We start from the raw sequence: 56,761 nt of genomic DNA, 5'->3' as shown, positions 1-56,761 counted from the left end.
CCGGGCATGACCGGTATCGACCTGCTGCGTCACGTGCGCGCCGATGAAAAACTCAAGCACCTCCCGGTGTTGATGGTGACTGCTGAAGCCAAGCGCGAGCAGATCATCGAGGCCGCTCAGGCCGGTGTGAACGGTTACGTAGTCAAACCTTTCACGGCTCAAGCGTTGAAAGACAAAATCGAGAAGATTTTCGAACGCATCGGCTGATGAATGCGCGGGGGAGCTATGGAGCATAACGAATCATCACAGGGCGATTTCGAATCGACCCTGAAAAAACACGCGGTCGAACTGGTCGAGAGCCTTGAAAAAGGCAAGTTCGGCGACGCGGTGCAACTGATCCATGAGCTCAATCAGACCCGTGACCGCGGCCTGTATCAGGAAGTGGGCAAGCTCACACGTGAACTGCACAGTGCGATCGTCAATTTCCAGATCGATCCGCACATGCCGCAGGCCGAGGAAGTGTCGCAAATCACCGACGCCACCGAACGCCTGGGCTATGTGGTCAAGCTGACGGAAGCCGCGGCCAACCGCACCATGGATCTGGTGGAAAGCGCCACGCCGGTGGTCAACAGTCTCGCTGATGAAGCGCAGACGTTGAGCGCCGATTGGGGCCGCTTCATGCGTCGCGAGGTCGGGGCTGAAGAGTTCCGCGAACTGGCGCGCCGGGTCGACGGTTTTCTGTCACGCAGCAGCACGGACAACCGTGCGGTGTCGAGCAATCTCAACGACATCCTGCTGGCTCAGGATTACCAGGACCTCACAGGTCAAGTGATCAAGCGTGTGACCCAACTGGTCACCGAAGTCGAAAGCAATCTGCTCAAACTCGTGCTCATGGCCAGTCAGGTCGACCGCTTTGCGGGCATCGAACATGACCGCGCCGCAATGCTTGCTGAAAAAGATCCACAAAAACATCTCTCGCAGGGTGAAGGTCCGCAGATTCATGCCGATAAACGAGAAGACGTTGTGTCCGGTCAGGACGATGTGGACGATTTGTTATCCAGCCTTGGATTCTAGAGTTTCGGAATTCGGGTTTTTTGGGTTTTTAGACCTGTAGGAGCACCCCATTAATGAGCTTCGGCGCCGATGAAGAGATCCTTCAGGATTTCCTGGTTGAGGCCGGCGAGATTCTTGAGCAACTGTCCGAACAACTGGTCGAGCTGGAAAGCCGTCCGGATGATGCAGATCTGCTCAATGCAATTTTTCGCGGTTTCCACACTGTAAAAGGGGGCGCCGGCTTCCTTCAGCTCAATGAGCTGGTGGAGTGCTGTCACATCGCCGAAAACGTGTTCGACATCCTGCGCAAGGGTGAGCGTCGCGTTGATGCAGAACTGATGGACGTGGTGCTCGAAGCACTGGACGCGGTGAACAGCATGTTCAGCGAAGTCCGTGAACGTGCACCGATCACCGCTGCCACGCCGGAACTGCTGGCCGCGCTGGCGCGTCTGGCCGAGCCGCAATCGGCGGATGAAGCCGTTGCCGCACCAGTAGAAGCGGTGGCAGAACCGGTCGCCGAAAGCGCATCGGAAGACATCACCGATAACGAATTCGAACAACTGCTGGACTCACTGAACGCCGTCAAGGCCCAGGCCGAGGCTCCGGCCGCTGCTGTGGCGCCCGCGCCGGTTGCCGACACGGCGGCCAGCGATGAAATCACCGACGCCGAGTTTGAATCGCTGCTCGATCAACTGCATGGCAAAGGCCAGTTTGCTGTCGATGCGGTCGCTCCGGCGGCACCAGCAGCGCCGGCTGCTCCGGCCGCACCTGCTGCTGGCGACAGCTCGGACATCACCGACGACGAATTCGAAGCCTTGCTCGATCAGTTGCACGGCAAGGGCAACTTCGCCGTTGACGCGCTGGAATCGGCCATCGCTTCGGCCCCGGCCGCACCTGCTGCACCGGCAGCCGCTGCGGCCGGCAGTGACCTGATCAGCGATCACGAATTCGAATCGCTGCTCGACGAATTGCACGGCAAAGGCAAGTTTGACGCTAGCGCTGCGACTGCCGGCTCTGCGTCGAGCGTCGCCACGCCAGCGGCGAAAGCTCCGGCTGCCGCTGCTGCGCCGAAACCTGCCGCCAAGCCTGAACCGAAAGCCGAGGCGCCGAAACCGGCCGCCGCTGCTGCACCGGCTGCGGCCCGTGCGCCAGCCGCTGCGCCGGCAGAAAAACCGGCCAGCGAAGCGGAAACCACCGTGCGCGTCGATACCGCGCGGCTCGACGAGATCATGAACATGGTCGGCGAGCTGGTGCTGGTGCGTAACCGTCTGGTGCGTCTGGGCCTCAACAGCGGCGACGAAGCCATGTCCAAGGCCGTGTCGAACCTCGACGTGGTCACCGCTGACCTGCAGACCGCCGTGATGAAGACGCGGATGCAGCCGATCAAGAAGGTCTTCGGGCGCTTCCCGCGTCTGGTTCGCGACCTCGCACGTCAGCTCAAGAAAGAAATCAACCTGGAACTGGTGGGTGAAGAAACCGACCTCGACAAAAACCTTGTCGAGGCTCTGGCCGACCCGCTGGTCCACTTGGTGCGCAACGCCGTTGACCATGGCATCGAATCGCCGGAAGAACGCGAAGCATCGGGCAAGGCCCGTGGCGGTCGCGTGGTGCTGGCGGCCGAGCAGGAAGGCGACCATATCCTGCTGTCGATCTCCGACGACGGCAAAGGCATGGACCCGAACGTCCTGCGTTCGATCGCGGTAAAACGCGGTGTGATGGACAAGGACGCGGCCGATCGCCTGAGCGATACCGAGTGCTACAACCTGATCTTCGCCCCGGGTTTCTCGACCAAGACCGAGATCTCCGACGTGTCCGGCCGTGGTGTCGGCATGGACGTGGTGAAGACCAAGATTTCCCAGCTCAACGGTTCGATCAACATCTACTCGACCAAGGGCCAGGGCTCGAAGATCGTCATCAAGGTGCCGCTGACCCTGGCGATCATGCCGACGCTGATGGTCATGCTCGGCAATCAGGCGTTCGCGTTCCCGCTGGTCAACGTCAACGAAATCTTCCACCTCGACCTGTCGACCACCAACGTCGTCGACGGTCAGGAAGTGGTGATCGTGCGCGACAAGGCGCTGCCATTGTTCTACCTCAAGCGCTGGCTGGTCAGCTCCGCCGCTCACGAAGAGCAGCGCGAAGGCCATGTGGTGATTCTTTCGGTGGGCACTCAGCGGATCGGCTTCGTCGTCGATCAACTGGTCGGCCAGGAAGAAGTGGTCATCAAGCCATTGGGCAAAATGCTCCAGGGGACTCCGGGCATGTCCGGCGCCACCATCACCGGTGACGGCCGCATTGCGCTGATTCTCGATGTTCCAAGCATGCTCAAGCGTTACGCCACAAAGCGTATTTGAATCCGGGGCGGCGGCGCGATGACGCGCCGCTGCACCTAATGGAGTGTTTATGGCAGTCAAAGTCCTGGTGGTGGACGATTCGGGTTTTTTCCGCCGCCGCGTCTCGGAAATTCTTTCGGCGGATCCGAGCATCCAGGTGGTCGGCACGGCCACCAACGGTAAAGAGGCGATCGATCAGGCCATGGCCCTCAAGCCTGACGTGATCACCATGGACTACGAGATGCCGATGATGGACGGCATCACGGCAGTGCGGCACATCATGCAGCGCTGCCCGACCCCGGTGTTGATGTTCTCCTCGCTCACGCATGAAGGTGCACGGGTAACCCTCGATGCGCTGGACGCCGGCGCGGTGGATTTCCTGCCGAAGAATTTCGAAGACATTTCGCGCAATCCCGAGAAGGTCAAGCAACTGCTGTGCGAGAAAGTCCACAGCATCTCGCGCAGCAATCGTCGTTTCAGTGCCTACAGCGCGCCGGCTCCCGCCGCTGCGCCAGCGCCAGCGCCTGCTCCGGCAGCGTCGAGCTACGGCAGCCACACGAGCCACAGCAGCCCTGTCCCGGCACGTCCGGCGCCAGCGCCTGCCCGTGCATCCGCTGCCAGCGCTTCGTCGCCAGCACCGAAACGCAAAGCCTACAAACTGGTAGCCATCGGTACTTCGACTGGCGGCCCGGTTGCGCTGCAACGCGTACTGACGCAGTTGCCGGCGAACTTCCCGGCGCCGATCGTGCTGATCCAGCACATGCCGGCGGCGTTCACCAAAGCGTTTGCCGAACGTCTCGACAAGCTCTGCCGTATCAGCGTCAAGGAAGCCGAGGATGGCGACATCCTGCGTCCGGGCCTGGCGCTGTTGGCGCCGGGTGGCAAGCAGATGATGATCGACGGCCGTGGCGCGGTGAAGATTCTGCCGGGTGACGAACGTTTGAATTACAAGCCGTGCGTGGACATCACTTTCGGTTCGGCGGCGAAATCCTACGGTGACAAAGTTCTGGCAGTGGTGCTGACCGGCATGGGCGCCGACGGCCGCGAAGGCGCGCGTCTGCTCAAGCAGGGCGGCAGTTCGGTGTGGGCGCAGGACGAAGCAAGCTGCGTGATCTACGGCATGCCGATGGCCATCGTCAAAGCCGATCTGGCTGACGCGGTGTACGGTCTGGACGACATCGGCAAGCACATCGTCGAGGCGTGTATCTGATGGATGTTCTCAGCCTTATCGGCCTCATCATGGCGTTCGTCGCCATCATCGGCGGCAACTACCTTGAAGGCGGCCACCTCGGCGCGCTGGCCAACGGCCCGGCGGCGCTGATCGTACTGGGCGGCACGGTCGGTGCTGCGCTGCTGCAATCGCCGATGAGCGCGTTCAAGCGCGCTATGCAGATTCTCGGCTGGATCTTCTTTCCGCCGCGTGTCGACCTGGCCGGCGGCATCGACCGCGTAGTCAATTGGAGCCTGACGGCGCGCAAGGAAGGCCTGCTCGGCCTCGAAGGCGTGGCCGACGCTGAACCTGACAGCTACTCGCGCAAGGGTCTGCAACTGCTGGTCGACGGCGCCGAGCCGGAGGCGATTCGCAGCATTCTCGAAGTGGATTTCTACACCCAGGAATCCCGTGATATCGAAGCGGCCAAGGTGTTCGAAAGCATGGGCGGCTACGCGCCGACCATCGGCATCATCGGTGCGGTGATGGGCCTGATTCACGTGATGGGCAACCTCGCTGATCCGTCGCAACTGGGTAACGGCATTGCCGTGGCGTTCGTCGCGACCATCTATGGCGTGGCCAGTGCCAACCTGATCCTCTTGCCGGTCGCGGCCAAGCTCAAGTCCATCGCGTTGCGGCAGTCGCGTTATCGCGAAATGTTGCTGGAAGGAATTCTGTCGATCGCCGAAGGTGAAAACCCTCGTTCCATTGAGTTGAAGCTGCAAGGCTTCATGGACTAAGGGAATAACCTCATGGCTCGTCGTCGCCACCAGGAAGAACACGTCAATCACGAGCGCTGGCTCGTGTCCTACGCGGATTTCATCACTTTGCTGTTCGCGTTTTTCGTGGTGATGTACTCGATCTCGTCGATCAACGAAGGCAAGTACAAAGTCATTTCCGAAGCGCTGATCGGCGTGTTTACCGACTCCGACCGCTCGCTCAAACCGATTCCGATCGGCGACGAACGACCGAAAACCGTGACCCCGGCCAAGCCGCTGGTCAAGGATGCCGAGCAGGTCGACGCCGGTATTTCCGGGGCCAGCGACCCGCTGAAAAGCATCGCCGATGACATCAGCGCCGCCTTCGGTGATCTGATCAGCTCCAACCAGATGACCGTGCGCGGCAACGAGTTGTGGGTCGAGATCGAGCTCAATTCCAGCCTGTTGTTTGGCAGCGGCGACGCCATGCCGAGCGACATCGCGTTCAACATCATCGACAAGGTCGCGGCGATCCTCAAACCGTTCGACAACCCGATCCACGTCGAAGGCTTCACCGACGATCAACCGATCCGCACCGCGCAGTACCCGACCAACTGGGAACTGTCCTCGGCGCGCTCGGCGAGCATCGTGCGCATGCTCGCCATGCAGGGCGTGAACCCTGGGCGACTGGCGTCGGTGGGCTACGGCGAATTCCAGCCAGTGGCCAACAACGCCACGGTCGAAGGCCGGGCGAAGAACCGTCGAGTGGTGCTGGTGGTGTCGCGCAATCTCGATGTGCGCCGCAGCCTGACGGGCACCGGAACCGCCAATGCGCAACCTGATGCGGCGTTGAAGCGCGCTGGCACACAAACTGCACCGACCCCGGTCAAGACGCCGGGACGCGAGAGTGCCGTCAATTCTCCGTCGCCCGCATTAACACGCTGAAGCATGTCTCGGTCAATCAACCTGGCCGGGAGGAACGAACTGAATGAGAGTCTGGGCAGTCGCCAATCAAAAGGGTGGTGTCGGTAAAACCACATCCTCCATCGCTTTAGCCGGATTGCTGGCCGAGGCGGGCAAGCGCGTGGTTGTGGTCGATCTCGACCCGCACGGCTCGATGACCAGCTATTTCGGCTACGACCCCGACAGCCTGGAACACAGCAACTACGACCTGTTTCTGCACAAGGGCAGCGTGCCGCAAGGCCTGCCGGGGCAGTTGCTGTTGTCGACCAGCGACGAACGCATTTCCCTGCTGCCATCGAGCACCGCACTGGCCACCCTTGAGCGCCAGTCGCCGGGGCAGAGTGGCCTGGGTCTGGTGATCGCCAAGAGTCTGGCGCAACTGTGGCAGGACTTCGATTACGCGATCATCGACAGCCCGCCGTTGCTCGGTGTGCTGATGGTCAACGCTCTCGCGGCGAGCCAGCAATTGGTGATCCCGGTGCAGACCGAGCACCTCGCCGTGAAAGGTCTGGAGCGCATGGTCAACACCCTGGCGATGATCAATCGTTCGCGCAAACAGCCGTTGCCGTTCAGCATCGTGCCGACTTTGTTCGACCGCCGCACGCAGGCGTCGATGGGCACCTTGCGCGTGCTGCGTGACAAATTCCCCGAAGACATCTGGCACGGCTACATCCCGGTCGATACCCGTCTGCGCGACGCCAGCCGGGCGGGCGTCACGCCTTCGCAATTCGACGGCAAGAGCCGTGGCGTGCTGGCCTACCGCGCGCTGCTCAAGCACCTGCTCGCGCAGCAACTTGTTCCGCAGGTGGCCTGAGCATGATCCTTATTCGTGTAGGAGCTGCCGAAGGCTGCGATCTTTTGATCTGGCCTGTCAGTGCTCCTGAAAAGATCAAAAGATCGCAGCCTTCGGCAGCTCCTACAGGGAGTCGCGCATGAACCGGCCGGTGAAGCTGACTTCACGTCCGCAACAGGCCTTGCAGTCCTATCTGGAAGACCTGCTGCTCGACTTGCCCGAGGACTTGCCTGCGCCGGTCGAAGTACTGCCGCCAGTCGTCGAACAGGCGCAGCCTGAAGTGGTGGAAAGCACCGAGGCCATGGACGAGTTCCAGGCCGCGGTGCTGGAAGAGCAGGCCCGTGACGCGCAGAAATCCGTCGCTCCGATTGCCGCGCCTGCTGCTGCCCCCGTGGCCAAAGCACCGGTGGCGCTGATCGACGAACCGCGCGCGCCACTGTCGACACTGGCGCCGCTGCTGCAAACACAATTATTGACCGTGCCGGAATCCGAACCGGAGCCAGAACCCGCGCCGCAGATTGCTGAGCCGCAGGTGCTGGTCCCGCCGCTGGTGGAAGTGCACCTGCCGCCGAACAACCCGCCGCCACCGGTCGAGCCCGATGGCCGTCCGGCCTGGGCTGCCGAAGCCTTCGAATGCTTGCTGTTCGATGTTGCCGGGCTGACCCTGGCGGTGCCGCTGGTGTGCCTCGGCTCGATCTATTCGCTGGCCGGCCACGAGCTGACGCCGCTGTTTGGTCAGCCGGAGTGGTTCCTCGGGATTCTGCCGAGCCAGGCCGGCAATCTGAAAGTCTTGGACACCGCGCGTTGGGTCATGCCGGATCGTTACCGCGATGACTTCCGGCAGGGCCTGCAATACGTGATTTCGGTACAAGGTTACGAGTGGGGGCTGGCGGTGCATCAGGTCAGCCGCTCGTTGCGCCTGGACCCGAATGAAATCAAATGGAGAAGTCACCGGGGTCAGCGGCCATGGCTCGCCGGCACCGTGATCGAGCACATGTGTGCATTGCTTGACGTATCCGCACTGGCCGAGTTGATCGCCAGCGGCGGGGCAAAGCACTTGAGTGGCAACAAGCCGCTACATAAACCGACATAGCAGCCGACATAACAATCAGGCGATGGCATTTTCCAGTGCCACCACACAGAACACACACCGCCCGGGGCGGTTTTTTCGAGGGGTCAGGGTATGAGTAGTCAGGCGTCGAATGCAAAAGGTTCTGAAGATCCGATCCTGCAATGGGTGACCTTCAAACTGGATAACGAAACCTACGGCATCAACGTGATGCGCGTGCAGGAAGTGCTGCGCTACACCGAGATCGCGCCGGTGCCGGGTGCACCGAGCTACGTGCTGGGCATCATCAACCTGCGCGGCAACGTGGTCACCGTGATCGACACCCGTCAGCGCTTCGGCCTGCACAGCGGCGAGATCAGCGACAACACCCGTATCGTCATCATCGAAGCCGACAAGCAAGTCGTCGGCATCATGGTCGACAGCGTCGCCGAAGTGGTTTACCTGCGTCAGTCGGAAATCGAAACCGCGCCGAACGTCGGTAACGAAGAGTCGGCCAAGTTCATCCAGGGCGTGTGCAACAAGAACAACGAACTGCTGATTCTGGTCGAGCTGGACAAGATGATGAGCGAAGAAGAATGGTCGGAACTGGAGAGCATCTGATTTGATTCTCGAGGTTGCGGTAATTGTTCTGTTCCTGTTCTGGGCCGGTACGCTGGCGATGTTCGTCTCGTACATCAAGGCGCAGCGGGTGATCGCTGCGCAGCAGGCTCAGGGCGACGCGCTGCGTGATCAGCGCATCAAGGAACTGGCCAAACGCGTCGACGACTACCAGAACGGCAACGTGCGCATGGGCGAAGCCCTGCACGAGTTGCGCGCGGTGGTGAGCCCGTTGCCGGACAAGATCGTTGCACTGGAACAACGCGACCCGTCGAGCCTGTCATTCGCCCAGGCGGCTAAACTGGTGGGCATGGGCGCCAGCGTCGATGAACTGACTCAGTCTTGCGGCTTGACCCAGGCTGAGGCTGAGTTGATGCGCAAGTTGCACAAGGGCAGCTAGAAGCTTCAAGCTTCAAGCTTCAAGCTTCAAGCGGCAAGCTAGATCAAAAGATCGTTCCCACGCTCTGCGTGGGAACGCATCCTGGGACGCTCCGCGTTCCGCCTGTGAAATGTGACGCGGAGCGTCACGGGCGGCATTCCCACGCGGAGCGTGGGAACGATCAAATCAAAAGCGCTATTCGCGAGCAGGCTCGCTCCCACATTCGACCGTGATCAAATGTGGGAGCGAGCCTGCTCGCGAAGGCGTCTTTGAAACCTCAATAATCATCCCCGCGTGCGGTGATGTCCTTCTCGACCATCGGGGCGTTCGGGTCCTGTCCCTCGGGGAATTTGCCTTTCAGGTTCCAGGCAAACGCGATGATCTCGGCGATGGTGCGATAGAGCTCTTCGGGGATGCTGTCGCCCAGTTCCATCCGCGCCAGCAGGCGCACCAGTTCAGGGTTCTCGTAAATCGGCACTTCGTAATCGCGGGCGATGCGCAGGATTTCTTCGGCCAGTTCCTCGTCGCCCTTGGCGGTGAGGGTCGGGGCGTGGTTGCCGTCGTATTTAAGGGCGATGGCCTGGCGTGGGGCAGTGGAATCGTTCATGCGGTTTCGTCGACCCAGCGGTGTTCGAGGCGGGTTTGGTTGCCTTGCGGCGGCGTGCCGTGGTGGCAGTCGAGGTCGCCGACGTTGAGCCCGGAATCGAGCAGGCGCTGGCGCAAGGCAAACAGATTGTTTTCGATCAGGTCAGCGGTGTACGGACGCTCGGCCCACAGCTGACTGGACAGGCTGCCGGCGATCAGTTGCGCCTGAATCTGCATCGGCCCGAGCGGTTCCAGATCGAAGGCCAGATCGACGCGCCACAGTTGCTGCTTGGCTTCGCGCTCATCGCGGCGTTCATGCGGCTGCGGTTCCCGCTCCGGCGCTTCTTCACGCTGGAATTTGACCTGCAGCGGCACGATGTCCTGCAAATTGCGCATCGGGATTTCCAGCTGCCAGGTGCTGAGCAGGCGGCCATCGTCGGTGACGCCGGTCTGTTCCAGGCTCGACAACTGATGGCTTTGCAGGCGCGACACCGCTGCGGCGGCGAGGCGCAGCAGTTGTTCGAGATCACCTTCGCCTTCCAGTTTTGCCAGCAGTCGTTCGGGCAATGGGAAGCTGCTCGGCACCGGTTTGGCGCTGACCTGGCCGAGGGTGCCGAGGGCGTTCCGGACGAAACTCGGCAGCGCCTGCGCCAAGGTGTTGGCAGCGATGATCGCATTGAAATTGGTGTTGCTTGGCAGGCCCGGGGTCAGTTGCGCGATCAGTTTGAGCAGGTCGGCTTTCATGTCCGGGGCGAGAGTCGGATTCTGTCCGCCGAGCAATTTCGCTTCAAGGAACGCGCCGCTGTTGGCCAAGGCCAGCGCCACGCCTTTGGCGGTGCTCATTTGTTGCACGTCCGGCAGGCTGGCGAGCAACTTGTCGACCACCGCGCGCAGATCGGCCGAGGTCTGGTCAGTCGCCGGTGGCAGATTTTGCAACATCTTCAGCAGGCCATCGAGCGAGCCCTGACGACTTTGCTGACCGAGCAATTGCTGACTCACCGCCAGTTGTTCCTGACGGCTGCTCAGTGGCACGAATTTGAGGGTTTGCGCGTCCTGCACCTGCGCCGACAACAAGGTGCCGATGCGCAGCGGCTGCGGGCTGTCGACGGTCAATGTGCTGCCGCTCAATGCGGTGTTGAGCAGAGTGACCATCGAGCGAAATACCGCCGCTTGCCCCGGCGTCTGCGGCAGGGCTTGCGAGGTCACGACTTTGCCTTGCAGCAGGGTGCCGGCGGGCAATTGCGCGGTATCGATGCGGGTCAGGGTGGCGACGCTGCTGGCGATCGCTTGCTGTACGGTGATCGCCAGATTGCCGGCCGATGGCTGAGTGATCGCCAGGTTGGTGCCCTGTGGCAACGGCAGGTTGCTGCTGGCCTGCACGGTGGTCTGACGGCCGCTGTCGAGGGTCACTTTGAGCAACAATTCAAAGGTCTGATCGGCCTGCTTGAGCGACAACACCTCGGCCTTGGCGCTTTGCCCCGCGCCGATCAAGCCCTCCACCGGCGTCAGCAGCTTGAGCAGCTCACCCATCTGCGGGCGAGCGCTCGCCGGCACGGTGGGCGGCAGCGGAAGGATGTTCATTTCGCCTGTCATACGCGGACACAACCTGAGGAAATTGCGCTCTTGAGAGTAAGGCACGGCATGTATAATGCCGCGCGTCGTGCGCTTCGTTCAAAAAACCTGGCAATTGTTTGATCCAGCTCGCCAGATCGAGCAATCAAAGCATCTATGCTGCATCTCTTTAACGGCCGCTCCAGAGCCGACTTGAACCGTATAAGGCCCGTGATCCCTTGACCAGTCCTGTCCTGCAAACCGTTGCCCTGGCGTGTGAACGCGATCTGCGGCTGCTTTTCGAAAACCTCGAATTGCGCCTGGCCAGTGGCGACATGGTGCAGATCAGCGGCCCCAACGGCAGCGGCAAGACCAGTCTTTTACGTCTGCTCGCCGGTTTGATGCAACCCACCGATGGCCAGGTGCTGCTCAATGGTCAGCCGCTCAACGAACAACGCAGCGAACTGGCGCGAAACCTGTTGTGGATCGGCCACGCCGCTGGCATCAAGGATCTGCTCACTCCCGAAGAAAACCTGTCGTGGCTGTGCGCCTTGCATCATCCCGCCGAACGCGAGGCGATCTGGCAGGCGCTGGCAGCAGTAGGATTGCGCGGTTTCGAAGATGTTCCCTGCCACAGTCTTTCTGCCGGCCAACAGCGCCGCGTGGCACTGGCGCGGTTGTATCTGGACAGCCCGCCGTTGTGGATTCTCGACGAACCTTTCACCGCGCTGGACAAGCAGGGCGTCGCTCAGTTGGAAGAGCATCTGGCCGGCCACTGCGAACGCGGCGGCCTGGTGGTGCTGACCACCCACCACACCCTGAGCCGCATGCCGGCCGGTTATCGCGACATCGATCTGGGGAAATGGGCGGTATGAGCGTCTTCGGCCTGCTGCTTGCCCGCGAATCGCGACTGCTGTTCCGCCGCCCGGCGGAGCTGGCCAATCCGCTGATTTTCTTTGCCATCGTCATTGCCCTTTTCCCGCTGGCCGTCGGCCCGGAAACTCAAGTCTTGCAAAACCTGTCCCCGGGGTTAGTCTGGGTGGCGGCGTTGTTGGCGGTCCTGCTTTCGCTGGATGGATTGTTTCGCAGTGATTTTGAAGACGGCTCGCTGGAACAGTGGGTCCTTTCGTCGCACCCGCTGCCGCTTCTGGTCCTGGCCAAGGTGCTGGCACACTGGCTGTTCTCCGGTCTGGCACTGGTGCTGCTGTCGCCTTTGCTGGCGCTGATGCTCGGGTTGCCGGCCGCGTGCCTGCCGGTGCTGCTGCTGTCGTTGTTGCTGGGCACGCCAGTGTTGAGCCTGCTCGGTGCAGTCGGCGCGGCGCTGACGGTCGGCCTGAAGCGCGGCGGCCTGTTGCTGGCGCTGCTGATTCTGCCGTTGTACATCCCGGTGTTGATCCTTGGCAGCGGCGCGTTGCAAGCGGCGCTGCAAGGCATGCCGGCGACCGGATACCTGTTGTGGATGGCCAGCCTCACAGCGCTGGCGATCACCCTGACACCCTTTGCAATAGCCGCTGGCCTGAAGATCAGCGTCGGCGAATAATAATGAGGCCTGGTCAAAAATTGACCACTTCTTCCAGAAGAAAGGCATGACCCTCTGCCAGCTCGCGATGATGAGCGGCAACCGTGATGGAAACAGTATGAACTGGACCTGGTTTCACAAGCTCGGCTCGCCCAAGTGGTTCTACGGCATCAGCGGCAAGTTCCTGCCGTGCTTGAGCATTGCAGCGTTGCTGCTGATCGGCGTTGGCGTGGTCTGGGGTCTGGCCTTCGCGCCGCCGGATTACCAGCAAGGCAACAGCTTTCGCATCATCTATATCCACGTACCTGCAGCGATGCTCGCCCAGTCGATCTACGTAATGCTCGCCGTGTGCGGCGTGGTCGGGTTGGTGTGGAAGATGAAACTGGCCGATGTCGCCCTGCAATGCGCCGCACCGATCGGTGCGTGGATGACCGCCGTGGCGCTGGTTACCGGGGCGATCTGGGGCAAACCGACCTGGGGGTCGTGGTGGGTGTGGGATGCGCGCCTGACCTCGATGCTGATTCTGCTGTTTCTGTATTTCGGCGTGATCGCGCTGGGCAATGCCATCAGCAACCGCGACAGCGCCGCCAAGGCCTGCGCGGTGCTGGCGATTGTTGGCGTGATCAACATTCCGATCATCAAATACTCGGTTGAGTGGTGGAACACCCTGCACCAGGGCGCGACGTTCACCCTCACGGAAAAGCCGGCGATGCCAGCGGAAATGTGGCTGCCGCTGCTGCTGACGGTGCTGGGTTTCTACTGCTTCTTCGGCGCTGTGCTGTTGCTGCGCATGCGTCTGGAAGTACTCAAGCGCGAGGCCCGCGCCAGTTGGGTGAAGACCGAAGTGCAGCAGAGTCTGGAGGCGGTGCGATGAGTTTTGCTTCATTCGGCGATTTTCTCGCCATGGGCCATCACGGCCTGTATGTCTGGTCGGCCTACGGCATCTGTCTGGCGGTGCTGGCCCTCAACGTGGTGGCGCCGATTGCGGCGCGCAAGCGTTATCTGCAACAAGAGGCGCGTCGTCTGCGCCGGGAGAACGGCAAGTGAATGCGCTGCGCAAAAAACGTCTGATCATCATTCTGGCGATTCTGGTCGGAGTGGGCGCTGCTGTCGGCCTGGCCCTGAGCGCGTTGCAGGAAAACATCAATCTGTTTTACACACCGACGCAGATCGCCAACGGCGAAGCGCCGCAGGACACGCGCATCCGCGCCGGCGGCATGGTCGAGGCCGGTTCGCTGCAACGCTCCAAGGATTCGCTGGACGTCAAATTCGTCGTCACCGATTTCAACAAATCCGTGACCATCGCCTATCGCGGCATCCTCCCGGATCTGTTCCGCGAAGGGCAGGGCATTGTCGCCCTCGGCAAGCTCAACGCTGATGGCGTGGTGGTCGCCGATGAAGTGCTGGCCAAGCACGACGAGAAGTACATGCCGCCGGAAGTGACCAAAGCGCTGAAGGACAGCGGTCAATCCGCGCCGACGCCTGTGAAGGAGGGTTGATCGATGGCCGCCGCACTGTTTATTCCTGAGCTGGGCCATCTGGCGATGATCCTCGCGCTGTGTTTTGCACTGGTCCAAGCGCTGGTGCCGATGCTCGGCGCGTGGCGCGGTGACCGCTTGTGGATGAGCCTGGCGCAACCGGCGGCGTGGGGCCAGTTTGCCTTTCTGCTGTTTGCCTTCGGCTGCCTGACCTATGCGTTCATGACCGACGATTTCTCGGTCGGCTACGTGGCGATGAACTCCAACAGCGCGCTGCCGTGGTACTACAAATTCAGCGCGGTGTGGGGCGCCCACGAAGGTTCGCTGCTGCTGTGGGCGTTGATCCTCGGCGGCTGGACCTTCGCCGTGTCGGTGTTCTCCCGGCAGTTGCCGCAAGTCATGCTCGCCCGCGTCCTGGCGGTGATGGGCATGATCAGCACCGGGTTCCTGCTGTTCCTGATTCTTACCTCGAACCCGTTTTCGCGGATCCTGCCGCAGATTCCCGCCGACGGTCGCGACCTCAACCCGTTGCTGCAGGACATTGGCCTGATCGTGCATCCGCCAATGCTGTACATGGGTTACGTCGGTTTCTCTGTGGCCTTCGCATTTGCCATCGCCGCGCTGCTCGGCGGCCGTCTCGATGCGGCGTGGGCGCGCTGGTCGCGGCCATGGACCATCGTCGCCTGGGCCTTCCTCGGCATCGGCATCACCCTCGGTTCGTGGTGGGCGTACTACGAGCTCGGCTGGGGCGGCTGGTGGTTCTGGGACCCGGTGGAAAACGCCTCGTTCATGCCATGGCTGGTCGGCACCGCGTTGATTCACTCGCTGGCGGTCACCGAGAAACGCGGCGTGTTCAAGAGCTGGACGGTGTTGCTGGCGATCGCCGCGTTCTCGTTGAGCCTGCTCGGCACCTTCCTCGTACGCTCGGGCGTGCTGACTTCGGTGCATGCCTTCGCTTCGGATCCCGAGCGCGGTGTGTTCATCCTGATTTTCCTGCTGTTCGTGGTCGGCGGTTCGCTGACGCTGTTTGCGCTGCGTGCGCCGGTGGTGAAAAGTCAGGTTGGCTTCAATCTGTGGTCGCGTGAGACTTTGCTGCTGGGCAACAACCTGGTGCTGGTCGTGGCTGCATCGATGATCCTCCTTGGCACGTTATATCCGCTGATTCTTGATGCCATCAGCGGCGCCAAGCTCTCGGTCGGCCCGCCGTACTTCAATGCGCTGTTCATCCCGTTGATGGCGTTGCTGATGCTGGTGATGGCGATCGGTGTGATCGTGCGCTGGAAGGACACGCCAGTGAAATGGCTGGCGAGCATGCTCACTCCGGTGTTGCTCGGCAGCGTCGCATTGGCCGTGGTGGCCGGCGTGGCGTACGGCGATTTCAACTGGGCAGTGATCGCGACGTTCCTGCTGGCGGCGTGGGTGTTGCTCGCCGGCGTGCGCGATCTGTTCGACAAGACCCGGCACAAAGGCCTGATCAAAGGTTTGCCGACGCTGACCCGCAGTTATTGGGGCATGCAGATCGCCCACCTCGGCATCGCCGTGTGCGCGCTGGGCGTGGTGTTGTCGAGCCAGAACAGTGCCGAGCGCGACCTGCGTCTGGCGCCGGGCGAGTCGATGGACCTGGCCGGCTATCAATTTGTCTTCGAAGGCGCCAAGCATTTCGAAGGGCCGAATTTCACATCGGACAAAGGCACCATCCGCGTCATTCGTGACGGCGAGGAAATCAGCGTGCTGCACCCGGAAAAGCGTCTGTACACCGTGCAGAACTCGGTGATGACCGAAGCCGGCATCGATGCCGGTTTCACCCGCGATCTCTACGTCGCCCTCGGCGAGCCGCTGGATAACGGCGCCTGGGCCGTGCGCGTACACGTCAAACCGTTTGTGCGCTGGATCTGGTTCGGCGGCTTGCTCACCGGATTGGGTGGTTTGCTGGCAGCGCTGGATCGGCGTTATCGGGTCAAGGTGAAAAGCAAAGTGCGCGAAGCGCTGGGCATGACGGGAGCGGCGGCATGAGGCGTTGGTTGATGTTGTTGCCGTTGGCGATTTTCTTGCTGGTGGCGGTGTTTCTTTATCGTGGGCTGTATCTGGATCCGGCGGAGCTTCCGTCGGCGATGATCAACAAGCCGTTCCCGGAGTTTTCCCTGCCGAGTGTGCAGGGTGACAAGACGCTGACCAAGGCCGACATCCTCGGCAAACCGGCGCTGGTCAATGTCTGGGGCACCTGGTGCATTTCTTGCCGCGTAGAGCATCCGGTGCTGAACAAACTCGCCGAGCGCGGCGTGGTGATCTACGGCATCAACTACAAGGACACCAACGCTGATGCCTTGAAGTGGCTGGCGGAATTCCACAATCCATATGCGCTGGATATTCGTGACGACGAGGGTTCGCTGGGCTTGAATCTGGGTGTCTACGGCGCGCCGGAAACCTTCTTCATCGACGCCAAAGGCATCATCCGCGACAAGTTCGTCGGGGTGATCGACGAGCAGGTCTGGCGCGAAAAACTCGCGGCCAAGTATCAGGCGCTGGTCGATGAGGCCAAGCCATGAAGCGTTTTCTCGCAGCAGTGGTGTTGGGCTTGAGCCTGGCCGGTGTAGCCCACGCGGCCATCGACACCTACGAATTTGCCAAAGAGGGCGACCGCGAGCGTTTCCGCGAACTGACCAAGGAACTGCGCTGCCCCAAATGCCAGAACCAGGACATTGCCGACTCCAACGCGCCGATCGCCGCCGACCTGCGCAAGGAGATTTTCCGCATGCTCGGCGAGGGCAAGGACAATCAGCAGATCATCGACTTCATGGTCGATCGCTACGGTGATTTCGTCCGCTACAAACCGGCGCTCAATGCCAAAACCGCGCTGCTGTGGTTCGGCCCGGCCGGGCTGCTGCTCGGTGGTTTCGTGGTGATCGCGCTGATCGTGCGCAGGCGTCGCGGGCAGCGTGCCGAAACGCCGTCATCGCTGTCTGCCGAAGAACGTCAGCGTCTCGACCAACTGTTGGATAAAAACCAAGAATGATTGATTTCTGGCTCGCCGCAGGGCTGTTGCTTCTGGTCGCCCTGAGTTTTCTGCTGATCCCGGTACTGCGCGAACGCCGCGCCCAGCGGGAAGAAGATCGCACCGCGTTGAACGTCGCGCTGTACCAGGAACGGGTGGCCGAGCTGCAAGCGCAGCAGGCCGAGGGCGTGCTCGACGCCGCGCAACTGGACAGCGGCCGCGCGGAAGCTGCGCGTGAACTGCTCGCTGACACCGAAGGCGCCGCCGCGCCGCGTGTCTCGCGTCTGGGTAAACCGTTGCCGCTGCTGGCCGCTGTGCTGGTACCGGTGCTGGGCCTCGGTCTGTACCTGCATTTCGGCGCCGCCGACAGGGTCGAACTGACCCGCGAATTCGCTCAGGCACCGCAGTCGATGGAAGAGATGACCCAGCGTCTGGAACGTGCGGTCGCCGCACAACCGGATTCCGCTGAAGGTCTGTATTTCCTCGGCCGTACCTACATGGCTCAGGACCGCCCGGCAGACGCGGCGAAGATGTTCGAACGCGCCGCCAACCTCGCCGGTCGCCAGCCGGAGCTGCTCGGCCAGTGGGCGCAGGCGCAGTATTTTGCTGACGGTAAAAAGTGGTCGGAGCAGATTCAGAAACTGACCGACGAAGCGCTGAAGGCCGATCCGAAGGAAGTCACCAGCCTCGGCCTGCTCGGCATCGCTGCGTTCGAAGGCGAGCGTTATCAGGAGGCCATCGACTACTGGAATCGCCTGCTCGCGCAACTGCCCCCGGATGACAACTCTCGCGCTGCGCTGCAAGGCGGCATCGAGCGTGCCGCCGAACGGCTGAAGGCAAGCGGTGGCCAGATTGCTCAGGCGCCGGCGCCGAAAGCTGCGTTACTGAAAGTCAGCGTGGATCTGGCCAGCGAACTCAAAGGCAAGGTGCAACCGGGCGACAGCGTGTTCATCTTCGCCCGCGCCACTTCAGGCCCACCGGCGCCGCTGGCGGCCAAACGCCTGACCGTGGCTGACCTGCCGGTGACCGTCGAACTGGGCGATGCCGACGCAATGATGCCGCAGTTGAAACTGTCCAACTTCCCTGAAGTCCAACTGGTTGCGCGCATCTCACGGGCCGGTCAACCGACCTCCGGTGAGTGGATCGGTCGCAGCGGCCCGCTGGCCAGCAGCACCACCGCGCCACAAAAACTGACTATCGACAGCCCGGACAAATAACCGGATCCAACAGGAAAGCACCGCCATGCACACCATCGCCCGCATCACAGTCCTCACACTGGCCCTGGGCTTGAGTGCATGTGCGGTACAACGCCCGGAACCGACCACCAGCCTGCCGCCGATCCCGCCGTCTCAGCCAAGCCCAACCCCGTCGACCTCGCCAAGCCCCGGCAAGAGCATCCCGGCCAAACCCGCCAAGCCCGTGCCCCGCACCTCGGCCAGCTTCGCCCCGCCACCGGGCGGCAACAGCCACTGGGACCAGAAGCTCGGCGTCTACGTGCTCGACGACCAGACCAACACCTTCTACCGCCAGCGCACCTACTACCGCTGGAACAACGGCTGGAGCCGCTCGGTCAGCCCCAACGGCCCGTGGGAAGACACCAACATCCATGGCGTCCCGCCGGGGTTGGGCAAGAAGTTCGGGCAGTGATGAGAAACGGCGATCTTGGGATCGTCGTTTTTTCGTTTGTGGGGTATTGGAGTGCGGCGCAAACCTGTAAGAGCGAGCCTGCTCGCGAAGGCGTCGGGTCAGTCAAATCAGCTGAGACTGAAACTCCGCTATCGCGAGCAGGCTCCCTCCTGCAGTAGTTTTCGGCGATGCCCTATTCCGCGTCCGCCAAGAACCTGTGGGAGCGAGCTTGCTCGCGAAAGCGTCAGGGCAGTCAAATTATCTGTAACTGAAACACCGCTTTCGCGAGCAGGCTCGCTCCCACACTGGTTTTGTGTATCGCAGTGATTCGCAGGTCACCCAAAACCTGTGGGAGCGAGCCTGCTCGCGAAGCTTTTGACGCCTTTAAGCCGTGGCCAATGAAGCGCGTCGTGAAGTGCTCAAAAACCGCAGCAACGCCAACAGCGGAAAGACGCTGCCGACAATCACGATCCACAACCAGCCGCCATGCTCGTACACCGCGCTGGCCACCGAGGAGCCGAAGGCGCCGCCGATAAAGATGCTGGTCATGTACAGCGCGTTCAAACGGCCACGACTTTTCGCGTCCAGCGAGTACACCGCGCGTTGCCCCAGGACCATGTTCATCTGCACGCAGAAGTCCAGCACCACGCCGGTCACGGCCAGGCCGATGACGCTATAGGCCGGGTGGATGAAGGCGGGCAGGAAGCTCAGGCTGGCGAAGAGCATGGCCAGCAGCGAGGCGATGCGTGTGTGACCGGCATCAGCGAGGCGGCCGCTGATTGGCGCGGCGATGGCACCGATGGCGCCCACCAGAGCGAAGATCGCGATCTCGCTTTGCGACAGGCCATGGTTGCGTGCAAGTTCCAGTGGCACGGCGGTCCAGAACAGGCTGAACGTGGCAAACATGCAACCCTGGTAAATGGCCCGCTGACGCAGCACCGGTTGCTGGCGCAGCAGTGTCCACAGCGAGCCGATCAACTGGCCATAAGTAGCGCTGTGATCCGGCTGGCGCTTGGGCACGGTCAGTGCCAGCACCACGCTGATTGCCGCCATCAACGCCGCGGCGATCATGAACATGGCGCGCCAGCCGAGGTGATCGGCGACCACGCTCGACACCGGTCGCGCCAACAGAATACCCAGCAGCAAACCGCCCATGATCCCGCCCACCACCCGGCCACGGGACTCTTCCGGCGCCAGATGCGCCGCCAGCGGAATCAGGATCTGCACCGACACCGAGCTGAAGCCAACCAGCAGCGAGATCAGCAGGAACACGTTCGGCTGTTCAGTGAACGCGGCGCCAAGCAGACTGGCGATCGCCACGACCGTGGTGATGATCATCAGCCGCCGGTTTTCCAGCAGATCCCCCAATGGCACCAGAAAGAACAGGCCCAACGCATAGCCGATCTGCGTCAGCGAGACGATGAAACTGGCCATGGTGTCGGAGAGGCCGATGTCCGGCGCGATCAGGCCGATGATCGGTTGTGCGTAGTAGATGTTGGCAACAATGGCGCCGCAGCAAAACGCGAACAGCAGGACCATGCCTCGGGTCATTGCGTGAGGAGTGGTGGTCATAGGGAATCTCGGGTCGGGCACAGGAAAGGGCTGAGGCTAATGGACAATGTGGACTGGCAGAAGACGTTTTCGGATGATAACTGTTATTACGCCGTGTAATGACCGGTATTCCCACGCAACAAAAAGGCGACCCGGTGGGTCGCCTTTTGATTTTTCAGATCAAGCCTTACTGCCCGCTATAAATCTGATCAAACACGCCACCATCATTGAAGTGGGTTTTCTGCACCGTGCGCCAGTCACCAAAGGTCTTCTCCACCGAAAGGAAATCGACTTTCGGGAAACGGTCGGTGTACTTCGCCAGCACCGCCGGGTCACGCGGACGCAGGTAGTTGGCCGCCGCAATTTCCTGACCTTCCGGCGACCACAGGTACTTCAGATACTCATCAGCCGCAGCGCGCGAGCCCTTCTTGTCGACCACTTTGTCGACCACCGAAACCGGTGGCTCGGCTTCTGCGGAGACGCTTGGGTAGATAACTTCGAACTGATCGCGACCGAACTCGCGGGCGATCATTTCCGCTTCGTTTTCGAAGGTCACCAGTACGTCGCCGATCTGGTTGGTCATGAACGTGGTGGTGGCGGCGCGGCCACCGGTGTCGAGTACCGGTGCCTGCTTGAACAGCTTGCCGACGAAGTCCTTGGCCTTGTTCTCGTCGCCGCCGTTTTTCAGCACGTAGCCCCAGGCCGACAGGTAGGTGTAGCGGCCATTACCCGAAGTTTTCGGGTTGGGCACGATCACCTGTACGCCGTCCTTGAGCAGATCCGGCCAGTCTTTCAAAGCTTTCGGGTTGCCCTTGCGGACGATGAACACCGTCGCCGAGGTAAACGGCGCGCTGTTGTTCGGCAGGCGCGTGACCCAATTGTCCGGGACCAGTTTGCCGTTGTCGGCGAGGGCATTGATGTCGGTGGCCATGTTCATGGTGATGACGTCAGCCGGCAGGCCGTCGATCACCGAACGCGCCTGCTTGCTCGAGCCGCCGAAGGACATCTGCACGGTGATGTTTTCGTTGTGCTCGGCTTGCCAGTGCTTCTGGAACGCAGTGTTATAGTCCTTGTAGAAATCGCGCATCACGTCGTAGGAAACGTTAAGCAGCGTCGGTGCAGCCTGAGCGATGTTGGCCAATGCCAAGCCGGCGGCGAGAAGTGAGGCGCCAAAGAGTTTTTTCACTGCGCATTCCTTGTTCTGTGGGGTGTCGTGTCAAAAATGAGGCGATTTGCCAGCGACTATAACGGGCCTCGCATAGTCGCTTAAAGATTAAAAAGCTCTGTGCTTATTCCACTTTCTTGAACAGCTGACTGCCGCAGCGCGAACAGAACGCTGCGCTCTGTTCATGGTTCTTTTTCTGACAGCCCGGGCAGTCATGTTGCAGCTGTTCGCCGCGCATGGCATTGGCCAGCTCTGCGGTGAAAATCCCTGTGGGCACGGCGATGATCGAGTAACCGGTGATCATCACCAGCGAGGAAATCACCTGGCCCAGCGGCGTCTTAGGCACGATGTCGCCGAAGCCGACAGTGGTCAAGGTCACGATCGCCCAATAGATGCCCTTGGGAATACTCGTGAAACCATGCTCCGGGCCTTCGATCACGTACATCAGCGTGCCGAACACCGTCACCAGCGTGCACACGCTGACCAGAAACACGACGATTTTCTGCTTGCTGCCGCGCAGCGCCGACATCAGATAGTTGGCTTGCTTGAGATACGGGCTGAGCTTGAGCACGCGGAAAATCCGCAGCATCCGAATGATGCGGATGATCAGCAGATACTGCGCATCGCTGTAATACAGCGCGAGAATGCCCGGCACGATCGCCAGCAGATCCACCAGGCCATAAAAGCTGAAGGCATAACGCAGTGGCTTGGGCGAGCAGTACAGACGCAGGATGTATTCGCCGAGGAAAATCGCCGTGAAGCCCCATTCGATATAGGCCAGAACGTCGGCGTAATTACGGTGAATGCTGTCGATACTGTCGAGCATCACGATCACCAGACTGGCGAGGATGATCACCAGCAGGATGCCGTCGAAGCGACGCCCGGCCGGGGTGTCGCTCTGGAAAATCATGACGTAAAGCCGTTCGCGCCAATTGTTGCTGCTGTCCATGGATAACGCCTGAATCGAAGATCAGCGCAGCCTAGGGTGATTCTCCTCGTGAGCGCAAGACTCATGCGCAAGCGACGCTTTGCCAAGCATTTGAATGCCGGCACGAATCAACCAGCAGGCGAGGATGAACGGCGCGGTCAGCGTCACCAATCCAAGGGCAGCAAACAGCGGCGTCACCAGCAGCGCCAGGGCAATGGCGAGCAGCGGCAGCCACGGATGTTGCCGTTGCGCGCTGAAGGCGAGGGCGGCGAGTACGGCGTTGTAGCCACCGAGCCCAAGCAGCGCGGCGGACGTTTCGTGGTGCAGCAGACTCGAGCCCAGGCCGATCGCCGACGCCAGCAGCGCCCAGCAGAACGCGCGGCGATCGGCGAGCAGCAAACCGCTGGCGATCAACGCCCCGGCCAATGGATGGTCGAGAAACATCACCTGGCCGAATCCGCGCAGTTCAGCGGCCAGCAGATTTGTCGTGTTCAGGTCGACCGATGCCATCGGCGTGGACGGTTCGGCGAACACCAGCAGCACCCAGCTGAGCGCCACGAACGGCGAGGTATACGCCGGTATGGCGCGACTGCGGTACACGTGTTTGAGCCATTGCTGAGTGAGCATCGCGCTCAAGCCGCCTGCTGCAAGAATCAACGGCGGCAGCAGTGGCGACCATGGGAAATACAGGCTCAGCAGCAGGCCAAGCAGCACGCCGTTGTAGCTGAACAGCCCGGCCTGACGATCGGCCTTGGCGTAGTTGCGCCGCTGCGCGGTGAGCAGACCGGCGACGCCACCGAGCAGCGCCCCGGCGAACAGCACCGGCGCGGTCAGCAGAATCGCCAACAGACACAGCAGGCCGCACAGCGGATGACGCTGAAAGAAAATCTGACTGAAACCGTTGAGCAAAGCCTCGGCCCAGTCGGGGCAGTGGGTGTTGAAGTGATTGGCAGGCATGGCAGTTCTGAAAGTCAGGGAAACCGAGGCGCCTGCTTCGCGAGCAAGCTCGCTCCCACATGGATCTGCGTCCAGTCATTGAGTTTGTGGTGCACACAAATCAACTGTGGGAGCGAGCCTGCTCGCGAAGAGGCCGGTACAGGCGCTAAATCAACGTTTCGATCCGCAGCGAATTGGTCGACCCCGGCTGCCCGAACGGCACGCCAGCGGTGATCAGCAGCGTGTCGCCACGCTCGGCCATGCCTTGCGCCTGAGCAATCTCCAGTGCGGTCGAGCAGACTTCGTCGACCTGACGCAGGCGATCGTTGACCACCGAATGAATGCCCCACGCCACGCTCAAGCGCCGCGCCGTTTGCAGGTTCGGCGTCAGATTGAGGATCGGTGCTTTCGGCCGTTCCCGCGATGCGCGCAACGTCGAGGCGCCGGACTCGCTGTAATTGACCAGCACCGCCACCGGCAGCACGTTGCTGATCCGGCGGATCGCACAGCTGATCGCATCGGAAACCGTCGCCTCGGCTTTCGGTCGACTGACGTCGAGCTGGGTCTGATAATCCGGGCCGTTCTCAACCTGACGGATGATCTTGCTCATCATCTGCACGGCTTCCAGCGGGTACTCACCGGACGCGGTCTCCGCCGAGAGCATCACCGCATCGGCGCCTTCGGCCACGGCGTTGGCGACGTCAGTCACCTCGGCACGGGTTGGGGCAGGGGAGAAACGCATTGACTCGAGCATCTGCGTCGCCACCACCACCGGTTTGCCCAGCGCACGGCAGGTGGTGATGATGTTTTTCTGAATCTGCGGCACGCTTTCCGCCGGCACTTCCACACCAAGATCACCGCGAGCGACCATGATTGCGTCGCTCAACTCAGCAATCTCTCGCAGTTGCTCGACCGCCGAGGGCTTCTCGATTTTCGCCATCAGGAATGCCTTGTCGCCGATCAACGCGCGGGCTTCGACAATGTCCTGCGGGCGCTGTACGAACGACAGCGCGACCCAGTCCACACCCAATTCCAGGCCGAAGCTCAGATCGCGGCGATCCTTGGCGGTCAGCGGGCTCAGGTCGAGCACCGCTTGCGGCACGTTCACACCTTTGCGATCAGACAGTTCGCCGCCGTTGAGCACGGTGGTGTCGATCGCATCGTTGTACTTGGTGACCACGCGCAGACGCAGCTTGCCGTCGTCGAGCAGCAGGTCCATGCCCGCTTCCAGCGCGGCAATGATCTCCGGATGCGGCAGGTTGACCCGGCGCTCATCGCCCGCTGTCGTATCAAGATCCAAGCGGAACGCCTGACCGCGATGCAACTGCACCTTGCCGTCAGCGAACTTGCCGACGCGCAGTTTCGGCCCCTGCAGATCCATCAGAATGCCCAGCGGGTAGTTGAGCTGGCGCTCGACTTCGCGGATCCATTGATAGCGCTTGGCGTGGTCGGCGTGATCACCGTGGCTGAAGTTCAGGCGGAAGATATTCACCCCGGCCTCGACCAGCTCGCGGATGTCGTTGATACCGTCGACGGCGGGGCCGAGGGTGGCGAGGATTTTGACCTTTTTATCAGGCGTCATGATTTGCAGTTCTCAAGGATCAGAATGGCGCGGAAGTCGTTGACGTTGGTGCGGGTCGGCTCGGTGACGATCAGCGCATCGAGCGCCTGAAAGTAGCCGTAGCCGTTGTTTTTATCCAGCTCGTCGCTGGCGCTCAGCCCCAGTGCGGCGGCGCGGGCGTAGCTGTCCGGGGTCATGATTGCGCCGGCGTTGTCTTCCGAGCCGTCGATGCCATCGGTGTCGCCCGCCAGCGCGTAGACGCCGGGCTGGCCCTTGAGGCTGTCGGTCAGGCTGAGGAGGAATTCGGCGTTGCGTCCGCCACGGCCATTGCCGCGCACGGTTACCGTTGTTTCACCGCCGGAGAGAATCACGCAGGGCGCCGCCAGTGGCTGGCCGTGGTGGATGATCTGTCGGGCGATGCCGGCGTGGACTTTCGCCACTTCACGGGATTCGCCTTCGAGGTCGCCGAGAATCAAGGTGCTGAAACCGGCCTGCCGGCATTTCACCGCCGCCGCGTCCAGCGACTGCTGCGGGCGGGCGATCAACTGGAAATGACTGCGCGCCAGGCTTGGGTCGCCGGGTTTGACCGTCTCCGATTCCGGACTTTGCAGCCAGGTGCGCACGGAGGCAGGAATGTCGATGCCGTAGCGCTTGATGATCGCCAGCGCCTCGGCCGAAGTGCTCGGGTCGGCCACGGTCGGGCCGGATGCAATGACGGTGGCGAGGTCGCCCGGCACATCGGAAATCGCGTAGGTGTAAATCGTCGCCGGCCAGCAGGCCTTGCCGAGGCGGCCGCCCTTGATCGCCGAGAGGTGCTTGCGCACGCAGTTCATCTCGCCGATGGTCGCGCCGGATTTGAGCAGGGCTTTGTTGATCGCCTGCTTGTCGGCAAGGGTGATGCCGTCGGCTGGCAGGGCGAGCAGGGCAGAGCCGCCGCCGGAGAGCAGAAAGATCACGCGGTCGTCTTCAGTCAGGTTGCTGACCAGTTCCAGCACGCGTTTGGCCACGGCCAGACCCGCCGCATCCGGCACCGGGTGTGCGGCTTCGACCACTTCGATTTTTTCGCACGGAGCGCCGTGGCCGTAGCGGGTCACCACCAGGCCGGTGACTTCACCCTCCCAGCAGCGCTCGACCACTTGCGCCATGGCAGCAGCGGCTTTGCCGGCGCCGATGACGATCACCCGCCCCGTACGATCAGCAGGCAAATGGGCTTCAAGGACTTGGTTCGGATGGGCCGCGTCGATGGCTGTGGCAAACAGCTCGCGCAGCAGTTGTTGCGGATCGACCGACATGGCGGGCTCCCGGAATTCTTGTTATTCGAAAGGGCAACTCGGAACCCTTGTGGGAGCGAGCCTGCTCGCGAACGCGGTATGTCAGCCAACATGGATGTTGAATGTGAAGCCGCTTTCGCGAGCAGGCTCGCTCCCACAGGGTTTTGTGCAGGCTTTATTTATTGTCGCGAATCGAGAAATTGGCCATGTGCTCAAGGCCCTTGATCAGCGCCGAGTGGTCCCAGTTGCTGCCACCGATGGCCGCGCAGGTGCTGAATACCTGCTGGGCATTGGCGGTGTTGGGCAGGTTGATGTTCAGTTCCTTGGCGCCTTGCAGGGCCAGGTTCAGGTCCTTCTGGTGCAGGCTGATGCGGAAGCCTGGGTCGAAGGTGCCCTTGATCATGCGCTCGCCGTGCACTTCGAGGATCTTCGAAGAAGCGAAACCGCCCATCAGCGCTTCACGCACCTTGGCCGGATCGGCACCGTTTTTCGAGGCGAACAGCAGGGCTTCGGCTACGGCCTGGATGTTCAGCGCGACGATGATCTGGTTCGCCACTTTGGCGGTCTGGCCGTCGCCATTGCCGCCGACCAGGGTGATGTTCTTGCCCATGGCCTGGAACAGCGGCAGGGCGCGTTCGAAGGCATCGGCGTCGCCACCGACCATGATGCTCAGGGTGGCGGCCTTGGCGCCGACTTCACCGCCGGACACTGGCGCGTCGAGGTACTGCGCGCCTTTTTCGTTGATCTTGGCGGCGAAGGCTTTGGTCGCGGTCGGCGAAATCGAACTCATGTCGATGACTACTTTGCCTTTACCGATACCGGCCGCAACACCGTCGGCGCGGAACAGCACGTCGTCGACTTGCGGGGTGTCCGGAACCATGACGATGATGAATTCGGCTTCCTGCGCTACTTCACGCGGGTTGGCCAGGGCGACGGCGCCAGCGGCGACCAGATCGGCCGGGGCGGCGTCGTGGTGTTGCGACAGGAACAGGCTGTGACCGGCTTTCTGCAGGTTCGCCGCCATTGGGTGGCCCATGATGCCGGTGCCGATGAATCCGATTTTAGCCATGAGAAAATCCTCTTGTTTTTGTCGTGCTCAAGCAAATAGGGGAGCTGCTTTACATGTGGGAGCGAGCCTGCTCGCGAATGCGGTGGAACATTCAATATCCGTGTTGACTGAACCACCGCATTCGCGAGCAGGCTCGCTCCCACAGGGGATTTGCTGTGTTTCTTAGATTGCGTTGTGTGATTTCAACCAGCCCAGGCCCGCTTCGGTGGTGGTCAGCGGTTTGTACTCGCAACCGACCCAACCCTGATAGCCGATGCGATCAAGGTGTTCGAACAGGAAGCGGTAGTTGATCTCACCGGTGCCCGGCTCGTTGCGCCCCGGGTTGTCCGCGAGTTGCACGTGGTTGATCTCGCCCAGGTGCGATTGCAGGGTGCGGGCCAGATCGCCTTCCATGATTTGCATGTGGTAGATGTCGTATTGCAGGAACAGATTGGCGCTGCCGACCTGCTCGCGAATCGACAGGGCTTGCGCCGTGTTGTTCAGGTAGAAACCGGGAATGTCGCGGGTGTTGATCGCTTCCATCACCAGTTTGATGCCCACCGCTTGCAGCTTGTCGGCGGCATATTTGAGGTTGGCGACGAAGGTCTTTTCCACGGTGGCATCGTCAACGCCTTGCGGGCGGATACCGGCCAGGCAGTTGACCTGGGTGTTGCCCAGCACTTGTGCGTAAGCGATCGCCAGATCGACCCCGGCGCGGAACTCTTCGACCCGATCCGGCAGGCAGGCAATACCGCGCTCGCCCTTGGCCCAGTCACCGGCCGGCAGGTTGAACAGCACTTGGGTCAGGCCGTTGGCCTCGAGTTTTGCCTTGATTTCAGCCGAGCTGAAGTCGTACGGGAACAGGTATTCCACGCCACTGAAACCGGCCTTGGCGGCGGCGTCGAAACGGGCAAGGAAATCCTGTTCGGTGAACAGCATGGACAGGTTGGCTGCGAAACGCGGCATGGTGGTCTCCCGTAAATCTTGTGAGGTCCCCTGTGGGAGCGAGCTGTGGCGAGGGGATTTATCCCCGTTCGGCTGCGAAGCAGTCGTAAACCATTGTATGCGGTGTACCTGATACGCCGCGGTTTCAGGTTTTGAGGCCGCTTCGCGCCCTAACGGGGATAAATCCCCTCACCACACAGGCTCGCTCCCGCAGGGAGAGCGGTCAGCAGTTAATCAAGCAACGAAATCGCCGTCGGCGCGTCATTGCCGACCAGTGCCAGGTCTTCGAACTCGTTGACCGCGTTGATCTCGGTACCCATGGAGATGTTGGTCACACGCTCCAGAATGATCTCGACGATCACCGGCACTTTGAATTCTTCGATCATCTGTTCGGCCTTGCGCAGGGCAGGGGCGATTTCCGACGGTTCGAACACACGCAGCGCTTTACAGCCGAGGCCTTCGGCGACTGCGATGTGGTCAACCCCGTAACCGTTGAGTTCCGGCGCATTCAGGTTATCGAAGGACAGTTGCACGCAGTAGTCCATTTCGAACCCGCGCTGGGCTTGACGGATCAGGCCCAGGTACGAGTTGTTCACCACGACGTGGATGTACGGCAGTTTGAACTGAGCGCCGACCGCCAGTTCTTCGATCATGAACTGGAAATCATAGTCCCCCGACAGGGCCACGACTTTGCGGTTCGGATCGGCCTTCACCACGCCCAGCGCCGCCGGAATGGTCCAGCCCAACGGGCCGGCCTGACCGCAGTTGATCCAGTGACGCGGCTTGTAGACGTGCAGGAACTGCGCGCCGGCAATCTGCGACAGACCAATGGTGCTGACGTAGCAGGTGTCCTTGCCGAACACCTGGTTCATTTCTTCATAAACGCGCTGCGGCTTGACCGGCACGTTGTCGAAGTGGGTCTTGCGATGCAGGCTGGCCTTGCGCTGCTGGCAATCCTGCAGCCAGGCGCTGCGGTTTTTCAGCTTGCCGGCGGCTTGCCATTCACGGGCGACTTCAATGAACACGGTCAGTGCTGCGGCGGCGTCGGAAACGATGCCCAGATCCGGGGTGAACACACGGCCGATCTGCGTGCCTTCGATGTCGACGTGAATGAACTTGCGACCTTCGGTGTACACGTCAACCGAACCGGTGTGACGGTTGGCCCAACGGTTACCAATGCCCAGCACCACGTCGGATTTCAGCATGGTGGCGTTGCCGTAACGGTGCGAAGTCTGCAGACCGACCATGCCGACCATCAGCGGGTGGTCGTCAGGGATGGTGCCCCAGCCCATCAGCGTCGGGATGACCGGGATGCCGGTCAGCTCGGCGAACTCGACCAGCAGATCGCTGGCGTCGGCATTGATGATGCCACCACCGGCGACCAGCAATGGACGCTCGGCCTTATCCAGCAAGGCCAGAGCCTTCTCGACCTGTACGCGGGTTGCGGTCGGCTTGGCCAATGGCAGCGGTTGGTAAGCGTCGATGTCGAATTCGATCTCGGCCATCTGCACGTCGAATGGCAGGTCGATCAGCACTGGGCCTGGACGGCCGGAGCGCATTTCATAGAAGGCTTTCTGGAACGCGTAAGGCACCTGGCCCGGCTCCAGAACCGTGGTTGCCCACTTGGTCACTGGCTTGACGATGCTGGTGATGTCGACAGCCTGGAAATCTTCCTTGTGCATACGGGCGCGGGGTGCCTGACCGGTGATGCAGAGGATTGGAATCGAGTCGGCCGAGGCGCTGTAGAGCCCGGTGACCATGTCGGTACCGGCAGGGCCGGACGTGCCGATGCACACGCCGATGTTGCCGGCCTTGGTGCGGGTGTAGCCCTCGGCCATGTGCGAGGCGCCTTCAACGTGGCGAGCAAGGACGTGATCGATGCCACCTACCTTCTGCAAGGCGGAGTACAGCGGGTTGATCGCTGCGCCCGGGATGCCAAAAGCGGTATCAACCCCTTCACGGCGCATCACCAGAACGGCGGCTTCGATTGCTCTCATTTTGCTCATGGTTTTGTGCCTCTTTACGTTTTGTAATTGTATACAAGTGGCTTTGCGCAGAGTGTATTCACGGCGGACGGCGCAGGTCAATCCATTTTCTCAAGCGCCTGTTTCATTCGTCGGAAGCCCGCTGTGCTGTGGCTTTTCGTCGCATGTGGCGCTTTTCGAGAATTATTGTATACAAAAATATAACTCATTGTGTTCTATTTGTGTCACCGGACTGCGGCACAAACGCGCAGTCCCACGACTTTCCCTATAACAAAATGAGGACGGCACCATGAGCGCTTTAACCTTGAAAGTCGCAGTCAACCTGGTCAGCGAAGCCATCAACGCAGGACGCGGTATCAACGCCGCACCGCTGACCATCGCGGTACTCGATACCGGCGGCCACCTGATCGCCCTGCAACGCGAAGACGGCGCCAGCCTGCTGCGCCCCGACATCGCCATCGGCAAAGCCTGGGGCGCCATCGCTTTGGGTAAAGGCTCCCGCCTGCTCGCTCAGGACGCCCAACAACGCCCGGCGTTTTTTTCTTCGTTGAACAGCATGGGGCAGGGCAGCGTTGTGCCGGCACCGGGTGGGGTGTTGATTCGAAATCAGGCGGGTGAAGTGCTGGGCGCGATCGGGATCAGTGGGGATTTGTCGGATGTGGATGAGCAGGTGGCGATCAGAGCGGTGGAAGCGCTGGATTTGAGGGCGGATGGTGGGGTGGTTGGTTGAATGTCAGTGTCTGAATAACCGCTTTCGCGAGCAGGCTCGCTCCCACATTGAGTTTGGGTTGGACACAAAATGTTCGAGTGTTCGAAAGCCCCTGTGGGAGCGAGCCTGCTCGCGAATACGATCTGCGCTACACATCTTGCTAAAAGTCTGACGCTCTCTTCGCCATCTCCACGGCTAGCCTTTTCATGATCAACATATGAAAAGGCAACGGAATGCCGGGTTTATCTGCTTCACATCGCTTGCGCATCGGACGCTATTCAGAACACAACCGCATTTACCTTCTGACCGCCAATACCGCCGGGAGAGAACCCGTATTCAGCGATTTCTTCCTTGGCAGAATGCTTGTAAGCCAATTCCGGGCAGCTGAGGAAACGGGATTGGCCAATTCTCTGGCTTGGGTCGTAATGCCAGATCATTTTCACTGGCTGATTGAATTGAAGAGTGGCTCGCTCGGCGAATTGATGCAGCGAACCAAATCCCTCAGCACCAAAGCGGTAAAGCTTTCGACCGGCCGAAAGACCAGCCTTTGGCAACCTGGCTTCCATGACCGCGCACTGCGTAAAGAGGAGAATCTGGTGAAGATGGCGCGGTATGTCATTGCCAACCCATTGCGGGCAGGACTGGTCAAAAGCCTTGGCGACTATCCGTTGTGGGATTCGATCTGGTTATGAGTTGAGGTCTGCGGTGCGGCTATTCGCGAGCAGGCTCGCTCCCACAGGAGAATGCATTCCAAATGTGGGAGCGAGCCTGCTCGCGAAGCGGTTCCCCCGATCTCACCGATCCGGCTCACACCCCTTCAACACCAACCGGATAATCGTCTGCGCCGCCGCTTCATAATCGGCTTCATCAAGCTTGTCCTTCCCGGTCACTGCGGAAATCTGCCAGTCGAAGTCGGCGTAGGTCTGGGTCGCGGCCCAGATGCTGAACATCAGGTGGTTGGGGTCGATCGGGGCGATCTGGCCGCGGTCGATCCAGCTCTGGATGCAGGCGATGTTGTGCTTGGCCTGGGCATTTAGCTGCTCGACCAGGTCGGCGCTCAGGTGCGGGGCGCCGTGCATGATTTCGCTGGCGAACACTTTGGAGGCGTAGGGCAGGTCGCGGGAGATGCGGATCTTCGAGCGGATGTAGCCGCTCAGCACCTCGCTCGGCACGCCGTCCGGGTTGAACGGGGTCGAGGCCTGCAGAATCGGCTCGATGATGCTTTCCAGCACCTCGCGGTAGAGGTTTTCCTTGGATTTGAAGTAGTAGTAGACGTTGGGCTTGGGCAATCCCGCCTTGGCGGCGATGTCGCTGGTTTTGGTCGCCGCGAAGCCCTTGTCGGCAAACTCTTCGCTGGCGGCGCGCAGGATCAGTTCTTTGTTACGCTCGCGGATTGTGCTCATAAACCCGGTGGTTCCTTGCCTGTTCTGGCGGTGGCGCATGGTAGCACCGGCCTTGAGCGGCGCTCAACAATGCAGCCTGTGGCCGGCGGTCGCGTTATGCTTGGCAACATTCATACACAGAAGGAAACAGGATTCATGGCAGGAAGCAGTTTGCTGGTGCTGATCGATGACATCGCCACCGTTCTGGATGACGTTGCATTGATGACCAAGATGGCCGCGAAGAAGACCGCCGGGGTGCTCGGTGATGATCTGGCGCTCAATGCCCAGCAGGTTTCGGGCGTGCGCGCCGAGCGGGAAATTCCCGTGGTCTGGGCGGTGGCCAAGGGCTCGTTCGTCAACAAGCTGATCCTCGTGCCGTCGGCATTGGCGATCAGCGCTTTCGTACCGTGGCTGGTGACACCACTGTTGATGGTCGGCGGCGCGTACCTGTGCTTCGAGGGTTTCGAGAAGCTCGCGCACAAATTTCTGCACAGCAAAGAGGAAGACGAGGCAGAGCACACGCAGTTGACCGAAGCAGTGGCCGATCCGGCGACCGATCTGGTGGCGTTCGAGAAGGACAAGATCAAAGGCGCAATCCGCACTGACTTCATTCTTTCGGCAGAAATCATCGCCATCACTCTCGGCACCGTGGCAGATGCCTCGCTGACGCAGCAAGTGGTGGTCATGTCCGGCATCGCCATCGTCATGACCGTGGGCGTTTATGGTTTGGTGGCTGGCATCGTCAAGCTCGACGATCTGGGGCTGTGGCTGACACAGAAGCCCGGGCAGATGGCGAAAAAGATCGGCGGCGGCATTCTCAGCGCCGCGCCGTACATGATGAAAACCCTGTCGGTGGTTGGCACGGCAGCGATGTTCCTGGTCGGCGGTGGCATCCTGACCCATGGCGTGCCGGTGCTGCATCACTGGATCGAAGGTGTTGGCGCAGCGGTAGGGAGCGCCGGGTTCGTCGTGCCGATGCTGCTCAATGGTGTTGCGGGGATTATTGCTGGCGCGGTGGTGTTGGCGGTGGTTTCGGTCGTAGGCAAGCTCTGGAAAGCGCTGAAGGGTTAATCAGCAACACATAACAAATGTGGGAGCGAGCCTGCTCGCGAATGCGGTAGCCCAGTCAATATTGATAGAGACTGGTACTCCGCGTTCGCGAGCAGGCTCGCTCCCACAGTGTTTTCCGGCAGCCGATTTACTCGGCGATCTGCAACTTGCGCGCTTCGGTATACACGTACCGCACTTTCTCGTACTCGAACGGCGAGTTCATCTGACCATAGCGGAAGCTGGTCTGGTAGCGCTTGTCGATCGCACGCAAAGCCCAGACTTCCGGGTGGTTGGAGCTGACTTCGGCGACGTTGAGGAAGTTGATCGCAGTGTCGGCGGTGTAATCCACGGCCAGACCTGCGGTGTCGCGGATGTTCGACGGGCCGAAGATCGGCAGTACGAAGTAGGCGCCGCCCGGTACGCCGTAGAAGCCCAGAGTCTGACCGAAGTCTTCGTTCTGGCGTGGCAGGCCCATGGCGGTGGCCGGGTCCCACAGGCCGGCGATGCCGATGGTGGTGTTGAGCAGCAGGCGCGCGGTGGTTTCCATCGAGCGCTGGCCCTTGAACTGCAGCAGGCTGTTGACCAGATTCGGCACGTCGCCAATGTTGTTGAAGAAGTTGCTCACCCCGGTACGCACGAAGCTTGGCGTGATGTAGCGGTAACCGTCGACCACCGGCAGGAACACCCACTGGTCGAAGCGATAGTTGAAGTGGTAGACCCGGCGGTTCCACGATTCCAGCGGGTCATAGACGTTCAGCGCGTTGAGCGTCGAACGTTCGAACTCGCGCTGGTCCAGGCCCGGGTTGAACTTGAGTTTGGTCAGCGGTTCCTTGAAGCCGTCGCTGTCGACCACTACCGGGGCATCGGCTTTACTGTTGTCGGCCTGGGCCACGCCTGCACAGAGGAACGCTGCAATCAGCAGGAGATATTTAGCCACGGAAGAACTCCAGCATGGCGTCGCTGTTGACGCGATAGTTAAGGTTGCCGCAGTGGCCGCCCAGTGGATAAACGGTCAGGCGATCACCGAAGGTTTTACGCAGGAAGCCCAGGTCGCCAGGGCCGAGGATGACGTCGTCGGCGTTGTGCATGACGGCGATTTTCGGGCTGTCGTGCAGGTAATCCTTGAGCGCATACAGGCTGACCTGATCGATCAGTTGCAGCAGGCTGCCGCCGTCAGTGCGCGCGCGCCACATCGGAATGACCTGCTCGGTGATGTAGCAGTCGAAATCGCATTGCAGCGCACGCTTGAGGAACGGCGTGAGGCTGGTGCCTTCGGTGATCGGGAATTTCGGCGGGGTAATCAGACCGCGACGGTTGACCAGGTCCGAGGTGTAGGCAATGTCGGCTGCCGAGAAGCGGAACGACGTGCCAATCAGCATGGCCATCTGTTCGTTGGTCAGGTGCTGCTTGGACTGCTGGAAGTCATACAGCAGCGCATCGTTGAGATCGATGTAGCCTTTCTGTTGGAAGTAACGGGTCAGCTTGGTCAGTACCAGTTCATAGAACGTGGTGCTGTTGTTGATGCCCTTGACCTCGGTCTGTACCAGCTTGTCGAGGTTGGTCACCGAGGTGTAGAGGTTGACCGGCGGGTTGAGCAGCAGGACTTTCTTGAAGTTGAAGCTGCGGCGCGTTTCGTCCAGATGCGCGACGAACGCGGCATCGAGGGCGCCGAGGCTGTAACCGGTCAGGTAATACTCGGTGACCGGCAGTTTCGGGTTCTGCGCCCGCACGGCCTGCATCACCCGGTACATGTCTTCGGCATCTTCCTTGGTCACGCCCGGGGTGGCGAAACGCGAGGCGGCGCTGATGAAGTCGAAGCTGGTCGGCGACGACAACTGCACGACGTGGTAGCCGGCCTTGTAATACAGCTTTTTCAGGTATTCGTTGAGCGTGCTGTCAAAGCGCGCACCGGTGCCGGCGATCAGGAAGATCAGCGGCGCCGGTTTGTCCTGCGTGGCGATGCGGTAAGTGAGCTTCTTCACTGCCCAGAAATTGTCCGGCAGCTGGAATTCACGCTCCGGGCGCAGGGTGAGGCTGCGGTCCGTTTGATTGATGTCGTCGTCCAGCGGCAACTCCGGACGCAGATCCGGCGGTGTCGTGGCGATCGTCGCCTCGAACGGGTTGGTCAGCGGGTAGCCATAGCTGGCGGCGTCGATATCCACCGCCAGCGCGGACGCACTCAAGATAAGGCCGCTGAACAGCGCGGCGAAGCGCAAGGAACGGAGCATGACTAGATCCCTTAGAGGAAGGTGCCGATTGAAGTTCGCAGGCTATGACCACCGGCCGTGCGCCAAAGTGCCATGCTGCGGCACCAAACAGGCGGAATTCGGGGTAATAGTAGCTGGACGATACACGTTGCGAGGGCTTGCTGAACAGTTAACAGTTGTTAGTGCTTGCGAATGCCGGTCGGCAGATTAAGCTGGCCGCCGATTTCCGCAGATTGGAGTGCCCCATGTCCCGCCGCTTGCCCGTGATTGTGCTGCTTGTTTTGTTGCCGCTGTGGCTGGCCGCCAGTTATGCCGCGCGCTATGGCTTCATGGAAGACGGGCAGTGGGTAGGCATCTGCGTCGACGAGGCCAGTCGTTGGCAATGCCTGGTGCGTGCGAATCTGGGGCTGATGATTCATTTCAAGGTGTTGGGCTGGGCGGCGGTGGCCACCGCGGTATTGGCATTTGTCGTGCAGGGACGGGCAGGGTGGTGGCTGGCGGTGCTGGCGCTGGTGTTCGGCCTGCCGGCGCTGGCGTTGTACAACACTACATTAGCGGTGTTTGCGGTGGTGATTGCCGGGTTGCGCCTGGTCAGATCCTCACGCAGCGAGTGACAGAAGAGATCGCAGCCTTCGGCAGCTCCTACAGTTGCATGCCGTACACCTGTAGGAGCTGCCGAAGGCTGCGATCTTTTGATCTTGCTCTTGCTCAGCCTCTGCGAACCCGCAGGCATCGCCACAACGCCACCACCATCAAACCACTCACCAGCGCCCAGCCCCACGCCTGCTGATTCAGCATCCCTTCCTGATACAACTGCGGTGCAATCCCGGCGCCGATGATAAAGGTCAGCAGAGCAATCTCCCGACGCGGCACGCTCACCGGGCGGCACAGGTAGACCAGCGCCGGCAGGACGAACGCCATGCTTGCGAAACTGCGATAACGCGGATCGAAGACCATCTCCAGCATCATCACCGCCGCGGCAAAACCGGCCGCCACGACCAGCCAGCCGGCGCGCCGCTCGAGGAAGTCGAAGGCTCGCGCGCGCCAACCTGTGCGTGCGCTTAGCGTCAGCGCGGCATGCGCAAGGACCAATAGATTCAACCCGGTCAGCAAGCCGACCCACAGCCATTCACCGGCAAATCGTGTGGTCAATCGAGCCAGATCGCCCCAGGCGCCAATCGAGCACGCTGCGACCGCGCCCAGCAGTGGCAGCAAAAGCGCTGAACGTGTGGTGCGCACGCGTCCACCAAGGATCAGCGTGCCAAGGAAAATCAATCCGCCGACCGCCAGCCACTCTTTCCAGTACGGCACATTGCTCACCGGCCCGGCGAGCACGCCCTTGTCCTGTCGATCGGCATCGAACAGCCCCCAATAGCCGCCGACCGCGCCTTCACTGCCGCGCTTCCACGGTTGGTCGAAGGCTTCGATCAGGTTGTAACGCCAGCCTTCCTGCTCGGCCATCGCCACGAATCCACGAATGAATTTTGCCTCGTTGACCCGGCTCGGTACGGCGGTTTCGCGCTGGCGGCCTTCGCTCGGCCAGCCGGTTTCGCCAATCATCACGTCTTTCGGAGCGAATTTGTTGCCGAACACCTGGCGCACATCCGCCACATGCCGCAGCGCCACGTCGATGTTCGATGGATCGTCTTCCCAGTACGGCAGCAGGTGAATGGTCAGAAAGTCCACGGCCGGGGCGATTTCCGGATGCTTGAGCCAGAATTCCCAGACGTCGGCGTAGGTCACCGGTTGCTTGACCTGGCTTTTGACCTTGCTGATCAGCCGGGCCAGTTGCGCGCCGGTGACCTCTTTGCGCAGCAGTGCCTCGTTGCCGACGATTACGGCTGTGACCACGTCGGGGTTGGCATTGGCCGATTTGATCAGCAGCTCGACTTCCTGCTCGGTGTCGACCGGGTTGCTGTTGACCCAGGCGCCGATCATCAACTTCAGACCGTGCTTGCGCGCCAGATCGGGCAGGGCGTCGAGCCCGGTCATCGAGTAGGTGCGGATACACTCGAAGCGCGTCGCCAGCAGTGCGAGGTCGGCGTCCATGCGCTCGGGGCGCAATTTGAACGGCACGTCGAACGGCGATTGGTCTTTGTCGAACGGTGTGTAGGAGGCGCATTGCAACTTGTGCGTCGGCGTCGCGGCGTCCGGCAGGATCACCGGTTGGCCGAGGCCATACCAGAAGCCGCCAAGGGCCAGGAGCCCGAGCAGGCAGGCGAACAGATAAGGCAGAAAAGGAAATCGGGACGTTGCGGACATGGTCAGGCCGAGTGGCTGCAAAGCGACGCATGTTACCTGCATTTATAGAAGGGCAGGTGGCTCGCAGGCGTTGTACATGCAAAGTTCGGGCGGATTGTCTGGCGTCAATTAATCGCGCTTGATTAATGGCTTTCTGATGTCGTTTCTCGCTGCCTTGAGGTCGCTGACAGAGCAGGTCGCCGGCCGCTTGAGGTTGATGATCAAACCATCAGTACCCTTTTTGAAAAATCGGCTGATGTTCGGTGTGTGAGGTCCGGCGTGATGGGGGCGCTGTGCACCATAACAATACGTTGACGATGCCCGGCATCCGTCGGGCGCAGCATTTCGGGGAAGTAAACGATGAAGATGCGACGACTTTTAGGCGCAGGTGCCGTTCTGGCGCTTGCGATGAGTTCCACTTTCGCCAACGCTGAAAAACAGACCCTGAACATCGGTTACGTTGACGGCTGGTCCGACAGCGTCGCGACCACCCACGTGGCGGCCGAAGTGATCAAACAGAAACTCGGTTATGACGTGAAGCTGCAAGCCGTCGCCACCGGGATCATGTGGCAGGGCGTGGCCACCGGCAAACTCGACGCGATGCTCTCGGCCTGGCTGCCCGTGACCCACGGTGACTACTGGACGAAAAACAAGGATCAGGTCGTCGATTACGGCCCGAACTTCAAGGACGCGAAGATCGGCCTGATCGTGCCGGAGTACGTCAAAGCCAAATCGATCGAAGACCTGAAAACCGACGATACCTTCAAAAACCGTATCGTCGGCATCGACGCCGGTTCAGGCGTAATGCTCAAGACCGATCAGGCGATCAAGGATTACGGTCTGGACAAGTACAGCCTCAAGGCCAGTTCCGGCGCCGGAATGATTGCCGAACTGACCCGCGCCGAGAAGAAGAATGAATCCATCGCTGTCACCGGTTGGGTGCCGCACTGGATGTTCGCCAAGTGGAAACTGCGCTTCCTCGACGACCCGAAAGGCGTGTATGGCCAGGCTGAAACCGTGAACAGCATCGGCAGCAAAGGCCTGGACGCCAAGGCGCCGGAAGTGGCCAAGTTCCTGAAAAACTTCCAGTGGGCTTCGAAAGACGAAATCGGCGAGGTCATGCTGGCGATTCAGGACGGCGCCAAGCCTGATGCTGCGGCCAAGGACTGGGTGGCCAAACACCCGGATCGTGTAGCTGACTGGACCAAATAATTTAAACACCGCCACACCCCTGTGGGAGCGAGCCTGCTCGCGAATGCAATCTGTCAGTTGATGCGATATCGACTGATACGATGCCTTCGCGAGCAGGCTCGCTCCCACAGTTGTTTTTGTGTGTGCTTGAAAATGGCCAGAACATCATGGCCATCTACTACTAAGGTCGTCTGGAACCTCTCTCGCAGCCGCATACATTAGCTACGTTCCAACAATAATTTGTGCTGCGAGGATAAAAACAATGAACGACAGCATTTACCTCTCGATTCAAAACAGTCCCCGATTCAAGGAGCTGGTTCAGAAAAGGGAACGATTCGCCTGGATTCTCTCGGCAATCATGCTTGGGCTGTACTCCGCATTCATCCTGCTGATCGCATACGGGCCGCACGTGCTCGGGGCGAAACTCAGTCCTGAATCCTCGATCACTTGGGGCATCCCGATCGGTGTCGGCCTGATCATTTCAGCCTTCGTCCTGACCGGCATCTACGTGCGCCGCGCCAATGGCGAGTTCGACGACCTGAACAATGCGATTCTCAAGGAGGCTCAGCAATGATCCGGCGTCTACTGGCTCTATTGAGTGTTGCGGCTTTCGCGCCGAGTGTCTGGGCGGCTGACGCGTTGACGGGGGAGGTGGCCAAACAGCCGCTGAACATCCCGGCGATCCTGATGTTCGTGGCCTTCGTCGGCGCGACGTTGTACATCACCTACTGGGCTTCGAAGAAAAACAATTCGGCCGCCGACTACTACGCGGCGGGCGGCAAGATCACCGGTTTCCAGAACGGCCTGGCGATCGCTGGCGACTACATGTCGGCGGCGTCCTTCCTGGGTATTTCCGCGCTGGTGTTCACCTCCGGCTACGACGGCCTGATCTACTCGATCGGCTTCCTCGTGGGCTGGCCGATCATTCTGTTCCTGATCGCCGAACGCCTGCGCAACTTGGGTAAATACACCTTTGCCGACGTGGCGTCCTACCGCCTGGGGCAAACCCAGATTCGCACCCTGTCCGCCTGCGGCTCGCTGGTGGTGGTGGCGTTCTACCTGATCGCGCAAATGGTCGGTGCCGGCAAGCTGATCCAGCTGCTGTTCGGCCTCGATTACCACGTTGCGGTGATTCTGGTCGGCGTGCTGATGTGCATGTACGTGCTGTTCGGCGGCATGCTCGCGACCACTTGGGTGCAGATCATCAAGGCAGTGTTGCTGCTGTCCGGTGCCTCGTTCATGGCACTGATGGTAATGAAGCACGTGGGCTTCGACTTCAACACGCTGTTCTCCGAAGCGATCAAGGTGCACGCCAAGGGCGAAGCGATCATGAGCCCGGGCGGGCTGGTCAAGGATCCGATCTCGGCGTTCTCGCTGGGTCTGGCACTGATGTTCGGTACCGCTGGCCTGCCACACATTCTGATGCGCTTCTTCACCGTGAGTGACGCAAAAGAAGCGCGCAAGAGCGTGCTGTACGCTACCGGCTTCATTGGCTACTTCTACATCCTGACCTTCATCATCGGCTTCGGCGCGATCCTGCTGGTCAGCACCAACCCGGCCTTCAAAGATGCAGCGGGCGCCTTGCTCGGCGGCAACAACATGGCGGCGGTGCACCTGGCCAACGCGGTGGGCGGCAGCATCTTCCTAGGCTTCATCTCGGCAGTGGCGTTCGCAACCATTCTGGCTGTGGTGGCCGGTCTGACGCTGGCGGGTGCTTCGGCGGTTTCTCACGACCTGTACGCCAGTGTGATCAAGAAGGGCAAAGCCAACGAGAAGGATGAGATTCGCGTATCGAAGATCACCACTATCGCCCTGGCGGTGCTGGCGATTGGTCTGGGCATTCTGTTTGAAAGCCAGAACATCGCGTTCATGGTCGGCCTGGCGTTCTCCATCGCGGCGAGCTGCAACTTCCCGGTACTGCTGCTTTCGATGTACTGGAAGAAGCTGACCACTCGCGGCGCGATGATCGGCGGCTGGCTGGGTCTGGTGAGTGCTGTTGGTCTGATGATCCTCGGCCCGACCATCTGGGTGCAGATTCTGCATCACGAGAAGGCGATCTTCCCTTACGAATATCCGGCGCTGTTTTCGATGATGATTGCCTTTATCGGGATCTGGTTCTTCTCGATCACTGACAAGTCGGCGGCTGCGGATAACGAGCGGGCGCTGTTCTTCCCGCAGTTTGTGCGTTCGCAGACCGGCTTGGGGGCGAGTGGGGCGGTTTCGCACTAAGAGATCAGATGTAAGCTGCAAGCTGCAAGCTTCAAGAAAACGCCCTGATTGAGAGATTGGGGCGTTTTTTTTTGTGGACGGTTATCGGTTGGTTTTGGGTGTATATCCGTTGCTGCGGTAACGGCGGCTTAGGGTTTCGCCCTTACGGCGAGTCACCTTTTCCAAACGCCGAAAAGGTAACCCAAAAGGCTTGCTCCTGCGTTCGGCCCTCGCAGGCTCGGGTTCCTTCGCTGCGGGATCGATCCGGGCGCAGCGGCTCCGGTTTGCTTCGCTGCACCTCCTTCCGCTGTGTCTGGCTGCGCCAGACGGTCGCTACGCTCCCACCCCCGGATCAATCCCTCCACTCAGCCTTCCGACGTCGCCGGTGGATCAAGATCAAAAGCACTCGAGCTTGCGCTCATTGTTGAGTGGTGCGGCTTCGCCGCGGGCAGCTGCGCTGCTTTGCTTTCTGTGGGAGCGAGCTTGCTCGCGAAGGCGGCCTGACAGCCGACCTGGTCTTGAGCTAGCACGCAATCTAACTGGAGCTGCCGAAGGCTGCGATCTTTTGATCTGGCTTTTGCTTTTGCTGTGGCTTTTGATCCGGCTCTTGATCTTTTGCCCCTTCGGCAGGCTTCGTTACGGGATCGATCCGGGTGTGGGAGCGCAGCGACCGTACGACGCAGTCGTACACAGCGGAAGGAGGTGCAGCGAAGCAAACCGTAGCCGCTGCGCCCGGATCGGTCCCGTAACGAAGGTACCCCGAGCTTTAGCGAGCGGGCCGTACGCCGGGGCAAAGCCTTTTGGGTTACCTTTTTGCTGGGCCGGCACTCCGGCGTCTGAAAAAGGTGACTCGCTGTAAGAGCGAAACCGCCAGCGGCAGCACCCGCAGCAACGGATATGCCCTCAGAATCCAAGAACCAGTCGGCCCGAAGGCCGCTGAGACCACAAACAAAAACGGCCTCTATATAAGAGGCCGTTCCTGACACACCACTAAACCATCACAAAAAAAGAAAAACCCTTATTTGCGATCTTCCAGCTTGGTGATGTCACGCGACTCGTAACCGGTGTACAGCTGGCGCGGGCGGCCAATCTTGTACGGGCTCGAGAGCATTTCCTTCCAGTGCGAAATCCAGCCGACAGTACGTGCCAGGGCGAAAATCACCGTGAACATGCTGGTTGGAATGCCGATCGCCTTGAGGATGATCCCCGAGTAGAAGTCGACGTTCGGGTACAGCGAGCGCTCGATGAAGTACGGGTCGGTCAACGCGATCTCTTCCAGGCGCATGGCCAGTTCGAGTTGCGGATCGTTGTTGATGCCCAGTTCCTTCAGCACTTCGTCGCAGGTCTGCTTCATGACAGTCGCGCGAGGGTCGCGGTTCTTGTAGACGCGGTGACCGAAGCCCATCAACTTGAACGGATCGTTCTTGTCCTTGGCCTTGGCGATGAACTTGTCGATGTTCGACACATCGCCAATCTCGTCGAGCATGGTCAGCACGGCTTCGTTCGCACCGCCGTGGGCAGGGCCCCACAGTGCGGCGATACCGGCGGCGATACAGGCGAACGGGTTGGCACCCGAAGAACCGGCCAGACGCACGGTGGAGGTCGAAGCGTTCTGCTCGTGGTCGGCGTGGAGGATGAAGATCCGGTCCATGGCCTTGGCGAGTACCGGGCTGATCGGTTTGATCTCGCACGGGGTGTTGAACATCATGTGCAGGAAGTTTTCCGCGTACGTCAGGTCGTTGCGCGGGTACATCATGGGTTGGCCCATGGAGTACTTGTAGACCATCGCTGCCAGGGTCGGCATCTTCGCAACCAGACGGATCGCGGAGATTTCGCGATGCTGCGGGTTATTGATGTCCAGGGAGTCGTGGTAGAAGGCCGAGAGGGCGCCGACTACACCGCACATGACGGCCATCGGGTGGGCGTCGCGACGGAAACCGTTGAAGAAGGTTTTCAGCTGCTCGTGAACCATGGTGTGGTTTTTCACGGTGCTGACGAACTGGGCCTTCTGTTCTGCGGTCGGCAATTCGCCGTTGAGCAGCAGGTAGCAGGTTTCCAGGTAGTCCGACTTTTCAGCCAGCTGTTCGATCGGGTAGCCGCGGTGCAACAGAATGCCGTTGTCGCCGTCGATATAGGTAATTTTCGATTCGCACGAAGCGGTCGACATGAAACCCGGGTCGAAAGTGAAGCGGCCCGTGGCCGTCAGGCCCCGAACATCGATTACATCGGGACCAACGGTGCCGGTTAAAATGGGCAGCTCGACGGGGGCTGCGCCCTCGATGATCAACTGCGCTTTTTTGTCAGCCATGTGGCCTCCTATTTATGCTTGAACCATCAGACAGACCCCCCACGCAGGGCCCGCACCACTATAGTGAGATAAATTCGAATGTCAATTTGCCTAAAGTCTTGCTCCAGAAGGCTTTAAGCCGACTTTTTCCTCGAAATTGCCTGCCATTTACGCCTTTTATGCAACTTGTGCAATCCGCTATTGGGGGTAGGTGAACGCGTTGTCATTAGTAGCCTAACTGTCTATACTCGGCCACCGACCGCCAAGGGCTTTTGGGCTTGCTTTCATTGGGGGTCGCATCCCTGGGTGGTGGTTACCTGACCAGTGCACTCCCCAACAACTTTGCCCTGATTGTTAGGGGCTCTTCAGTGTGAAAAAAAAGCCGTGAAAAGCCAACGACCTGTAAACCTAGACCTAAGGACCATCAAACTCCCAGTCACTGCTTACACGTCCATTCTTCACCGTATCTCCGGTGTCATCCTCTTCGTGTGCCTTGCCATCATGCTTTACGCATTGGACAAGTCGCTGAGCTCCGAGGAAGGCTTCGGTCAGGTGAAAGCGTGTCTGACCAGTCCGCTAGCCAAGCTAGTGATTTGGGGCATCCTGTCCGCTCTGCTGTATCACCTGGTAGCCGGTGTGCGCCACTTGATCATGGACATGGGCATCGGTGAGACGCTGGAAGGCGGCAAACTGGGCTCGAAAATCGTTATCGCCGTTTCCGTGGTGGTAATCGTTCTGGCAGGAGTCTGGATATGGTAACTAACGTCACTAACCTGTCGCGTTCGGGCCTCTATGACTGGATGGCACAGCGTGTGTCTGCGGTCGTTCTCGCGGCTTACTTCATCTTTCTGATCGGATACATCGTCGCCAACCCTGGCCTCGAGTATGCCCAGTGGCATGAACTGTTCGCTCACAACGGAATGCGTATTTTCAGCCTGCTGGCCCTTGTTGCTCTGGGCGCTCACGCCTGGGTCGGCATGTGGACCATCGCGACCGACTACCTGACGCCAATGGCGTTCGGCAAGTCCGCAACGGCGATACGTTTCCTTTTCCAGGCAGTATGCGGCGTTGCGATGTTCGCTTACTTCGTCTGGGGTGTGCAGATTCTCTGGGGTATCTGATTCATGGCTAACATTCCAACGATTTCTTTCGACGCCATCATTATTGGTGGTGGCGGTGCCGGCATGCGCGCTGCGCTGCAGCTGGCACAGGGCGGCCACAAGACTGCGGTGATCACCAAGGTTTTCCCGACCCGTTCGCACACTGTGTCCGCGCAGGGCGGCATCACGTGCGCCATCGCTTCCGCCGACCCGAACGATGACTGGCGCTGGCACATGTACGATACCGTCAAGGGTTCCGACTACATCGGTGACCAGGACGCTATCGAATACATGTGTCAGGAAGGCCCGGCCGCTGTTTTCGAGCTGGACCACATGGGTCTGCCGTTCTCGCGTACCGAGCAAGGCCGCATCTACCAGCGTCCGTTCGGTGGCCAGTCCAAGGACTATGGCAAGGGCGGTCAGGCTGCACGTACCTGCGCTGCGTCCGACCGTACCGGTCACGCGCTGCTGCACACGCTTTATCAGGGTAACCTGAAAGCCGGCACCACGTTCCTCAACGAGTACTACGCTGTTGATCTGGTGAAAAACCAGGAAGGCGAATTCGTTGGTGTGATCGCGATCTGCATCGAAACCGGCGAAACCTCCTACATCCGTGCCAAGGCCACCGTTCTGGCCACTGGCGGTGCAGGCCGTATCTACGCGTCCACCACCAACGCCCTGATCAACACCGGTGACGGCGTCGGCATGGCTCTGCGTGCTGGCGTGCCGGTACAAGACATCGAAATGTGGCAGTTCCACCCGACCGGCATCGCCGGCGCCGGTGTACTGGTTACCGAAGGTTGCCGTGGTGAAGGTGGTTACCTGATCAACAAGCACGGCGAGCGTTTCATGGAGCGTTATGCTCCGAACGCGAAAGACCTTGCAGGTCGTGACGTGGTTGCCCGTTCGATGGTCAAGGAAATCATCGCCGGCAACGGTTGCGGTCCGAATGGCGACCACGTAATGCTCAAACTCGACCACCTGGGCGAGGAAGTGCTGCACAGCCGTCTGCCAGGCATCTGCGAACTGTCGAAGACTTTCGCCCACGTTGACCCGGTTGTTGCTCCGGTTCCGGTTGTGCCGACCTGCCACTACATGATGGGCGGCGTTGCCACCAACATTCATGGCCAGGCGATCACCCAGAACGCCGAAGGTCAGGACCAGATCATTCCTGGCCTGTTCGCGGTAGGCGAAGTGGCTTGCGTATCGGTTCACGGTGCGAACCGTCTGGGCGGCAACTCGCTGCTCGACCTGGTGGTCTTCGGTCGCGCTGCCGGCCTGCACCTGGAAAAGGCGTTGACCGATGGCATCGAATACGACGACGCTACCGAGTCCGACATCGAAGCTGCACTGTCGCGTCTGAACGCGCTGAATAACCGTACCGACGGTGAAGACGTTGCCACCCTGCGTCGCGAGCTGCAAAGCTGCATGCAGAACTACTTCGGTGTATTCCGTACCGGCGAATACATGCAGAAGGGCATCGCTCAGCTGGCCGATCTGCGCAAGCGTATCGCCAACGTGAAGATCAACGACAAGTCGCAAGCGTTCAACACTGCACGTATCGAAGCGCTGGAACTGCAGAACCTGCTGGAAGTGGCTGAAGCTACCGCCATCGCGGCCGAAGTACGTAAAGAGTCTCGCGGCGCTCACGCCCGTGAAGACTTCGAAGACCGTGATGACGAAAACTGGCTGTGCCACACCCTGTACTTCCCGGGTGACAAGCGCGTCACCAAGCGTGCCGTGAACTTCTCGCCGAAGACTGTTCCGACTTTCGAACCTAAAGTCCGGACTTATTAAGGGTGACCGCCATGTTGCAAGTCAGTGTTTATCGCTACAACCCTGATCAGGACGCTGCGCCGTTCATGCAGGATTTCCAGGTCGATACCGGTGGTAAAGACCTGATGGTGCTGGACGTGCTGGCCCTGATCAAAGAGCAGGACGAAGGTTTCTCCTATCGTCGCTCCTGCCGTGAAGGCGTCTGCGGCTCCGACGGCATGAACATCAACGGCAAGAACGGTCTGGCCTGCATCACGCCGCTGTCTGCCGTTGTAAAAGGCAACAAACTGATCGTTCGTCCGCTGCCAGGTTTGCCGGTTATCCGTGACCTGGTCGTCGATATGAGCATCTTCTACAAGCAATACGAGAAGGTGAAGCCTTACCTGCAGAACGACACGCCGGCTCCGGCCATCGAGCGTCTGCAGTCGCCAGAAGAGCGTGAAAAGCTGGACGGTCTGTACGAGTGCATCCTGTGCGCCTGCTGCTCGACCTCTTGCCCGTCCTTCTGGTGGAACCCGGACAAGTTCCTCGGTCCTGCTGCACTGCTGCAAGCCTACCGCTTCCTGGCAGACAGCCGTGACACCAAGACCAGCGAGCGTCTGGCTTCACTTGACGACCCGTTCAGCGTTTTCCGCTGCCGGGGCATCATGAACTGCGTCAACGTATGTCCGAAAGGCCTGAACCCGACTAAGGCCATCGGTCACATCCGTAACATGCTGCTTTCGAGCGGCGTGTGATTCAGCTGCTGTAACCGTTGCACCGTAGAGGCTGTGGCGCGGGCTTCAACCCGCGTCATGGCTATAACCAGAGCCGTAGCCATAAGCTGCAGCTCTTCTTTTGAAGAAATGAGACAAGCAGGGGCATCCGGGCTGGTACCCGGACTATCAGTGTGATCCTAGGTGGCTTGTTTTAGTCGCTGCATTCGGACTTCTGCAAGTTTGCTCGGTGTCGACACCGATGGTGTTCCCCTAACCGAGGGTGACCAAGCATGCAAGAAAGCGTGATGCAGCGCATGTGGAACAGCGCCTACCTTTCAGGTGGAAACGCTGCCTATGTGGAAGAGCTTTATGAGCTCTACCTGCACGACCCTAACGCTGTGCCAGAAGAGTGGCGCACCTACTTTCAGAAGTTGCCAGCCGACGGCAACTCTGCCACTGATGTTTCGCACTCGACGATTCGCGATCATTTCGTGCTGCTGGCAAAGAACCAGCGCCGCGCCCAACCGGTTTCCGCCGGCAGCGTGAGCAGTGAGCACGAGAAGAAGCAAGTTGAAGTGCTGCGATTGATCCAGGCCTACCGTATGCGTGGCCACCAGGCAGCCCAGCTTGACCCGCTGGGGCTGTGGCAGCGTCCTGCACCTGCAGACCTGTCGATCAATCATTACGGCTTGACCAATGCCGATCTTGATACGACCTTCCGTGCCGGCGACCTGTTCATCGGCAAAGAGGAAGCGAGCCTACGCGAAATTCACGAAGCGTTGCAGCAGACATATTGCCGCACCATCGGCGCTGAATTCACGCACATCACCGATTCCGAGCAGCGCCAGTGGTTCCAGCAGCGTCTGGAAAGCGTGCGTGGCCGTCCGACGTACTCTGCCGACATCAAGAGCCACCTGCTTGAGCGCGTGACTGCCGGTGAAGGCCTGGAAAAATACCTCGGTACCAAATACCCGGGCACCAAGCGTTTCGGTCTGGAAGGTGGCGAAAGCCTGATTCCGATGCTCGACGAACTGATCCAGCGTTCCGGCTCGTACGGCACCAAGGAAGTCGTCATCGGCATGGCCCACCGTGGCCGTCTGAACGTGCTGGTCAACACCTTCGGCAAGAACCCGCGCGAGCTGTTCGACGAGTTCGAAGGCAAGAAGAAGGTCGAGCTCGGTTCCGGTGACGTCAAATACCACCAGGGCTTCTCGTCCAACGTGATGACCACCGGCGGTGAAGTTCACCTGGCCATGGCGTTCAACCCGTCCCACCTGGAAATCGTTTCCCCGGTGGTCGAAGGTTCGGTGCGCGCCCGTCAGGACCGTCGCAACGACCTGACCGGTGAGAAGGTACTGCCGATCTCCATCCACGGTGACGCGGCATTTGCCGGTCAGGGCGTGGTCATGGAAACCTTCCAGATGTCGCAGACCCGCGGTTTCAAGACCGGCGGTACCGTGCACATCGTGATCAACAACCAGGTCGGTTTCACCATCAGCAACCCGCTGGACTCGCGCTCCACCGAGTACGCCACCGACGTTGCCAAGATGATCCAGGCGCCGATCCTCCATGTGAATGGTGATGATCCGGAAGCCGTGCTGTTCGTGACCCAGCTGGCCATCGACTATCGCATGCAGTTCAAGCGTGACGTGGTGATCGATCTGGTCTGCTACCGTCGTCGCGGCCACAACGAGGCCGACGAGCCAAGCGGCACCCAGCCACTGATGTATCAGCAGATCACCAAGCAGCGCACCACCCGTGAGCTGTACGCTGATCGCCTGACCCAGGCCGGTGTGCTCGACGCTGAACGCGTTCAGGCCAAGGTCGACGAATACCGCAACGCGCTGGACAACGGTCTGCACGTGGTGAAATCGCTGGTCAAAGAACCGAACAAAGAGCTGTTCGTCGATTGGCGTCCATACTTGGGCCACGCCTGGACCGCGCGTCACGACACGCGTTTCGATCTCAAAACCTTGCAAGAACTGTCCGCCAAGCTGCTGGAAATTCCGGAAGGCTTCGTCGTTCAGCGTCAGGTCGCGAAGATCTACGAAGACCGTCAGAAGATGCAAGCCGGCGGCCTGCCGATCAACTGGGGTTACGCCGAAACCATGGCGTACGCGACCCTGGCGTTCGAAGGTCACCCGATTCGCATGACTGGTCAGGACATCGGCCGCGGTACGTTCTCGCACCGTCACGCTGTGTTGCACAACCAGAAAGACGCGGGCACCTACATTCCGCTGCAGAACCTGTACGACGGTCAGCCACGTTTCGACCTGTACGACTCGTTCCTCTCGGAAGAAGCGGTACTGGCATTCGAATACGGTTACTCGACCACCACGCCAAACGCGCTGGTGATCTGGGAAGCCCAGTTCGGCGACTTCGCCAACGGTGCTCAGGTCGTGATCGACCAGTTCATCACCAGCGGCGAGCACAAGTGGGGCCGTCTCTGCGGTCTGACCATGCTGCTGCCACACGGTTACGAAGGCCAGGGCCCTGAGCACAGCTCGGCACGTCTTGAGCGTTACCTGCAGCTGTGCGCCGAGCACAACATTCAGGTGTGCATGCCGACCACGCCAGCGCAGATCTACCACTTGCTGCGTCGTCAGGTGATTCGTCCGCTGCGCAAGCCGCTGGTCGTGCTGACGCCGAAGTCGCTGCTGCGCCACAAGCTGGCCATCTCGACGCTGGAAGATCTGGCCGAAGGTTCGTTCCAGACCGTGATCCCGGAAATCGACGCACTGGACCCGAAAAAGGTCGAGCGCGTGGTTCTGTGCAGCGGCAAGGTCTACTACGACCTGCTGGAAAAACGCCGTGCCGAAGGCCGCGAAGATATCGCCATCGTGCGTATCGAGCAGCTGTATCCGTTCCCTGAGGACGACTTGAAAGAAGTCCTGGCTCCATACACCAACGTCAAACACGCCGTTTGGTGTCAGGAAGAGCCGATGAACCAGGGTGCCTGGTACTGCAGCCAGCATCACTTGCGTCGCAGCATCGCCAACCTCGACAAGACTCTCGTACTCGAGTACGCGGGCCGTGAGGCTTCGGCTGCGCCAGCTTGTGGTTACGCATCGATGCACGCCGAGCAGCAGGAAAAACTGCTGCAAGATGCTTTCACTGTTTAACGCCTTCGCGCTGACTGAAACCGAATTTTAAGGACCCACAGATAATGGCTATCGAAATCAAAGCCCCGTCATTCCCGGAATCGGTTGCCGATGGCACCGTTGCCACCTGGCACAAGAAACCAGGTGAGGCCGTCAAGCGTGACGACCTGATCGTCGACATCGAAACCGACAAAGTCGTGCTCGAAGTGTTGGCTGAAGCAGACGGCGTGCTGGGCGCAATCGTTGCCGAAGAGGGCGCTACCGTTCTGTCGAACCAGGTCCTGGGCTCGATCGAAGAGGGCGGCGCTGCTGCTGCCGCTCCTGCCGCCGCTGCTGCTCCGGCTGCTACTGCCACTGCCGCACCGGCTGCTGCCGATGGCGAAGATGACCCGATCGCAGCTCCTGCCGCTCGCAAGCTGGCTGAAGAGAACGGCATCAACATCGCTTCCGTTGCCGGCACCGGCAAGGGCGGTCGTGTGACCAAGGAAGACGTGGTTGCTGCTGTTGCTGCGAAGAAAGCCGCTCCGGCTGCCGCACCTGCCAAGGCTGCTGCTCCTTCGGCTGCTGCGCCTGTGTTCGCTGCCGGCGACCGCATCGAGAAGCGCGTACCGATGACTCGCGTACGTGCCACCGTGGCCAAGCGTCTGGTTGAAGCCCAGTCGAACATGGCAATGCTGACCACGTTCAACGAAGTCGACATGACCGAAGTCATGGCCCTGCGTTCGAAGTACAAGGATCTGTTCGAGAAATCCCACAACGGCGTACGCCTGGGCTTCATGTCGTTCTTCGTGAAAGCGGCCACCGAAGCGCTGAAACGCTTCCCGGCTGTCAACGCGTCGATCGACGGCGGCGACATCGTTTACCACGGCTATGCGGACATCGGCGTTGCCGTTTCCAGCGACCGTGGCCTGGTGGTACCGGTTCTGCGTAACGCCGAGCTGATGAGCCTGGCTGAAATCGAAGGCGGCATCGCAACATTTGGCAAGAAAGCCCGAGACGGCAAACTGTCGATGGACGAGATGACCGGTGGTACCTTCACCATCACCAACGGTGGTACCTTCGGTTCGATGATGTCGACGCCGATCGTCAACCCGCCGCAGGCAGCGATCCTGGGCATGCACAACATCATCCAGCGTCCGATGGCCATCAACGGTCAGGTCGTGATCCGTCCGATGATGTACCTGGCTCTGTCCTACGATCACCGTCTGATCGATGGCAAAGAAGCTGTGACCTTCCTGGTGACCATCAAGAACCTGCTGGAAGATCCGGCTCGTCTGTTGCTGGATATCTAAAAAGCAGCTGCAAGCTTTCAGCTACAAGCCTCAAGCTCAAGGCGAGCGGGTGGGCTTGCAGCTTGAAGCTTGCGGCTTGTAGCTTTATTGCTAAAGAGGATTTTTTGAATGTCGCAGAAATTTGACGTAGTAGTGATCGGTGCCGGCCCTGGTGGCTATGTAGCGGCCATCAAGGCTGCTCAGTTGGGCCTGACCACTGCCTGCATCGAGAAGTACACCGACGCAGAGGGCAAGCAAGCCCTGGGCGGTACCTGCCTGAACGTGGGTTGCATTCCTTCCAAGGCGCTGCTCGACAGCTCGTGGAAATACAAGGAAGCCAAAGAGAGCTTCAACGTTCACGGTATCTCGACCGGCGAAGTCAAAATGGACGTCGCTGCGATGGTTGGCCGCAAGGCTGGCATCGTCAAGAACCTGACTGGCGGCGTTGCGACCCTGTTCAAGGCCAACGGCGTTACTTCGATCCAGGGCCACGGCAAGCTGCTGGCCGGCAAGAAAGTCGAAGTCACCAAGCCGGACGGTTCGGTTGAAGTGATCGAAGCGGAAAACGTCATCCTCGCGCCAGGTTCGCGTCCGATCGACATTCCACCGGCTCCGGTTGACCAGAAAGTCATCGTCGATTCGACTGGCGCTCTGGAGTTCCAGTCCGTACCTAAACGTCTGGGCGTGATCGGCGCTGGCGTGATCGGTCTGGAGCTGGGTTCGGTATGGTCGCGTCTGGGTGCAGAAGTGACTGTTCTCGAAGCGCTGGACACTTTCCTGATGGCAGCGGACACCGCTGTTTCCAAGGAAGCGCTGAAAACCCTGACCAAACAGGGTCTGGACATCAAGCTGGGCGCTCGTGTTACCGGTTCGAAAGTCAACGGCGAAGAAGTCGTCGTCAACTACACCGATGCCAACGGCGAACAGACCATCACTTTCGACAAGCTGATCGTAGCCGTTGGTCGCCGTCCGGTGACCACTGATCTGCTGTCTGCCGACTGCGGCGTGGAAATCGACGAGCGCGGTTTCATCGCGGTCGATGACCATTGCGTCACAGCTGTACCGGGCGTTTTCGCCATCGGTGACGTGGTTCGCGGCATGATGCTGGCCCACAAGGCTTCGGAAGAAGGCATCATGGTTGTCGAGCGCATCAAGGGCCACAAGGCTCAGATGAACTATGATTTGATCCCTTCGGTTATTTATACTCACCCGGAAATCGCGTGGGTTGGCAAAACCGAGCAGGCGCTGAAGGCCGAAGGCGTTGAAGTCAACGTCGGCACCTTCCCGTTCGCCGCTTCCGGCCGTGCCATGGCTGCCAACGATACCGGTGGTTTCGTCAAGGTCATCGCCGATGCCAAGACCGACCGCGTATTGGGCGTGCACGTGATTGGCCCGAGCGCTGCAGAACTGGTTCAGCAGGGCGCGATCGGTATGGAATTCGGCACCAGCGCTGAAGACTTGGGCATGATGGTTTTCTCCCATCCGACCCTGTCCGAAGCCTTGCACGAAGCTGCTCTGGCAGTGAATGGCGGTGCCATTCACATTGCCAACCGCAAGAAGCGTTAAGACATAATAAGAAACCACGGCGGTAGCGGCCCGTCGTGAGCCTTGCGAGCAAGACTCACCGCGGAATGTCCGCCGGACGCAGTCTTGCGTAGCCCAGCTACGCAAGCAGCAGTCACAGGTGGCGCGGCACTCAAACGAGCGCAGCGCCGAATGCGCAGTACCTAACGAAGACGGTAAAAAGCATGAATCTTCACGAGTATCAGGGTAAGCAGCTGTTCGCTGAATACGGCCTGCCAGTTTCCACTGGTTACGCAGTAGACACCCCGGAAGCAGCAGCAGAAGCTTGCGACAAAATCGGCGGCAACGAGTGGGTCGTCAAAGCCCAGGTTCACGCCGGTGGTCGCGGTAAAGCGGGCGGCGTAAAGCTGGTTCGCAGCAAAGAAGACGCCAAAGCCTTCGCACAGCAGTGGCTGGGCAAGCGTCTGGTGACTTACCAGACTGACGCCAATGGCCAGCCAGTCACCAAGATCCTGGTTGAATCGTGCACTGATATCGCTAAAGAGCTGTACCTGGGCGCTGTCGTTGACCGTTCGAGCCGTCGCATCGTGTTCATGGCTTCCACCGAAGGTGGCGTGGACATCGAGAAAATCGCTCACGACACTCCAGAAAAAATTCTCAAGGCCACTATCGATCCACTGGTTGGCGCTCAGCCATCCCAAGGTCGCGAGCTGGCATTCCAGCTGGGTCTGGAAGGCAAGCAGGTCACTCAGTTCGCCAAGATCTTCGTAGGTCTGGCCAAGCTGTTCAAAGACCACGACCTGGCTCTGCTGGAAGTGAACCCGCTGGTGATCAAGGCTGACGGCGATCTGCACTGCCTCGACGCGAAGATCAACATCGACGCCAACGCCATGTATCGTCAGCCCAAGCTGAAGGCTTTCCACGATCCGTCGCAGGACGATCCGCGCGAAGCGCACGCTGCCAAGTTCGAACTGAACTACGTAGCCCTGGAAGGCAACATCGGCTGCATGGTCAACGGTGCCGGTCTGGCCATGGGTACCATGGACATCGTCAACCTGCATGGCGGCAAGCCAGCCAACTTCCTCGACGTAGGTGGTGGCGCTACCAAGGAACGCGTTACTGAAGCGTTCAAGATCATCCTGTCCGACCAGAACGTCGCGGCAGTACTGGTCAACATCTTCGGCGGCATCGTTCGCTGCGACATGATTGCCGAAGGCATCATCGGCGCTGTGAAAGAAGTCGGCGTGAAAATCCCGGTTGTTGTTCGCCTTGAAGGCAACAACGCTGAGCTGGGCGCTAAAGTACTGGCAGAAAGCGGTTTGAACATCATCGCTGCAACCAGCCTGACCGACGCTGCTCAACAAGTTGTCAAAGCTGCGGAGGGCAAATAATGAGCGTCCTGATCAATAAAGACACCAAAGTTATCTGCCAGGGTATTACCGGTTCGCAAGGTAGTTTCCACACCCAGCAAGCCATCGAATACGGCACCAAGATGGTTGGCGGCGTAACTCCGGGCAAAGGCGGCACCGAGCACCTGGGTCTGCCAGTGTTCAACACCGTTAAAGACGCAGTAGCTGCCACCGGCGCTACCGCCAGCGTGATCTACGTTCCGGCTCCGTTCTGCAAGGACTCGATCCTGGAAGCGGCATTCGGCGGCATCAAGCTGATCGTCTGCATCACCGAAGGCATTCCTACCCTGGACATGCTGGACGCCAAAGTTAAGTGCGACGAGCTGGGCGTAGTCCTGATCGGCCCTAACTGCCCAGGCGTGATCACCCCAGGCGAATGCAAGATCGGCATCATGCCAGGTCACATTCACTTGCCAGGCAAGGTCGGTATCGTTTCGCGTTCCGGCACCCTGACCTACGAAGCTGTGAAGCAGACCACTGACGCCGGTTTCGGTCAGTCGACTTGCGTCGGCATCGGCGGTGACCCGATCCCGGGTTCGAACTTCATCGACATCCTGAAGCTGTTCCAGGAAGACCCGAAGACCGAAGCGATCGTGATGATCGGCGAGATCGGCGGTTCGGCTGAAGAAGAAGCGGCTGCCTACATCAAGGCTAACGTGACCAAGCCGGTTGTTTCCTACATCGCTGGTGTGACTGCTCCTCCGGGCAAGCGCATGGGCCATGCTGGCGCAATCATCTCTGGCGGCAAAGGCACTGCAGACGAGAAATTCGCTGCGCTGCAAGACGCAGGCGTAAAAACCGTGCGTTCGCTGGCAGACATCGGCAAGGCCCTGGCCGAGCTGACTGGCTGGGAAGTGAAGAAGTAAGCTTCGGCTGACTTTTTAGCTCCAGCAGCAAAGGCCACCTTCGGGTGGCCTTTGTCGTTTCAGAGCAGCGGCAAGCTTCAAGCGGCTAGCTGCAAGATAGAAGCTTGCAGCTTGAAACTTGTAGCTTGCAGCTGCTTTTCTTATGTAAACGCGACACGGAAACGTCGCGTATCGGATAGTTCGCCCTCCAACAGTGCGTTTGTCAGCCAAATTCGTTAGGCTGGCCGCCATTTTTGCGTCCGCCGCCCACAAGGCAGCCACGCGCTTTAAGGGTCAGTCCCATACGGATCGACAGCATTTCCCTAATCCAACAGGGCAATCCCCCTCTAAATTCCGATTTCAGTAGTGTGGTATTACCTTAATGAAAGTTTTGAAAGGTCAGGACATCCTGGCACTTGGTTTTATGACGTTTGCCCTGTTTGTCGGGGCCGGTAACATCATTTTCCCGCCGATCGTCGGCTTGCAGGCTGGACCTCACGTCTGGATGGCCGCGCTGGGCTTTCTGATAACCGCCGTAGGTTTGCCGGTAGTCACTGTGGTGGCGCTGGCCAAGGTCGGCGGCGCGATGGATGCGCTGAGCAGCCCGATCGGCAAGATCGCCGGCGGTATCCTCGCGGCGGCATGCTATCTGGCTGTGGGTCCGCTGTTCGCCACTCCGCGTACCGCGACCGTTTCCTTCGAAGTGGGTCTGGCGCCGTTGACCGGCGAGAGCCCGCTGGCGCTGTTCCTCTACAGCTCGGTGTACTTCCTGCTGGTGTTCTTCATTTCGCTCTACCCTGGGCGTTTGCTGGATACCGTGGGCCGCTTCCTCGCGCCGCTGAAAATCATTGCGCTGGCAGTACTGGGCGTCGCCGCGTTCGCCTTGCCGGCGGGTGACATCGGTCACGGCACTCCAGAGTATGTGGCGGCACCGTTTTCCCAAGGCTTCATCAATGGTTACCTGACCATGGATACCCTCGGCGCACTGGTATTCGGCATCGTTATCGTCAACGCGATCCGCTCCCGTGGCGTCGAGTCGCCGGCGCTGATCACCCGTTACGCGATCATCGCCGGGCTGATTGCCGGCGTCGGTCTGGCACTGGTCTACGTCAGCCTGTTCCGCCTCGGGTCCGGCAGCCATGAAGTCGCGGTCGGCGCCACCAACGGCGCGGCGGTGTTGCATGCTTACGTGCAGCACACCTTCGGTTCGCTGGGCAGTGGTTTCCTTGCGGTGCTGATCTCGCTGGCGTGTCTGGTCACGGCGGTTGGCCTGACCTGTGCCTGCGCTGAATACTTCAGCCGTGTGCTGCCACTGTCCTACAAGACGCTGGTGATTATCCTCGCGGCGTTCTCGCTGCTGGTCTCCAACCTTGGTCTGACCAAGCTGATTGCTTTCTCGATTCCGGTACTCACCGCGATCTACCCGCCGTGCATCGTTCTGGTCGCACTGAGCTTCTGCAAGGATTTCTGGCATGAGCACGGGCGCATTCTTGGCCCGGTGATGTTGGTTTCCTTCGTTTTCGGCACCATCGACGCCCTGAAAGGCGCTGGTCTGGCCGACTGGATGCCAACTCAGCTGACCCAAC

At 60.2% G+C, this 56,761-nt stretch carries 53 protein-coding genes (2 of these 53 cut by a window edge); 37 read left to right on the top strand and 16 right to left on the bottom strand.

What is annotated here, in order from left to right:
* The 10 genes from J5M66_RS07160 to J5M66_RS07115 form a co-directional block, all read left to right on the top strand.
* Nucleotides 1–207: the 3' portion of a chemotaxis response regulator CheY gene (locus tag J5M66_RS07160; protein ID WP_024012118.1), read on the top strand. Its footprint begins 165 nt before the window's first position; 207 of the gene's 372 nt are visible here — the last part of the coding sequence; its start codon lies beyond the left edge, outside the window; its stop codon occupies nucleotides 205–207.
* 18 nt (nucleotides 208–225) lie between these two features.
* A complete protein-coding gene (locus J5M66_RS07155) occupies nucleotides 226–1,014 on the top strand; it encodes a protein phosphatase CheZ (RefSeq protein WP_016771058.1) in 789 nt (262 codons plus the stop codon).
* A 53-nt stretch (nucleotides 1,015–1,067) separates the two neighbouring features.
* Nucleotides 1,068–3,347, top strand: coding sequence for a chemotaxis protein CheA (locus J5M66_RS07150; protein WP_207807453.1), 2,280 nt, complete (start codon nucleotides 1,068–1,070; stop codon nucleotides 3,345–3,347).
* A gap of 49 nt (nucleotides 3,348–3,396) precedes the next feature.
* Nucleotides 3,397–4,536: a chemotaxis response regulator protein-glutamate methylesterase gene (locus J5M66_RS07145; protein WP_024012120.1), complete on the top strand. Its 1,140-nt coding sequence runs from the start codon at nucleotides 3,397–3,399 to the stop codon at nucleotides 4,534–4,536.
* Nucleotides 4,536–5,276, top strand: a complete 741-nt coding sequence (locus J5M66_RS07140) for a flagellar motor protein (protein ID WP_016771055.1) — start codon at nucleotides 4,536–4,538, stop codon at nucleotides 5,274–5,276. The genes J5M66_RS07145 and J5M66_RS07140 overlap by 1 nt, the downstream gene beginning before the upstream one ends.
* A gap of 12 nt (nucleotides 5,277–5,288) precedes the next feature.
* Nucleotides 5,289–6,179: a flagellar motor protein MotD gene (gene motD / locus J5M66_RS07135; protein ID WP_016771054.1), complete on the top strand. Its 891-nt coding sequence runs from the start codon at nucleotides 5,289–5,291 to the stop codon at nucleotides 6,177–6,179.
* A 43-nt stretch (nucleotides 6,180–6,222) separates the two neighbouring features.
* Complete coding sequence (locus J5M66_RS07130) at nucleotides 6,223–7,011, top strand: ParA family protein (protein WP_039763606.1); 789 nt, start codon at nucleotides 6,223–6,225, stop codon at nucleotides 7,009–7,011.
* 118 nt (nucleotides 7,012–7,129) lie between these two features.
* The gene (locus J5M66_RS07125) at nucleotides 7,130–8,083 is read left to right on the top strand and encodes a CheW domain-containing protein (protein ID WP_016771051.1); all 954 of its coding nucleotides are present in this window, start codon (nucleotides 7,130–7,132) and stop codon (nucleotides 8,081–8,083) included.
* A 90-nt stretch (nucleotides 8,084–8,173) separates the two neighbouring features.
* Nucleotides 8,174–8,659, top strand: coding sequence for a chemotaxis protein CheW (locus J5M66_RS07120; protein ID WP_016771050.1), 486 nt, complete (start codon nucleotides 8,174–8,176; stop codon nucleotides 8,657–8,659).
* A 1-nt stretch (nucleotide 8,660) separates the two neighbouring features.
* Nucleotides 8,661–9,056 (top strand): DUF2802 domain-containing protein, encoded by a 396-nt coding sequence (locus J5M66_RS07115; RefSeq protein ID WP_016771049.1) that lies wholly within the window; start codon nucleotides 8,661–8,663, stop codon nucleotides 9,054–9,056.
* Nucleotides 9,057–9,312: 256 nt separating this feature from the next.
* Here the strand turns inward: J5M66_RS07115 and J5M66_RS07110 are convergent, their stop codons facing one another.
* Entirely contained in the window at nucleotides 9,313–9,642 is a 330-nt protein-coding gene (locus tag J5M66_RS07110) for an EscU/YscU/HrcU family type III secretion system export apparatus switch protein (RefSeq protein ID WP_016770586.1), read from the bottom strand.
* Nucleotides 9,639–11,213 (bottom strand): flagellar hook-length control protein FliK, encoded by a 1,575-nt coding sequence (locus J5M66_RS07105; protein ID WP_123442834.1) that lies wholly within the window; start codon nucleotides 11,211–11,213, stop codon nucleotides 9,639–9,641. The genes J5M66_RS07110 and J5M66_RS07105 overlap by 4 nt, the downstream gene beginning before the upstream one ends.
* Nucleotides 11,214–11,410: 197 nt before the next feature.
* Here J5M66_RS07105 and ccmA point away from each other — a divergent pair, with 197 nt between their 5' ends.
* The 10 genes from ccmA to J5M66_RS07055 all read left to right on the top strand — a co-directional run bounded on the left by ccmA (nucleotide 11,411) and on the right by J5M66_RS07055 (nucleotide 18,807).
* Nucleotides 11,411–12,046, top strand: a complete 636-nt coding sequence (gene ccmA / locus J5M66_RS07100) for a cytochrome c biogenesis heme-transporting ATPase CcmA (RefSeq protein WP_024012124.1) — start codon at nucleotides 11,411–11,413, stop codon at nucleotides 12,044–12,046.
* Nucleotides 12,043–12,711 (top strand): heme exporter protein CcmB, encoded by a 669-nt coding sequence (gene ccmB / locus J5M66_RS07095; protein ID WP_051600627.1) that lies wholly within the window; start codon nucleotides 12,043–12,045, stop codon nucleotides 12,709–12,711. The genes ccmA and ccmB overlap by 4 nt, the downstream gene beginning before the upstream one ends.
* Before the next feature lie 97 nt (nucleotides 12,712–12,808).
* Nucleotides 12,809–13,564, top strand: coding sequence for a heme ABC transporter permease (locus J5M66_RS07090; protein WP_130887165.1), 756 nt, complete (start codon nucleotides 12,809–12,811; stop codon nucleotides 13,562–13,564).
* Nucleotides 13,561–13,737, top strand: a complete 177-nt coding sequence (gene ccmD, locus J5M66_RS07085) for a heme exporter protein CcmD (RefSeq protein WP_016771045.1) — start codon at nucleotides 13,561–13,563, stop codon at nucleotides 13,735–13,737. Before J5M66_RS07090 ends, ccmD begins: the two co-directional genes overlap by 4 nt.
* On the top strand, nucleotides 13,734–14,189 hold the full coding sequence (ccmE, locus tag J5M66_RS07080; protein ID WP_016771044.1) for a cytochrome c maturation protein CcmE: 456 nt from the start codon (nucleotides 13,734–13,736) through the stop codon (nucleotides 14,187–14,189). Before ccmD ends, ccmE begins: the two co-directional genes overlap by 4 nt.
* 3 nt (nucleotides 14,190–14,192) lie before the next feature.
* Entirely contained in the window at nucleotides 14,193–16,181 is a 1,989-nt protein-coding gene (locus J5M66_RS07075) for a heme lyase CcmF/NrfE family subunit (RefSeq protein ID WP_056783848.1), read from the top strand.
* Nucleotides 16,178–16,714, top strand: a complete 537-nt coding sequence (locus J5M66_RS07070; protein ID WP_016771042.1) for a DsbE family thiol:disulfide interchange protein — start codon at nucleotides 16,178–16,180, stop codon at nucleotides 16,712–16,714. Before J5M66_RS07075 ends, J5M66_RS07070 begins: the two co-directional genes overlap by 4 nt.
* Entirely contained in the window at nucleotides 16,711–17,181 is a 471-nt protein-coding gene (locus J5M66_RS07065; RefSeq protein ID WP_016771041.1) for a cytochrome c-type biogenesis protein, read from the top strand. Before J5M66_RS07070 ends, J5M66_RS07065 begins: the two co-directional genes overlap by 4 nt.
* A complete protein-coding gene (gene ccmI, locus J5M66_RS07060) occupies nucleotides 17,178–18,377 on the top strand; it encodes a c-type cytochrome biogenesis protein CcmI (protein ID WP_207807452.1) in 1,200 nt (399 codons plus the stop codon). Before J5M66_RS07065 ends, ccmI begins: the two co-directional genes overlap by 4 nt.
* A 25-nt stretch (nucleotides 18,378–18,402) precedes the next feature.
* Nucleotides 18,403–18,807 (top strand): hypothetical protein, encoded by a 405-nt coding sequence (locus J5M66_RS07055; protein ID WP_016771039.1) that lies wholly within the window; start codon nucleotides 18,403–18,405, stop codon nucleotides 18,805–18,807.
* 363 nt (nucleotides 18,808–19,170) lie between these two features.
* On the opposite strand, the gene J5M66_RS07050 is transcribed toward J5M66_RS07055, so the two are convergent.
* From J5M66_RS07050 to gcl, 9 genes are all read right to left on the bottom strand, one after another.
* Nucleotides 19,171–20,358, bottom strand: coding sequence for an MFS transporter (locus tag J5M66_RS07050; RefSeq protein WP_207807451.1), 1,188 nt, complete (start codon nucleotides 20,356–20,358; stop codon nucleotides 19,171–19,173).
* A gap of 166 nt (nucleotides 20,359–20,524) precedes the next feature.
* Nucleotides 20,525–21,523: a sulfate ABC transporter substrate-binding protein gene (locus tag J5M66_RS07045; protein ID WP_016771033.1), complete on the bottom strand. Its 999-nt coding sequence runs from the start codon at nucleotides 21,521–21,523 to the stop codon at nucleotides 20,525–20,527.
* Nucleotides 21,524–21,626: 103 nt separating this feature from the next.
* Nucleotides 21,627–22,451, bottom strand: coding sequence for an ion transporter (locus J5M66_RS07040; RefSeq protein WP_122611606.1), 825 nt, complete (start codon nucleotides 22,449–22,451; stop codon nucleotides 21,627–21,629).
* 21 nt (nucleotides 22,452–22,472) lie between these two features.
* A complete protein-coding gene (locus J5M66_RS07035; RefSeq protein ID WP_207807450.1) occupies nucleotides 22,473–23,387 on the bottom strand; it encodes an urea transporter in 915 nt (304 codons plus the stop codon).
* A gap of 145 nt (nucleotides 23,388–23,532) precedes the next feature.
* A complete protein-coding gene (gene pyk, locus J5M66_RS07030) occupies nucleotides 23,533–24,948 on the bottom strand; it encodes a pyruvate kinase (RefSeq protein ID WP_160768168.1) in 1,416 nt (471 codons plus the stop codon).
* Nucleotides 24,945–26,219 carry a glycerate kinase gene (locus tag J5M66_RS07025; RefSeq protein ID WP_207807449.1) on the bottom strand — a complete coding sequence of 425 codons (1,275 nt, stop codon included), beginning with the start codon at nucleotides 26,217–26,219 and terminating at the stop codon, nucleotides 24,945–24,947. The genes pyk and J5M66_RS07025 overlap by 4 nt, the downstream gene beginning before the upstream one ends.
* 154 nt (nucleotides 26,220–26,373) lie before the next feature.
* Nucleotides 26,374–27,267, bottom strand: a complete 894-nt coding sequence (locus J5M66_RS07020; RefSeq protein WP_016771028.1) for a 2-hydroxy-3-oxopropionate reductase — start codon at nucleotides 27,265–27,267, stop codon at nucleotides 26,374–26,376.
* 162 nt (nucleotides 27,268–27,429) lie between these two features.
* On the bottom strand, nucleotides 27,430–28,212 hold the full coding sequence (gene hyi, locus J5M66_RS07015; RefSeq protein ID WP_056783872.1) for a hydroxypyruvate isomerase: 783 nt from the start codon (nucleotides 28,210–28,212) through the stop codon (nucleotides 27,430–27,432).
* A gap of 209 nt (nucleotides 28,213–28,421) precedes the next feature.
* On the bottom strand, nucleotides 28,422–30,197 hold the full coding sequence (gene gcl, locus J5M66_RS07010; protein WP_207807448.1) for a glyoxylate carboligase: 1,776 nt from the start codon (nucleotides 30,195–30,197) through the stop codon (nucleotides 28,422–28,424).
* A 268-nt stretch (nucleotides 30,198–30,465) separates the two neighbouring features.
* Here gcl and J5M66_RS07005 point away from each other — a divergent pair, with 268 nt between their 5' ends.
* Both J5M66_RS07005 and J5M66_RS07000 read left to right on the top strand, forming a co-directional pair.
* The gene (locus tag J5M66_RS07005; protein ID WP_207807447.1) at nucleotides 30,466–30,906 is read left to right on the top strand and encodes a heme-binding protein; all 441 of its coding nucleotides are present in this window, start codon (nucleotides 30,466–30,468) and stop codon (nucleotides 30,904–30,906) included.
* 212 nt (nucleotides 30,907–31,118) lie between these two features.
* Nucleotides 31,119–31,577, top strand: coding sequence for a transposase (locus J5M66_RS07000; protein ID WP_073472715.1), 459 nt, complete (start codon nucleotides 31,119–31,121; stop codon nucleotides 31,575–31,577).
* A 102-nt stretch (nucleotides 31,578–31,679) separates the two neighbouring features.
* On the opposite strand, the gene J5M66_RS06995 is transcribed toward J5M66_RS07000, so the two are convergent.
* Complete coding sequence (locus J5M66_RS06995) at nucleotides 31,680–32,288, bottom strand: TetR/AcrR family transcriptional regulator (protein WP_041479604.1); 609 nt, start codon at nucleotides 32,286–32,288, stop codon at nucleotides 31,680–31,682.
* A 135-nt stretch (nucleotides 32,289–32,423) separates the two neighbouring features.
* Here J5M66_RS06995 and J5M66_RS06990 point away from each other — a divergent pair, with 135 nt between their 5' ends.
* Entirely contained in the window at nucleotides 32,424–33,338 is a 915-nt protein-coding gene (locus tag J5M66_RS06990; RefSeq protein WP_207807446.1) for a DUF808 domain-containing protein, read from the top strand.
* A 127-nt stretch (nucleotides 33,339–33,465) separates the two neighbouring features.
* On the opposite strand, the gene J5M66_RS06985 is transcribed toward J5M66_RS06990, so the two are convergent.
* A complete protein-coding gene (locus J5M66_RS06985; protein ID WP_024012144.1) occupies nucleotides 33,466–34,254 on the bottom strand; it encodes a VacJ family lipoprotein in 789 nt (262 codons plus the stop codon).
* A complete protein-coding gene (locus J5M66_RS06980) occupies nucleotides 34,247–35,545 on the bottom strand; it encodes a serine protein kinase PrkA (RefSeq protein WP_024012145.1) in 1,299 nt (432 codons plus the stop codon). The genes J5M66_RS06985 and J5M66_RS06980 overlap by 8 nt, the downstream gene beginning before the upstream one ends.
* Nucleotides 35,546–35,769: 224 nt before the next feature.
* Here J5M66_RS06980 and J5M66_RS06975 point away from each other — a divergent pair, with 224 nt between their 5' ends.
* Nucleotides 35,770–36,138 (top strand): hypothetical protein, encoded by a 369-nt coding sequence (locus tag J5M66_RS06975; protein ID WP_207807445.1) that lies wholly within the window; start codon nucleotides 35,770–35,772, stop codon nucleotides 36,136–36,138.
* Between the two features lie 94 nt (nucleotides 36,139–36,232).
* Here the strand turns inward: J5M66_RS06975 and J5M66_RS06970 are convergent, their stop codons facing one another.
* Nucleotides 36,233–37,828 carry a beta (1-6) glucans synthase gene (locus J5M66_RS06970; protein ID WP_207807444.1) on the bottom strand — a complete coding sequence of 532 codons (1,596 nt, stop codon included), beginning with the start codon at nucleotides 37,826–37,828 and terminating at the stop codon, nucleotides 36,233–36,235.
* A gap of 297 nt (nucleotides 37,829–38,125) precedes the next feature.
* Between J5M66_RS06970 and J5M66_RS06965 the strand changes: the two genes are divergently transcribed.
* The 3 genes from J5M66_RS06965 (at nucleotide 38,126) to J5M66_RS06955 (ending at nucleotide 41,185) form a co-directional block, all read left to right on the top strand.
* Complete coding sequence (locus J5M66_RS06965) at nucleotides 38,126–38,977, top strand: glycine betaine ABC transporter substrate-binding protein (protein WP_016771017.1); 852 nt, start codon at nucleotides 38,126–38,128, stop codon at nucleotides 38,975–38,977.
* A 241-nt stretch (nucleotides 38,978–39,218) separates the two neighbouring features.
* Entirely contained in the window at nucleotides 39,219–39,530 is a 312-nt protein-coding gene (locus tag J5M66_RS06960) for a DUF485 domain-containing protein (protein WP_016771016.1), read from the top strand.
* On the top strand, nucleotides 39,527–41,185 hold the full coding sequence (locus J5M66_RS06955) for a cation acetate symporter (protein WP_016771015.1): 1,659 nt from the start codon (nucleotides 39,527–39,529) through the stop codon (nucleotides 41,183–41,185). Before J5M66_RS06960 ends, J5M66_RS06955 begins: the two co-directional genes overlap by 4 nt.
* A gap of 997 nt (nucleotides 41,186–42,182) precedes the next feature.
* Here the strand turns inward: J5M66_RS06955 and gltA are convergent.
* Nucleotides 42,183–43,472, bottom strand: a complete 1,290-nt coding sequence (gltA, locus tag J5M66_RS06950; protein WP_003222994.1) for a citrate synthase — start codon at nucleotides 43,470–43,472, stop codon at nucleotides 42,183–42,185.
* Nucleotides 43,473–43,835: 363 nt separating this feature from the next.
* On the opposite strand from gltA, the gene sdhC reads away from it, so the two are divergent.
* The 10 genes from sdhC to brnQ all read left to right on the top strand — a co-directional run.
* Nucleotides 43,836–44,210, top strand: coding sequence for a succinate dehydrogenase, cytochrome b556 subunit (sdhC, locus tag J5M66_RS06945; protein ID WP_016773673.1), 375 nt, complete (start codon nucleotides 43,836–43,838; stop codon nucleotides 44,208–44,210).
* A complete protein-coding gene (gene sdhD, locus J5M66_RS06940) occupies nucleotides 44,204–44,572 on the top strand; it encodes a succinate dehydrogenase, hydrophobic membrane anchor protein (protein ID WP_008049683.1) in 369 nt (122 codons plus the stop codon). Before sdhC ends, sdhD begins: the two co-directional genes overlap by 7 nt.
* A gap of 3 nt (nucleotides 44,573–44,575) precedes the next feature.
* Complete coding sequence (gene sdhA / locus J5M66_RS06935; RefSeq protein WP_024012149.1) at nucleotides 44,576–46,348, top strand: succinate dehydrogenase flavoprotein subunit; 1,773 nt, start codon at nucleotides 44,576–44,578, stop codon at nucleotides 46,346–46,348.
* A gap of 11 nt (nucleotides 46,349–46,359) precedes the next feature.
* Complete coding sequence (locus tag J5M66_RS06930) at nucleotides 46,360–47,064, top strand: succinate dehydrogenase iron-sulfur subunit (protein ID WP_016773675.1); 705 nt, start codon at nucleotides 46,360–46,362, stop codon at nucleotides 47,062–47,064.
* Between the two features lie 251 nt (nucleotides 47,065–47,315).
* Nucleotides 47,316–50,147: a 2-oxoglutarate dehydrogenase E1 component gene (locus J5M66_RS06925; protein ID WP_041479560.1), complete on the top strand. Its 2,832-nt coding sequence runs from the start codon at nucleotides 47,316–47,318 to the stop codon at nucleotides 50,145–50,147.
* Between the two features lie 44 nt (nucleotides 50,148–50,191).
* The gene (gene odhB / locus J5M66_RS06920; protein WP_125927004.1) at nucleotides 50,192–51,418 is read left to right on the top strand and encodes a 2-oxoglutarate dehydrogenase complex dihydrolipoyllysine-residue succinyltransferase; all 1,227 of its coding nucleotides are present in this window, start codon (nucleotides 50,192–50,194) and stop codon (nucleotides 51,416–51,418) included.
* A 108-nt stretch (nucleotides 51,419–51,526) separates the two neighbouring features.
* Nucleotides 51,527–52,963 carry a dihydrolipoyl dehydrogenase gene (gene lpdA, locus J5M66_RS06915; RefSeq protein WP_016773678.1) on the top strand — a complete coding sequence of 479 codons (1,437 nt, stop codon included), beginning with the start codon at nucleotides 51,527–51,529 and terminating at the stop codon, nucleotides 52,961–52,963.
* Between the two features lie 182 nt (nucleotides 52,964–53,145).
* Nucleotides 53,146–54,312: an ADP-forming succinate--CoA ligase subunit beta gene (sucC, locus tag J5M66_RS06910; protein ID WP_016773679.1), complete on the top strand. Its 1,167-nt coding sequence runs from the start codon at nucleotides 53,146–53,148 to the stop codon at nucleotides 54,310–54,312.
* Complete coding sequence (gene sucD, locus J5M66_RS06905; protein ID WP_016773680.1) at nucleotides 54,312–55,196, top strand: succinate--CoA ligase subunit alpha; 885 nt, start codon at nucleotides 54,312–54,314, stop codon at nucleotides 55,194–55,196. The genes sucC and sucD overlap by 1 nt, the downstream gene beginning before the upstream one ends.
* A gap of 361 nt (nucleotides 55,197–55,557) precedes the next feature.
* Nucleotides 55,558–56,761 carry the 5' portion of a branched-chain amino acid transport system II carrier protein gene (gene brnQ, locus J5M66_RS06900; protein WP_207807443.1) on the top strand. The gene runs 110 nt beyond the window's last position, so the window shows 1,204 of its 1,314 coding nt (coding positions 1–1,204); the start codon lies at nucleotides 55,558–55,560; its stop codon lies off the right edge, out of view.

The sequence above is a fragment of the Pseudomonas sp. 67(2021) genome (assembly GCF_017491835.1).
GTDB classification, from domain to species: Bacteria; Pseudomonadota; Gammaproteobacteria; order Pseudomonadales; family Pseudomonadaceae; genus Aquipseudomonas; species Aquipseudomonas atacamensis.
The sequence above is the reverse complement of the archived record's forward strand: the minus strand, read 5'-3'. Positions and strand labels throughout refer to the sequence as shown.

Excerpts from the sequence above, each read along its gene's own strand:
- J5M66_RS07155 (WP_016771058.1), top strand. The coding sequence starts at position 226 with ATGGAGCATAACGAATCATCACAGGGCGATTTCGAATCGACCCTGAAA.
- J5M66_RS07150 (WP_207807453.1), top strand. The coding sequence starts at position 1,068 with ATGAGCTTCGGCGCCGATGAAGAGATCCTTCAGGATTTCCTGGTTGAG.
- J5M66_RS07145 (WP_024012120.1), top strand. The coding sequence starts at position 3,397 with ATGGCAGTCAAAGTCCTGGTGGTGGACGATTCGGGTTTTTTCCGCCGC.
- J5M66_RS07140 (WP_016771055.1), top strand. The coding sequence starts at position 4,536 with ATGGATGTTCTCAGCCTTATCGGCCTCATCATGGCGTTCGTCGCCATC.
- motD (WP_016771054.1), top strand. The coding sequence starts at position 5,289 with ATGGCTCGTCGTCGCCACCAGGAAGAACACGTCAATCACGAGCGCTGG.
- J5M66_RS07130 (WP_039763606.1), top strand. The coding sequence starts at position 6,223 with ATGAGAGTCTGGGCAGTCGCCAATCAAAAGGGTGGTGTCGGTAAAACC.
- J5M66_RS07125 (WP_016771051.1), top strand. The coding sequence starts at position 7,130 with ATGAACCGGCCGGTGAAGCTGACTTCACGTCCGCAACAGGCCTTGCAG.
- J5M66_RS07120 (WP_016771050.1), top strand. The coding sequence starts at position 8,174 with ATGAGTAGTCAGGCGTCGAATGCAAAAGGTTCTGAAGATCCGATCCTG.
- J5M66_RS07110 (WP_016770586.1), bottom strand. The coding sequence starts at position 9,642 with ATGAACGATTCCACTGCCCCACGCCAGGCCATCGCCCTTAAATACGAC.
- J5M66_RS07105 (WP_123442834.1), bottom strand. The coding sequence starts at position 11,213 with ATGACAGGCGAAATGAACATCCTTCCGCTGCCGCCCACCGTGCCGGCG.
- ccmB (WP_051600627.1), top strand. The coding sequence starts at position 12,043 with ATGAGCGTCTTCGGCCTGCTGCTTGCCCGCGAATCGCGACTGCTGTTC.
- J5M66_RS07090 (WP_130887165.1), top strand. The coding sequence starts at position 12,809 with ATGAACTGGACCTGGTTTCACAAGCTCGGCTCGCCCAAGTGGTTCTAC.
- ccmD (WP_016771045.1), top strand. The coding sequence starts at position 13,561 with ATGAGTTTTGCTTCATTCGGCGATTTTCTCGCCATGGGCCATCACGGC.
- J5M66_RS07075 (WP_056783848.1), top strand. The coding sequence starts at position 14,193 with ATGGCCGCCGCACTGTTTATTCCTGAGCTGGGCCATCTGGCGATGATC.
- J5M66_RS07070 (WP_016771042.1), top strand. The coding sequence starts at position 16,178 with ATGAGGCGTTGGTTGATGTTGTTGCCGTTGGCGATTTTCTTGCTGGTG.
- J5M66_RS07065 (WP_016771041.1), top strand. The coding sequence starts at position 16,711 with ATGAAGCGTTTTCTCGCAGCAGTGGTGTTGGGCTTGAGCCTGGCCGGT.
- ccmI (WP_207807452.1), top strand. The coding sequence starts at position 17,178 with ATGATTGATTTCTGGCTCGCCGCAGGGCTGTTGCTTCTGGTCGCCCTG.
- J5M66_RS07055 (WP_016771039.1), top strand. The coding sequence starts at position 18,403 with ATGCACACCATCGCCCGCATCACAGTCCTCACACTGGCCCTGGGCTTG.
- J5M66_RS07050 (WP_207807451.1), bottom strand. The coding sequence starts at position 20,358 with ATGACCACCACTCCTCACGCAATGACCCGAGGCATGGTCCTGCTGTTC.
- J5M66_RS07040 (WP_122611606.1), bottom strand. The coding sequence starts at position 22,451 with ATGGACAGCAGCAACAATTGGCGCGAACGGCTTTACGTCATGATTTTC.
- J5M66_RS07035 (WP_207807450.1), bottom strand. The coding sequence starts at position 23,387 with ATGCCTGCCAATCACTTCAACACCCACTGCCCCGACTGGGCCGAGGCT.
- pyk (WP_160768168.1), bottom strand. The coding sequence starts at position 24,948 with ATGACGCCTGATAAAAAGGTCAAAATCCTCGCCACCCTCGGCCCCGCC.
- J5M66_RS07025 (WP_207807449.1), bottom strand. The coding sequence starts at position 26,219 with ATGTCGGTCGATCCGCAACAACTGCTGCGCGAGCTGTTTGCCACAGCC.
- J5M66_RS07020 (WP_016771028.1), bottom strand. The coding sequence starts at position 27,267 with ATGGCTAAAATCGGATTCATCGGCACCGGCATCATGGGCCACCCAATG.
- hyi (WP_056783872.1), bottom strand. The coding sequence starts at position 28,212 with ATGCCGCGTTTCGCAGCCAACCTGTCCATGCTGTTCACCGAACAGGAT.
- gcl (WP_207807448.1), bottom strand. The coding sequence starts at position 30,197 with ATGAGCAAAATGAGAGCAATCGAAGCCGCCGTTCTGGTGATGCGCCGT.
- J5M66_RS07005 (WP_207807447.1), top strand. The coding sequence starts at position 30,466 with ATGAGCGCTTTAACCTTGAAAGTCGCAGTCAACCTGGTCAGCGAAGCC.
- J5M66_RS07000 (WP_073472715.1), top strand. The coding sequence starts at position 31,119 with ATGCCGGGTTTATCTGCTTCACATCGCTTGCGCATCGGACGCTATTCA.
- J5M66_RS06995 (WP_041479604.1), bottom strand. The coding sequence starts at position 32,288 with ATGAGCACAATCCGCGAGCGTAACAAAGAACTGATCCTGCGCGCCGCC.
- J5M66_RS06990 (WP_207807446.1), top strand. The coding sequence starts at position 32,424 with ATGGCAGGAAGCAGTTTGCTGGTGCTGATCGATGACATCGCCACCGTT.
- J5M66_RS06980 (WP_024012145.1), bottom strand. The coding sequence starts at position 35,545 with ATGCTCCGTTCCTTGCGCTTCGCCGCGCTGTTCAGCGGCCTTATCTTG.
- J5M66_RS06975 (WP_207807445.1), top strand. The coding sequence starts at position 35,770 with ATGTCCCGCCGCTTGCCCGTGATTGTGCTGCTTGTTTTGTTGCCGCTG.
- J5M66_RS06970 (WP_207807444.1), bottom strand. The coding sequence starts at position 37,828 with ATGCAGGTAACATGCGTCGCTTTGCAGCCACTCGGCCTGACCATGTCC.
- J5M66_RS06965 (WP_016771017.1), top strand. The coding sequence starts at position 38,126 with ATGAAGATGCGACGACTTTTAGGCGCAGGTGCCGTTCTGGCGCTTGCG.
- J5M66_RS06960 (WP_016771016.1), top strand. The coding sequence starts at position 39,219 with ATGAACGACAGCATTTACCTCTCGATTCAAAACAGTCCCCGATTCAAG.
- J5M66_RS06955 (WP_016771015.1), top strand. The coding sequence starts at position 39,527 with ATGATCCGGCGTCTACTGGCTCTATTGAGTGTTGCGGCTTTCGCGCCG.
- gltA (WP_003222994.1), bottom strand. The coding sequence starts at position 43,472 with ATGGCTGACAAAAAAGCGCAGTTGATCATCGAGGGCGCAGCCCCCGTC.
- sdhD (WP_008049683.1), top strand. The coding sequence starts at position 44,204 with ATGGTAACTAACGTCACTAACCTGTCGCGTTCGGGCCTCTATGACTGG.
- sdhA (WP_024012149.1), top strand. The coding sequence starts at position 44,576 with ATGGCTAACATTCCAACGATTTCTTTCGACGCCATCATTATTGGTGGT.
- J5M66_RS06930 (WP_016773675.1), top strand. The coding sequence starts at position 46,360 with ATGTTGCAAGTCAGTGTTTATCGCTACAACCCTGATCAGGACGCTGCG.
- J5M66_RS06925 (WP_041479560.1), top strand. The coding sequence starts at position 47,316 with ATGCAAGAAAGCGTGATGCAGCGCATGTGGAACAGCGCCTACCTTTCA.
- odhB (WP_125927004.1), top strand. The coding sequence starts at position 50,192 with ATGGCTATCGAAATCAAAGCCCCGTCATTCCCGGAATCGGTTGCCGAT.
- lpdA (WP_016773678.1), top strand. The coding sequence starts at position 51,527 with ATGTCGCAGAAATTTGACGTAGTAGTGATCGGTGCCGGCCCTGGTGGC.
- sucC (WP_016773679.1), top strand. The coding sequence starts at position 53,146 with ATGAATCTTCACGAGTATCAGGGTAAGCAGCTGTTCGCTGAATACGGC.
- sucD (WP_016773680.1), top strand. The coding sequence starts at position 54,312 with ATGAGCGTCCTGATCAATAAAGACACCAAAGTTATCTGCCAGGGTATT.